The sequence below is a fragment of the Phormidesmis sp. 146-12 genome (assembly GCF_052939495.1).
Genome location: NZ_JBJPHS010000005.1, coordinates 93,097 through 150,767, shown reverse-complemented (window position 1 = coordinate 150,767; position 57,671 = coordinate 93,097). Strand labels below are relative to the sequence as shown.

The following is a 57,671-nucleotide window of genomic DNA, read 5'->3' as shown; positions in this document are numbered from 1 at the left end:
GGGCAGTTACGCTGGCATTTCCTGACCTGTTAAAGCAGGGGAATCTGGGCGGCATTTTAGTGGGTCAACAACCCAAGCTCACCTCGTCTTCGGGAGGAATTGGACAGCGCGATCGCGATACTTCTTTACACCTAGAAGCCTTTTACCGTCATCGCCTCAACGACAATATCTCGATTACACCGGGTGTCATTTGGGTAACCAATCCAGAATTTAACGAAGCGAACGAAGATACTGTGATTGGTGTCGTGAGAACGGTCTTCTCGTTCTAAGTTTGTCATGTGGGTGGAGATAGATTTAACACAGATCTATAATATCTCTGCCCACAGGTTTTATATTAAAACTTAATCTTAGAACGTAAAGTTTTTTGAAAATGGTAGTCAATTTGACAGACACAAAAAAATATCTGCTAAACTCACAATATAACAACACTTCAGAGAACCACAAGGATTCAAAACTTTTCCATGAATACGATTAGAAAACTGACTAAATTTCTGCCGCTGGTAGGAATTATCTTTTTTACTGCCTGTAGCAATACAAACACTGCACAAAACAATACGTCTAACAATACACCTGGCAACACGACAACCAACGCTGCAAACAACGAAACTGCAACTAAGTTTTCTGCTGCTAAGGGATGCAAAAATATCGGCGTTCTACTCCCCGAATCGGACTCCTCGGCTCGTTATGAAGCCTACGATCGCCCCCTGCTAGACCAGGAAATCAAGAAAGCAGTTCCGGGTGCGACGATTCAATACTCCAACGCCAACAATGATGCCGACTCTCAACAAAATCAGGCCGAAGCTGTTTTGACAAAGGGAGCCTGCATTCTGGTTGTTGACCCCAAAGACAGCGAAAAAGCCTCTGTGATTGTGCAGCGGGCCAAAGCGAGTCAGGTGCCTGTGATTGCGTACGATCGCTTGATTCAAGATCCCGACACCGCTTATTACGTCTCATTTGACAATGTGCGAGTCGGCGAACTGCAAGGACAGTACATTGTCGATCAGTTTCGCAAAGGCGCTTACGGACTGAAAAAAGGCGCAAACTTGGTCATGATTAACGGCTCCCAAACCGATAACAACGCCCTGCAATTCCGCGAAGGTGCGATGAAAGCGTTGCAGCCCTTGATCGATAACAAAGACGTAAATCTGATTTTCGATCAATACACGCCTAATTGGGATAATGGTCGCGCCCAATCTTTAATGGAAGGCGTATTGACTAAAGAAAAGAACAACGTTCAGATTGCGTACGTGGCCAATGATGGAATGGCGAATACGGTTGTAGCAGCTTTGCGATCGCAAAAACTAGACGGTAAGATTCTCGTCACTGGACAAGATGCAACGCTAAGTGGAATTCAAAATATTCTGGCGGGTGATCAGGCGATGACTATCTATAAACCAATCGTTCAAGAAGCTCAAGCCACCGCCCAACTCGTTGCTGCCCTAAGTAATGGCACTGATCCAGGCTCTCTCGTCAACGGTCAAACTCAGACAAAAGCAGGCGGACAAGTTGCTTCTGTTTTGGTGACTCCGATCGCGGTTGACAAAACCAACGTACAGCAAACCGTCATCTCTGATGGCTACTTAACCAAAGACCAAATTTGCAATGGTTTGACCGGAGACACTACCGGAACCTGCAAAGGCTAAAACAACCAGGGTAGAACACTGTGAACTCGATGAAAAATTTCGCGACGGTGACTCATCCGGGCAGCCCCCTAAACCCCCAATGCTGGAGGACTTTGAACCGGAAATCTGATCCAAAAGTCCCCAAAGTTGGCAGCTTGGGGGCAGACGCTTGACACCAAAGCGAAAAAATCATCGAATTCATAGTCTCAATCTGAAAGCCAACCGTTCGATCGCATTTAGGGAGTTAAATTTGTGGAAAGTCAAGTCTCAACCATTCCTAATGGGGCCGCTCCGCAACGAGTGCCACGTCTGGAGTTACGCAACATTAACAAATCGTTTGGCGGCGTACATGCCCTAAAAAACGTTGATTTTGAGGTTTATGCGGGTGAAGTGGTCGGGCTAGTTGGTGACAACGGTGCCGGAAAATCGACCCTAATCAAAACCATGTCTGGGGCCTATGTTCCCGATCAGGGTGACATTCTCATTGATGGGCAAAAAGTGGCGATCGCCAGTCCCCAAGACTCGACTCGGTTGGGAATCGAAACCGTCTATCAAGACCTGGCCCTCTGTGACAATTTAGATGTAGTCGCCAACCTCTGGCTGGGTCGTGAAGCTTATCGCCAAATCATTCCAGGCGTTCTCAAAGTTCTCGATGAGACAGAAATGGAGCGGCAAACCCTGGATGTATTAAAGACGCTTGATGTCAAAATTCCCTCGGTGCGGCGACCTGTGGCGGCTCTGTCGGGCGGTCAGCGTCAGTGTATTGCAGTTGCCAAAACCATTTTGCGTCATCCCAAAGTCGTGTTGTTAGATGAGCCAACGGCTGCTCTCGGTGTTGCTCAAACGCTGCAAGTGTTGAATCTAATTAAGCGCCTCAAGCAGCAAGGATTGGCCGTCGTTGTCATCTCTCACAATTTGCGTGACGTGTTTGAAGTCGCCGATCGCGTTGTCGTCATGCGGCTTGGAGAACGAGCAGACACCTTCGATATCAAAAACAGCACTTCAGAACAAATTGTTGCTTCGATCACGGGGGCCGTCCACCGCAAACCCCTGACTCATGAATAGGAATTGATATGAAAAGTTCAGATCAAACGAATCCCACCACCGATCGAGAAAATGTCGTCGAACAACAGCCTTCTACCGGGGATGCCGAAATCGCGCCTTTAGTACCCAAAGAGAAGTTGAGCCTGCGATCGCTGATTCGCGGTGATTTAGGATTTCTCCCTGTCCTGATCACATTAGCAATCATCACCCTGTACTTTCAACTCACAACAAACGGTGTTTTTCTACAAGCCAGAAATCTCTCAAACCTGACTCAGCAAATTGTTGTCATCAGTATTTTGAGTACTGCGGCGGTGTTGGTGTTGCTGTTGGGCGAAATTGATTTAAGTTTGGCGGCGGTTGCTCAAGCCTGTGCCGCTGTGATGGCCACGCTGTCGGTTTACCAAAACTGGAATGCGGCCTCAGCGATCGGAGCAGCGTTGTTAACCGGAGCCGTGATTGGATTGGTCAACGGCTTTTTTGTTGCTGTTCTTCGCGTTCCCTCTTTCATTGTGACATTGGCGGGGTCGATCGGCTATGCCGGATTCCTGCTGCTTGTCATGGGGGCCCAAAGTACGCTGATTGTTCGAGATCCGGTGATTCGATCGTTAGCACCGACTTATCTCAATCCTGCTTTGAGTTGGGGTCTTCCAATTGTGCTGGCAGGCTTATACGCTTTGGGTCTGTGGTATGAACAAGGGCGACGCGCTCGATCGAGATTGAGAACTCGCAAAGTGACTAACTTAATTTCACAGGTCGCCGCCGTATTCGCGCTCGTGTTCTTGTTGGTGTTTCTGTTCCAGTCCTATCAGGGTGTTCCTCAAGCGGTGATGATTTCGCTGGGCTTGATTGTGGTGTTCTGGCTGATTCTTCGCAAAACTGGATTTGGGCGACACTTATATGCAGTGGGCGGTAATGAAGAAGCGGCTCGTCGCGCCGGGATCAATGTGATTGGCATGAAGATTGCAGTCTTCACGCTGGCATCGACGCTGGCAGCAGTTGCAGGAATCATGCTCACCTCTCGCAGTACTGCTGTTGCGACTCAGATTAGTGCCACGTTGTTGTTGAATGCGATCGCTGCCGCTGTCATTGGTGGAGTCAGCTTGTTTGGCGGACGAGGTTCTGTTTGGGCAGTTGTGCTGGGTGCTTTAATCATTGGCAGTCTCGACAACGGTTTAGATCTGCTCAATCAAGAACAAAGCGTCAAAAACATTGTTCAGGGGGCTGTCCTGGTACTAGCCGTCACCGCAGATGCCTTAGTGCGTCGAGCCAACCCAATCAAAGGAAAATAGACCATTCACTTTTGGGGGTTAGCTATAGGAATCCTAAATGAGCCATGAGCAGATTTTTGTCGCTCCGTTCCAGTTCGCTTCGCCCCCTAAATCCCCCATTCTGGGGGACTTTGAAACTTGGGAATGGGTCTTGGAATTTAGGAAGTCTCTCGGCTCAAAGTCCCCCAACTTTGGGGGATTTAGGGGGCACGATCAATTTTGCATTTCACGAGTGATTTCGGATTGCTATAGAACACAAAACGTAAAAGGCTATTTCAACAAAGCCACCTTCGCAGATTGAACCATCTTCCTAGTCTGCGAAGGCAGACTTCGTGCTTGTAGGCGCGGTTTTAACTGCCAGCCATTATGGGTTATTTACTTCACAATCCTAACGGCCAAAAGCAAATCACTAACCCACCATATAGGCAGAATGCAAAGCCCAAAGAATCAAAACAGCAATGCTGCCAAGAATGACCACAGACGACACAGTGATTGCAGCGGGACTGTCTGCCCCTTCAAATTTCATGATGCCACGGTTCAGGTCTGACATGATTGTACGCTCCAGTAGTGTCTAAAAAGTGTGTAACTAATTTCACTCCCAAGGTAGTGACGAAATGAAGGATCACCCTCTTTCTCAAGCATTATTTTATCTTTTGTATCTGATTAGTTCTAGTAATCTAACCAACGCTGGCTGTGAATATTTATCAATTCAATTCTCATAATCCCAAACCACGCTACGGAAGACGGATGTTACCGCACAGGTCAAGATAGAAAAGCAAATTCACTCGTCATCTATGTGCTGAAACTTGTGTCGCTCTCTCTGAGTTACCCGCAAGGGGTCGCTTTCCTGCTCGTGACGGTACTCCTGATCCTGTTAGAAATTGCCCTGCGGCTTTTGTTTGGGTTTGGTGATCCACTACTTTATTTAGCTGATCCCCACATTGGTTACTTGTTAGCGCCCAATCAAAAAGTCCGACGCTTTGGCAATCGGATTGAGATCAATGAGTTCTCGATGCGGAGCGATTCCATTTCAACCAAGCGCCCCGACGCAACGCTGCGAATTTTGATGATTGGAGACTCGATCGTCAATGGCGGCTGGTGGACAGATCAACCCAACACCTTGTCAGAAATGCTGGCAACCTGGCTTAGATCCTCCAAAAGCGTTCCCCTTGAAGTTCTCAACGCTTCCGCCAACTCCTGGGCCCCTCGCAATGAATTAGCGTATCTCAAGCAGTTCGGACTTTTTGACGCTCAGGCAGTTGTGCTGGTAATCAACACAGACGATTTATTTGCCACGGCTCCAACCCCTCTACCCGTGGGACACGATCGCAACTATCCCGATCGCAAACCTCCTCTGGCCCTGATCGAAGCGTTCAATCGCTTTTTACCGCCGCCGCCTGTGTCCGAGGAATTGAAAGCAGTTTATGCAGAAGGGGGCGATCGAGTCGGCGCAAATCTAGAAGCTATTCGGCAGATTCATCTTCTCGTCAAGCAGAGCGGGGCGCAGTTTCTTTTAGTGATGACTCCCTTGCTGCGAGAAATCGGTCAACCCGGATCGCGCGATTACGAAGTCAAAGCCCGTCAGCGACTTATAGAATTTACTCAATCTGAAGCGATCACTTATCTCGACTTTTTGCCCTTATTCAATGCAGCCAATCAGCCTGAAACGCTCTACCAAGATCACATTCACCTCAACCTTGCAGGAAATACACTGGTAAGTGAAAAGATCGGCGAAAGACTTTGGACGTTGAACCTCGGACTTTAGACTTTAGACTCTAGACTTTAGGCTCTGGAGACAAGTCTTTGATTTTCTGTCTAAGGTCATTCCCAAAAAACAACTTACCAAACGTAAGGTGAACATTGCTTCTGTCCAACGTCTTCTGTCCAATGTCTTCTGTCTAATGTCTTCTGTCTGATGTCTCAGCCCGTCTTCTGCCGCATGATCGCAATTAGCGTTTAAAATTTGGAATTCTGATCCGTTCAATTGAATTGATTAAAACAAGCAGTACAAAGGGGCAAACATGGCTTTAGAAGGAATTGACGTTTCATATTATCAAGGCGATATCGATTGGCCGACGGTGGCCAGTCAAGGCGTTTTTTATGGATTTGCGAAAGCAACCGAGGGCGCAAGCAGCAGTGATCCCTCATTTGCCAAAAATTGGGCTGGCATGAAAACAGTCGGACTGGTGCGCGGTGCCTATCACTTCTTTCGAGCAGGCAAAGATCCGATCGTGCAGGCCAACAACTTTTTACAACAAATCAAAGGCAACTATGAGCCATCCGATTTACCGCCTGTTTTAGATTTAGAAATTTTAGACAACCTGGATGCCGCTACCGTGATCAATCGCGCCGCTCAATGGCTCTCAGCGATCGAGTCAGCCACCGGACGCAAACCCCTCATCTACACCTACCCCGTCTTTTGGGAAGAAAAGCTGGGTAACACCACTCGATTTAGCTCCTATCCGCTCTGGATCGCCAACTTTGGCACCCGCACTCCCTTTGTACCAAGCGCCTGGAAATCCTGGGTATTTCATCAATACTCCGAATCCGGAACCGTCAAAGGCATCGATGGCAATGTCGATCTCAATCAATTTAACGGCGATTTAGATGGGCTACAAAAGCTGCTCAAGGGCAAGATTCCCTTAAGTGTGGGCTGCAAAGGTCAGGTCGTCAAAGAACTGCAAAACTTGCTCAACGCTAAAGGCTTTAATCTGGGAACGCCTGACGGTTCATTTGGCCCTCGCACCAAAGCCACTGTGATCACCTTTCAACAGTCTAGAAAACTCCCTGCGACTGGCGTAGTGGGTTCTGAAACTTGGGCCGCCCTGCTCTCTAATCCGTCACCCGCTCCCACACCGACCCCCGCACCAAAGCCAACTCCAGCACCAACCCCCGCACCCAGCATCAGTCTGATCAGCGTTGCCAAAAACTACCGATCGCTCCCGCATCAAGACCGGGCACTCGAATGGCTACAAGGGCAAGTTCCTAAAGCGACGATCGACGAATTCGCCAAGCGCTGGCGGCAAAACAGTTAGCGTTGACAACTGTATGACAAAGGGTGCCCTCTGACTTTGCATTTCTGGCGGAAGCGCTGTTGCATCTTGTGACTACTGCTTCAACCAATGCGCGATAAAGAACACTCAACCCAAAACCTTTGTTTTCAGAAGAAGCTCTGGTAGCAGTAACTCTCTGAAAGCCCTTCAAGATGATGGTTTCTTGTTTTGATTAGTTGCTTCGCACACCAGAGTACAAAAGGCATTTTTAGCAGAGGTTTCTGGCAGATTTTTAACAGGTCGGGCGAACGGATCAGGGATGACATACTGTGTCAGAACATGTTGTCGAACGATCACGTAAACAATGTCCCCTGGTACCAGGGTCACTTCTTCATAACAGCGAGCCGTCCACCAAGAGCCTTGATATTCAATTTGTCCGGCTCGTCGAGGTGAGATGGTCTGAGTGACGATCGCCTCTTGTTCCGGATTGGGTCTAAATGAGCTATTACACAGTTGGGCAGGTCGGAAAGTCACGATCGACGGACTGCTTTGCGGTGAGAGAAGTTGTTGGAACCAGCTTTTGAGCTTCAACACAGGATGCCTCCGTTTGAGTGAATTGATTTAACGCGAATTCGATGAACCTTTCTGCCACCTGCTCTTTGAGATACCCGTAAGGCACTACCAATCCTAAAGATCTACTTTGGTTCCACAACGCTGACTAGAGTGGGTTCGCCGTCTTGGATTTGATACTAGTCGTTCTCTAATTAAGGGCTTATCAGAGATTGCCGAGAGGGTGACTTGATGGGAGCAGGCGTAGATTGGAAGAAAGACGATCGCTGAACTAATACCAGATTAGCGGCTAAAATTAATATCAATAAAAGCAGCAGAAAAGGGTTAGGTCGAATTCTATCTCCGATATCACGCTCTAACCCACATTTGAGACAGATATAGCGTCTAGGGCGCTGAGGATCGCTGACAAAGGGACAATTGCTTGGATTGCAGTCAGAAGAACAGGTCATATTTAAGCCCTTTTTGAAAAGTTTGAGTGCTTGCTGTTGCCGACTGAGGCACACTAAAACTCTAAATCAAGGATTTTATGATGTCAATACTGCCCCATAATCTTTCTTATTTTTGATATCAAAACTGATACTGCAAAACTCACAGACGGACTAAAATAGTTGACAATGATATTTCGGAGTGATATCATCATCGAATGTGCATTAAAGGTTGGACTGACCGATAGTTTTTGCACCAATCGCTTCAGGTTCTGGATAATTACTGAACGCTAACTGCGAACTCAGTAAAATCCCTTAGCCAGGCTCTAGTATTCATGTGGAGCTTCAGGTTATGCTGAAGTAAAATCTTGGTCAGAAAATTTCTGTCAGGATGTTTCTGGCTCGTGAGTAATACTGAAATCGCCTGCTCTCAGAAACCTGTCAGCATGGCGACAACTTTTAGTGTTTGCTCAAGATTTATAGGTCAGTCCAACCTGTGATCACTAAGAATCTGAATGTGCATCTACCCTCGTGAACTTACCAATGAGCAGCAAAACACCCTCACATCCATCCTTACAGAATCACCACCCCCTCGTATCTCCTGGTCGAGTGTGATTGACTTACTCAATGCTCTGAGGGAAATCAGAGTAAGACCCATCGACGACAGAATTTGTGTTGTGGTAATGTGCTCCGGGCGGGTTGTCCTGTTCTTTCGCCGACCGCAAGAAGAAACTGTCACAGATTGTCAACTAATTGATATTCGAGACTTTTTGATCAAGCTGGAAAATGGAGAAGAGTAAGATTCATGCTGACTTACCGGAACTACACGGCATCCCTTTGGGTAGATGAAAAGGCAGGGCTAATCTGTGGCAAAGTGACCAATATTAGTCGTGATTCCTTGCCCTTTGGGGGAAAAACGGTAGAAGAGGCTGAACAAGAATTCCGTAAAACGATCGATACCTATTTAACGTTTTGCGAACAAGAGAACATCGAGCCAGAGAAGCCTGTGACCTTTTCTGGAAAATTGCCCTTCCGCACTAGCTCAGAGATTCATCGAGACATTTCTCATCAGGCGAAACAGGCAGGAAAAAGCATTAATGCCTGGCTTGAGGAAGCCGCAATTAAAGCGTTGGGCGAGTCGGCGAGTGAGGCTCCTCCAGAGTCCAGATTGCCCGAACTGCTGCAACAGCTTGAAAAACAGCCCGAACTAATGGAGCGCTTTTTTGAGAAAATCACACCCTACCTAAAAAATCGCGGCCCAGTTGGCACGATTAAGTTTCTTGGTGCGGTAGAGCAAATTTTACCCAGTTTGGAGACGGTGCGATCGCACTTAAAGGCACCCAACCCCGAAGTGATGGCAGACATTATCAACGCGATCGAAACCTGGACATTAGAGGCTGAAATCACCGATTCAGGTCAACCTGCGCCCAAGCCGTTTGTTAAAGAAGAGCAAAAACCAGGACATTATGTAGTTCGTAAATAACCCACCAAACTCATGAAGATACACAGGTTCTATTGTGCTAGTTGCTTAACCTGCACAGTATTTGACAGGAATCTTGCGGAGTCGCTCATCAATCTCTCTATGTTTCAGACAATTTTTAGACGTGTACTTGATACAGCGTTTCAGATGCTGTCACAACTGTCACACCTCAATTCCTTTCGTAGAGGCAAAAAATATTACACTCTTCAGTAGTTCTTCTGAGATCGCCCAAGTCTATTCTGCGCTCCGAGAGTTTGAGAGTAATAGTACCTCGGTACTTACTTCATTGTGATAGGCTATGTGACAAGCAGACTACCAGAGAATAAAATCAGAACTGTATTCACTCCTAGCTTTGATTGCTGCCTTGCTGCCTCAATTGAGAGCGCTAAATTTTCCGTTTCTGGAATCGGGAGCTTCTGTACCTGACTCGACCTTTGGTGTTTTTTGTCTGTCTGGTAGTTTTTTGGGTTCAGAGGGTTCTGATCACTTCTTTCATCAACAGGGGTGCAGCGATCAGTGAGTAACAAACCACTGCCAATTCTTCTTGCCTGTGACACTTTAGCCCATCTTTACACCGAAGAGAAACCATATCTCGTAAGAAGTCATCGAACACAATCTGAGCAATTGATTTTAGAAACTCAACGTCTGTTAGTTGATTCTGAAATACGTGTCAGAGTGATTGCAATGACGGCAACACTGAGTTATTTGTTCAGCAGCTTTGAGCCGAGTCGTACGCCCCAGATCCTTCAGAATTTGCAGGAACGGGGCGTTAATGTTTTGCCAAGTCACATCTTTGAGCAAGTGAGCCATGATGACGAGGTGACGCTTTACGAGACTGAGGTAGAGAATGCATTGGAGATTGCATCAGAGATCGCGTGCTCGAAGATAATTTTGGTAACGCATTTCCCTGATCGCTACTCAAGATTTCTCACGGCACAAACGTTAGAGATTTGGGAAGTGGCTAAGTTTCTCAATTTGATTCAACAAAACCAGTTGTACTTACTCAATGAGGAGCAGTGCTTTCAGCCAGAGGAGGCTTCTACCCCAATGGTTGCCCAACACCCAGCGGCTGAATCAGAAGAGCATCCTGATCCTGCAACTCGGTTCATTGTATTAGCCATCCTGCGTCGCTGGTTGCAATCCAAAACTTCTCAAGAAAACGCTTCTACGCCTGTTTCCAGCAAGTCATCTGGTTCAAGACCGATCGAACCCATTCCCGCAAAAAAAGCGACTGCCTTTCATGCCCCCACTGCTTCAAAAACTAACCTTGCTGATGATTTACCGACCATTGGAAGCAACTCAGTTAGCCAGGCTGGATATGAAAAACTAAACCAATTAGTGACTCGGAGTTTTCAATTTTCTGGATTGGTGACAATTGTTCAAGCTTCAACAAATTACGATCGTTCCTATGCCTTACCTGAGACAACACAACAATTGCCTGCTTCCATCCCTGCCTCTTCAGCGCAGAACTACAATTTGAGTACATTGACAACTGCACGAAACACTGAACGACAGCGCACCAGTTTCCCTAATCGCGCCTCCCCTGAATTTTTTGAATTGAAGGGCGATCCGTCTGTTTCCATCCCCACCTCTTTCACGCTTACCCGCAGCAATTTTAATAACCCAACTGTGGCATTTGACGATGCACTGCTTTTGAGGACTAACGCGCTTACAGAAACGCTCCGCGTACTAGCAGGGGGGCCTTCTCTTCCAGTTGATCGACCGGATTCTATCTCACCGACCAATCCTATCAGCAATCCAACACCGTCGAACGATCGTCCCACTCCAACTACTATAGAGACTCGCGATCCCAGCCCTCAAGTTCCAGAAGATCTAATTGTTCTTTCAGGCGCGATCGTTCCCCCTGATCCAGTTGTGATCACGCCTCCTCAAATCTTGGATGGTGCTGGAGGAACCCGCTCCTTTACGCTGACAACAGGCAGCTATGAAATCAGAAATTTTGGCGGCGTTGGCACCAGTAGAGTTCCATCAGAAGACATCGTTCGAGAAGTAGACACTCTCTATTTTCAGGGGTCACAACTGATCGCCAAAAACCTGCTCCTCAATCAGCAAGGGAAGGATCTGGTCATGACATTTGAAGGAGTGCAAGATATAAGCATTCTGATCAAAAACTTTGAGCTAGAAGATCTCGACAACTTCTTGACAGAAAGCAATGTGCCGACCATGTTGGGCAACATTGTATTTAATGGAGAAACTTCCATTCAAGACTCGTTTGATGTGCTGAATGTGAATGCCATCATTACTCAAATCTTTAACCGCAACTCAGTAACCTTCTTGAATAATTTGGACAACGAGGTGACAGGCTTTGACGATTCTAATGATGTAATCAACGGTCAGGAAGGAAACGACTCTTTACAGGGACTTGGCGGCGATGACATTCTCCGCGGGGGTGCAGGGGACGATATTCTCTGGGGCGGGACAGGGAACGATATTCTCGACGGCGGAGCCGGGAACAACCAATTAACTGGAGGTGACGGTGCTGATGTTTTCAGGCTGCATCAAGGTGGATTTAGCGAAGTTACGGACTTTCAAGCAGGGATCGATCGCATCGGTTTGCCTGCGGATATCCAACTCAGTGAGGTGGCGATCGAACAGGGAACCGGACTCAACTCCAGCAGCACTTTGATCCGATTTAAGCCAGATGGCTTACTGTTAATGTCGCTATCGGGTATTGCAGCCAGTTCCTTAACAACCGATATCTTTTTGCCAAACGCTTCTAGCTTGATGAGAGAGTAGAAAATTGCAAAATTGAGCGTGCAGAATGCAGAACGTAGAAGCCGTAGCCGTTGGTCATTCTGCATTTAGCAACACCCAAAGAGCCGATTTTTCTACCTGAACGATTACAGGCTTCGATCGTCGTACTTTTGTCGCCAACAATGTTCGAGCAAATGGAACTCAGACAAGAGCCAGCATCGCTCTAGTTCTTGAACATGGTGATAGCGCTGAAATCGGGATGGTTTGAGAATAAAGGGCTGATTGGGGTGAAAAAGCGGTTGATTGAGGTACGCCCAAAATGGAAAGCGAACTTTCCGAACGTTCTCTGTGTGGGAGCGATCGTTCATGAGACTGTCTGAAGGATAAACGGCTGAAAATTGGCTATCGCAGTGATCACGGTCTATCTCGGCGGTAGCCCCAAGTAGAGATTCAAGAGACAAACCTCTATCTCAGGAATGATTTCAAAATCACCAATCAGCAGATCAGTATGGCACTTTATTTTTAACTTTCACAGAAAGATAGCTTGAAGTGTCAGGGTTTCATGGCTTGGCTAAGAAATATTCACGTTGAGTTGATGATTGGCTGGTCGTTAAAACGGCTTGTCTGGCCCATTGGTCAGCCGCGATGATGTCTTCTAGGCTGGGGTCTGACTTGTTTTGAGATTGGTAGCGATCGCAGGTCTCTTCGATCAGGCGAGGAATGTCCAGGAAGCGAATTTTCTCATCTAAAAAGAGAGCGACCGCTTGTTCGTTAGCGGCATTGAGAACGGCGGGTAAACAGCCTCCAGCGCGACCTGCGGCGTAAGCCAGATTCATACAGGGATATTTTTGGTGATCGGGCGATCGGAAGGTGAGACTGCCGACTTTGACCAGATCGAGACGTTCCCAGCCAGTGGGGATGCGATCGGGGTAGGACAATGCATAGAGGAGGGGCAACCGCATATCAGCCCAGCCCAATTGCGCCAATACGGAGGTATCCTGCAATTCGATCAGCGAGTGAATGATGCTTTGGGGATGGATGACGATTTCGATGTCGTCGTAGTCCAACCCGAACAAGTAATGCGCCTCAATGACTTCCAAGCCCTTGTTCATCAGGGTGGCGGAGTCGATGGTAATTTTGCGACCCATTGACCAGTTGGGGTGCTTGAGTGCGTCGGCGACGGTGACTTCAGAGAGGCGATCGACTTCCCAATCGCGAAACGACCCACCGGACGCAGTGAGAATAATCTTCTTTAGTCCATCTTGAGGAACGCCCTGCAAACACTGGAAGATTGCAGAATGTTCTGAATCGGCGGGCAGCAGTTTGACGTTGTGTTTTTTGACCAGCGGCAAGACGACCGGCCCGCCTGCAATCAGGGTTTCTTTGTTGGCGAGGGCGATGTCTTTTCCAGCTTTGATCGCGGCGATTGTGGGCAACAACCCAGCACAACCAACAATGCCCGTAACAACCGCTTCTGAGTCGCCATATTGGGCAACTTCGACAACGCCCGATTCGCCTGCCAGAATGATGGGTTGGGAATCGAGGTCAGCGATCGCCTCGCGCAGGTCTGATAATTTATCCTGATCACAAATGGCGACGATTTGAGGACGAAACTGGCGAATTTGTTGGGCAAAGAGTTCGACGTTGCGGCCGGCCGCCATGCCAACGATACGAAACTGATCGGGTGCTTGGGCGACAATATCAAGCGTTTGCGTGCCGATAGAACCTGTTGAACCGAGAAGGGTGATTGCTTTCACGATCGCTGATCCGGTGATACTTTAGAGTTATCTTAAGGTTTTGCGGGACTCATTTAGCCGTTGGTGGTCAGGCTCACACTACTTTTTCAGGCTCACACTACTTTTTGATGAATATGGCGACTTCTAAACGTCAAAAAAGAGGGGATGCTTTGTTTTGGTTTAGCTGTCTGGGAATGGCGTATTTTAATGCGTTTTCTAGTTGGGAGATCGGTGAGAGCGTGAGACTGGGAGTGGCGATCGTGCCGATTCTGATTGGAGTTCTCTATGCAATGCGCCGCACGGCTCCGGGTGAATGATCGGGGTTAATTTCAATCACCAAATCGACGAATTCTGACTGGCTGACCAGAGGTTTGATAAACAATTGGGGATGCGACGCCTGCCAAAAGTACTCCACAAAGGCATCAATTTCGGCATCTGACAGTCCAGGTTTACCTTGAGCGATCATTTTGTGTTCGGCTTCTTTGCGCCACGCTTTGCTCAAATGGTAATCGGGAACGTAGAGCACAATTAAGCGATCGAGGTGTTCCCACAGCGGCAAGTAGTCGTGAAGGCGATCGTTCATATCTCGCGCAAAGGTGCGGTCGCTGGCTGTGACGATCGGATCGGGTGCCGTCTCAAAGTCACTCGCCTCAATAGAACGCACTCCTACAAACCAGCCTTCAAAGAGCACAATGTCAACCGCTGAGACGAGTTTTGGATGAATGCGATCGCCTGCCCCCTGCCAGAGTGATTTGTCAAACTGAGGAATCTGAGTCGGTTGACCTTGCTTAAGTTGAGTGAGAATTTGTACGCCGAGTTTGGTGTCGTGAGTTCCGGGCGGGCCACGATGAATGATGCGAGGATCTTGGGCTTGCAGGCGTTGGCGATCGTCGTAGGTCAGATATAAGTCATCCAGCGAGAAATTAACAGCATGGTATCCCAGGTGTTTTAGAATCAGTTTTAGAATTTCTGTAAGTGTTGTCTTTCCGGTTCCTTGTCCGCCCAAAAATCCTTGAATTAGAGGATTCGATTTAGCTCTGCGCCAGTCTGCGATTTGTATTGCCAACGGCAGCCATAAATTCCATAGTGTCTCATTCGCCAACCTGGTTATTTTAAGTTTGTTTTGGCACAACTCTAGAAATTCAGGATAGACTTTTTGGAACAACTCAATTCTCAAGAGCGTGGTTTCTGTAGCATTCTCTCTAGTGATTCCAAATGCGTTTGCGCGAATGTTATCTTGCAGTATTAGAGCTTCTAGCTGAGGCGCGACTTCTTGCGGGTGACTCGAAGCGAGCGACCGTCCTGCAATTAATGCTTCTAGCAGTTGACTAAGTGATTTCATTTTGTGCGAGTTGATTTCTGGGATGAGTGTTTTTTAGGGTGCGACCGCAATTCCAAAATGACCCTAGAAGCTTACAAAGTGGGGAGAGGATCGCTAGATTTACAATTCTCGATCGCTTTGCTGTCATTCTCAATGAACATCGATTCTCTATGAAGTTGCATAGATTAGATCCCCCTAGCCCCCTCACAAAAGGGAACCGGACTCTTTTATTTTCCCTCCTTCTTATATCAAATCAACGTTTACTGGCTACAGATCCTCGCCCCCTAAATCCCCCATTCTGGGGGACTTTGAGGAATTATCTGGCGCAGTCTATTTTCAATTTGGTATTCAAGGGATTAGGGGAGATTTAAAAAACGTGCAGCTTTACGGAGAATTGGTACAAACCACGCAGGGAGACTTAAAGAAGTCGCAGATTCGCTAAATATGCCGTAGACTCCACTTTTCATGCCTACCCTTGCCTCTCCTCGAACCTTTTCCCCTGCTTTTAAAGGCATCTCTGTTGAAGAAGCGCCATTTTTGACCAAAAGGTTGAGAAGCTGCGTAAAATGATTCTTGGTATCATGCGATCGGAAGGGAAATTGTCATGGCATATGCGGTGGGTATGGTTGAAGTGCGGGGATTGCCCCCAGCGCTGGCAGTTGCGGACGTAATGGTGAAAGCTGCCCGTGTTACCCTGGTCGAGATGGAAAAGGTGAGCGGCGCTTACATCACAATTATTGTTCGCGGAAACGTTTCTGAAGTTAAGATCTCAGTCGAGGCAGGCATCGCAGCGGCCAAAAAGATGACAGCCTGCAAAGAAGGCGACAAATTGTTCCTTTCGTCACATTACATTCCTCGACCTAACGAAAATTTGATGGCGGTTTTGCCGATCGACTACACCGACGAAACAGATGAGTTTAGAGTGTAGCCGTTGAAAACTGGCGATTTGGTTAGTTAGTCGATCGCAGACCGCCAAAAGCCAAATGCTCAAAACAAAGGCTAATCTTGAGAAATTTCTCAGTGGGACTGAATGCACTAACTCAGGCTGAACTATCTACATGGGTCGATCAAGCTAGAGTGCGGACGCAGTGGGGGCGACTGCCAGATTACATCCCGCTGTTGGCTCAAACCGACGCAAATGTGCTGGCGGTCAAGATTTTGGCGGGAGCAGGGCAAGAATGGTCAGCCGGAGAAAAAAAACAGCGCTTTGCCTTGATGAGTGTGATCAAACCCTTTGTGCTGATGTTTTTGCTGGAGCAATCAGGAGCCGAAGAGGTCTTTAAATATGTGGGCATGGAGCCATCTGATCAGCCGTTTCACTCGTTGACACAACTGAGCCAAGATCGAGGTCATCCCCGCAACCCCATGCTCAACAGTGGCGCGATCGCTTTGGCGGCTCGACTCCCTGGCAGAGATGGCTTTTCTCGCTGCGAACAGGTGCGTCAGTGGCTCAACCATTCTGCAAACAGTCACCTCGTGTTGGATCGCAGAATGCTGGAATCGGTGCGATCGCTCTCGAATGAATCGAATCGAGCGATCGCCAAAATGCTGGCTCAAGCCGGAAAATTAGACCAGGTAGAAGTCGCTCTCGACACTTATAACCATATTTGCTGTCTGTCTGGCACGGTCGAAGATTTGGCACGTTTGGGGTTGTTGTTGTCCCAGCCTGGGGTCGTCACTCAGTCTCATCAGCAAATCGTCAATGCTTTGATGCTGACCTGTGGGCTGTATGAAGCATCGGCTCAGTTTGCAGTGAAGATTGGGCTACCCATCAAATCGGGAGTCAGTGGGGCCCTGTTGGCGATCGTGCCTCATCAAGGGGCAATTGCTTGTTATAGTCCGGCGATCGATCCGATGGGCAATTCAGTAGCGGGGTTGTTTTTGTTAGAGAAACTGTCAACCAGTCTGCATCTCAGCGTCTTTGGTTAGTCGGGGATGATGAGTGGATGCCAATAGGGGTCGTTCATTTCTTCAAGGCGGGCCATGTCTCCTTGGTAGTGAGCATTGATTTTTTCGGCTTTGGGCTTAAGGCGATCGGGGACGTAGCACAAATCAACGGGTAGCCCATGCCCCAACAAAAACTCAGCCAACTGGTCAGGATGAATCAAAATTCCTTCTTGGTGCAGTCGGGTCAGCAGTTCGGCAAAGGTGGGCCAGCGATCGAGGTCGTCATTGGGGGCTGGGTGATGCATGACAGGTGACGGCAAGAAGGTTGGAGAAGAGAGCGATCGCCTGGCTCCAGTTTGAAGACATGATCTGCATGATCTATGGTAGTGCTGAATACAATCGTTCGATTCCTGGGTTGTGAAAGTTAATCGATCGGTGAGTAAGAACTCATTTTGTTGATTTGGTTTGCAGGCGATTAAGAATGGCGCTACCAGATGAACTAAATCGCTTTTGATTTGGTAACGCCTGACTTTTTTGGAGTTGATTTTTAGGCGTTGCTGATTGAAAGGATGAATCTGTAGAGAAGTGTCAACTTTTCCGCCCCCTAAATCCCCCAAAATTGGGGGACTTTGAACATTTAGTTCCCCTTCGCATTGAGGCAATTCATCCCGTGGTTCAGCAATGCCGATTTTTACAGTTGAATTGTTGTCTTGGTGTTGAGTTCCTCCACATAAATCAGGGCTGGATCATCCATCACAATGTCAAATCGAGTAAACGATCTCTGAAGTCGATAGGTGGGCAAAATGCGGATCAGTTGATACTCAGTCATCAAGTCACTGGTGCCATCCCATTTGAGCAGGGCCAATTGATTAGACACAATCTCGCTGAGTTGGGACACAAATTCTTGAATGCTATCGCCAATGTCGGGCAGAATGCCAGACGCAACGATCAAAAACCGCTCTTGCAAATCCAAAGTGATCTGGACTCGATAACGTCTACCTGTCGAGAGGTGCAACTCAATGGTGAACGCTACCGAGTCAGGAAAAATAAGCCTGACTGCCATATGAATATGTTCTCCCTGGATTAGTACAAAGAGAACAAAAACATGGGAGCCATTATGCGACTAATGACGCTTGGGGCCTGATTCCAACCTTTCAGAACCCCACAGCAAAGCTGACGGTGTACAATCATGAACGCCTCCTGAGTTAGTGTGTTTAACAAGGGATGGAAGTCCTCGGAGTTCTGATCTGCCAATCAGTTCTTCGGGGCGCTCCTCCACCACTGCGGAGTATGATACACAAATTTTTCGCTTTTTGGAATCCTAAAAATCTTAATTTTGGTTAGCGTTCTTGTGGCGGCCGTTGAAGTCGATCGACGTACTCTATAAATCTCTCCACAAAATTTTAAGATTGAGACAGAAGGATTCAGAGCAATTTCGTTAGAGTCAGATACTACACGGAGAACTTTGGGACGATTAATGCGATCAAGTCACAATTATCCAAAACATTCATTAGAGGAGATTGCTAGCTTGCTGACTTGTCTATAAAGACGATTCACATAGGTTATTATTAATTTTCAGAGGCAGATTGCCAAGGGTTATCAATAAGATAGGGTATCAAGTCTGTATGGGTGCAGCTTAATTTTTCAACAAGCTATAATTAAAGTAGATATCTGAGAAGTCGCAGCAAAATAGTTAATTTAATGCTATCAGTGAGCAACAATTTCTTCTAATGAACATCCAAAATAATCTTTTCGGTTTATGCTCGAAAATCTACCTTAATGGTGAAGGCAACTTTTTTGATTTACAGTCTTTAGTCAACAAATTGCTTTTATTCGATACATTCATCTTGTATTCTCCAAATCTAAGAGAAATAGCATATTTAGTTAAAGCATTTGGATTTGAGGGTACGTTAGCATTATTGTCATCTGATGCTTTACGAATTTCCTGTGAGCTTCGTATTACAGCCCAAGTCGGACAAACTTCTTTTCTTGTTCCTAGCGGGAAGGCTCTACCTCTTGGTACTTACAGTGTTTCGTATGGGTTCTCAGCAGATAGAAGAAAATGGATTAGTGATAATCTCAGAAATGTTGGTACGGCAAACCTAAACAATAACCACACTAAAAAGCTTAAGCGGGCAGTTGTAGCCGCATTGGACAACAACTATTTACAAGATTTTGAGTCACAGCTCTTAAAACAAGTGAATGGTGACCTTGCTGGCAATAGAGGAATTGAGTCATCTACAGCAATCGTCTTGAAAAAAGAAAAAGGCCTTGATGTAAAACCTGATGATTTTTTGATTAAGCTTCATCAAGTTGATAACCAAATTTTTCAAGTAGAAACCAATTTAGGCGAGGTCTTTTCTTTAGATGAAGTGGAAGTTCATAAGATTGCAGAAAAAGCAGTTCTTGGTGTAGCTGGTCTAAATCAGCGGATAGCTGAGATGAAAGTACACAATGCAGTATCAGGTTTTCTAGAAGATGAGGCTCCTCTTCTTGAAGACAAGCTAGAGTTTCTTTTTCAATCAATTGATCCCCATCAACTTGAGGTAAATCTAAATCGTGTGCTTCGACTCAAGAACTGTCCTAGTATTATTTCTGAATCTCACCAAACAGTAGATGTAGAGAAGCTACTTGAGGTACGTGAAAGCCAGGAACTCAAAATATTTCGAGAATGGCTTAGGAAAATTGACAACGTTAGCGACTCTGAGATTGTCGAGCAGCTTAATGATATTCGTTCAAGATTAGGAGTTTTTGCACAAGGTAGTACCGGTAAAGCTTCAAGATTAGCAATCTCTACACTTGCTGGTCTTGTTCCCGGTGTAGGAGTAATTTCAGGCTTGGGCTTAGGAGTCGTTGACACTTTCCTTTTAGAAAAAGTTTTACCTTAATCAGGAGTAGTAGCTTTTGTGGACAAGCTATACCCATCTATATTTCAGCATCAGAAGATGCACTCATAGGCAGTTTGTTTCATAAACGATAAACAGCAAGCCAATTAATTTAAGCGAAAGGGTTGCGCCAGCAGCTTGATTAGCAAAATTGTGATGTGGAACCTCTAAAATATCAACTCTTTGTCACGTACATTTGTTCAGTGTAGTGATGTGAAACCTACTATCTGCCGATGATTAGGATCGTCACCCTACCCAATCAACGTGGCGGTAGTTGAAAGTTCTTGATCAAAGTTTGGGTCATCGAGTACCGCGATCGCAGATAAAACGATCGAAGCTAAAATATAGAGGCATGGTTGAAATGAGGTCAAGCTAATGACAGTTAGACAACCCCGCTATAGCAAAGAAGAGTTCGCTCGACGGGGGAATGAAATCTATGAAGCTCAGGTGCGTTTCCAAGTCGAAGCGGGCAACCACGGAAAGATTGTGGCGATCGATATCGAAACCGGAGCCTTTGCGATCGGCGACGATAGCCTGACCGCTGCCAAGCAACTGCTAAAACGCTACCCTGACGCGCAAATCTTTGGAATTCGGATTGGACATCGTGCCGTCCATCGCCTTGGGTTTCGCCCTACTGTATCTACATGATGATTGGAAGCGTGAATGCAAATCGAGAGGCAATTGTACAATTAGCGGTGCTTGGAAAAGATCAGCAACGCCAAGGAATTAGAGCAGTTATTGACACAGGATATACAGGTTTTCTAACTTTGCCATCTATCGTCATTACCACTTTAGGAATGACTTGGTACATGCAGCAAGAGGGTATTTTGGGTGATGGCAGTCTATGCATGTTTAATGTCTACGAAGCCTCTGTAATTTGGGATGGGCAGGTTAGAACCATTGAAATCAACGAGTCAGAAACCGAGCCATTGGTTGGAATAGGTTTGCTTGAAGGGTATGAGTTGAAGATTCAGAGCATCGCTGGCGGATTGGTGACGATTACAGCATTGCCTTAAAGATTACTTGAGCGCATATCTAAGCTGATTTGTGCCCGTCCAGTCACCCGCCAAGAACGTAAAGCTTATGAGTCAGACCTCTGAAATGGATGATGACCTACGCCCCGAATACGACTTTACCCAAATGCCTGTTGTAGCGCGGGGTCAAGGACGTAAGCGATTGGCCCTCACAGTTCAACTTGATCCTGATGTAGCCGCCATGTTTCCTGATGCTGCGGCAGTCAATGAAGCGCTGCGTCTATTGATGAGGACAATTCAACAGGCATCGACTCAGCAAGACGTACAGGATGCAATAACATCACAAGACAAATAGAGGTTCAGAGATTAGGCGATGCAAAATCACCGATAGTGTCATCACAATTTATCTTCGTCAACAAGCCGTAAAACGCTATTGTACAAAGGTTCAGCGACCCAGAACCCAGCTTGGTTAATCAAAGCATCCAACAATGGCCTCACCTCAACAATCAAACCTTGACCTTTTGCCTCGACCAGAACGCCCAAAATCCCCACATATCGTAGATTGAGTCTAGCCGCCACCAATCGCCCTCGGCGTTCATCAATCAACATCTGATCAGCCTGAACTTCAACCGCTAGAGCAACCGCTTCAGCTTCGCCAACATCAAGTTCATTGCTAAGTGCTTCGACAATTGCGCGATTGCTAACCGCACGAGTTTGAATCCAATCAAAGGTTTGTACCTCGATTGCACCTGCGACCGGAAAGCTGGGATCAGTCAGTTCTCGATAAACAGCTTCAGGAATGAGAACTGTCCCATATAGTTGATGCAAAAGATGAAGTTGGTTAATGGCTGCAAGATTGTTGATGGGTGACGTGTCACTGACAATGATCACAGCCTACCCATCTCCCGCAAGTTTTTAATATCCTGCTCAAAATCTTCTACATCGTAATGGGCTGAGATGTGACGACTAGCGAGTAAGTGTTGAAAAGCAATGCGGTGCATCCCTGCAAACTGGCTAGCTTGAGCAAGTGTCAGCTTTTCTTTTTGAAAGAGCATGACTGCAATTTCCTGGCGCATTTCAGCTTCAGTCATGTGGGTTGCACTTAGAATTTCGTCAGAAACAACAATGCTCATAGCTACATTTCCTTCCCTGGGCCCTATTCTACGACTCTTACCACAGTTTCCTGCCAATGCTGGTAGTCCGCAATGAAAATGACATCACTACGGACTACAGATTTGGGAATTAGGAAGCGCGGGCCGTGAGTTTGGTTAACACCTGGTTCGATCGCTCCACAAATGCCTTCATGCCGTCTGCGTCAAAGCCTTTTTGGGCCATCAACGCCAGATCATAAACATGGTGACAGATCAGATTTGCCAACTCCGCAGAAGGAGACTGACCATCAGTTGTGGTAATGGCACCCTGACTCAAATTGATCACATTTTGAATCATTGGATGAGAGGTATTGATCAACAGAATGTGATCTTCAGGAAACTGCATCACTTGTTGTTGTAATAATGCATTCATCTCCTGCATTCGGCGCAGATGTTCGGGTAACAAGACCATTGCTGGCGGCGTGCTGGCGGGGTCGTCACCTTTGAGCGATTCCGTCCGAATGATCAGTTTGGGCTTGTTGAGCGCTTTTTGGAACAACGCTTTGATCTGTTCGCTGCGAGTCTGATTGGTGGTCGGATCGACGATTTCTGACTGATCTTTGTCAATCAGCGTGTCGTCTAATTCGGCATCAACTCGTGAGAATTTGATGTGAGAATATTCTCGTTCTAAAAACCCGACAAAGTGACTGTCGATAAAAGAATCCATGAACAGCACTTCTAAGCCTTGACTGGTGTGCAGTTGAATGTAAGTGGCTTGAGTGACTTCATCGGTGCAGTAAAAAACGCGATTCTCGTGGCGTTCTTTGTTGCGTTCTAGATATTCTTTGAGTGTGGTGTAAGATTTGCCATCTACGACATTCGTTGCAGCGTTAGATGAGTCTTGCCAAGCGTCTCCTTCGGCGGTTTGCACTTCGATCTTTGGCGTATTGTCGCTCAGATTCGCTGTAGTGCGGTAGATCAGAATATCTTCGATCTGTTTTTTGAATTTGTCGTCGTTGATCGAGCCAAATTTGACAAACGTTCCCAAGTCTTGCCAGCAGCGAATGTATTCTGCCCGATCGTCGCGATACAGTTCTTTTAGTCGATCGCCGACTTTCTTGGCAATGTAGTTGGCAATTTGACGGACGGTACGATCGTTCTGCAAAAAGCTGCGCGACACATTCAGCGGAATATCTGCACTATCAATCACGCCTCGCAGCGGCAGCAAAAATTTGGGAATCACTTCTTCGCAGTTGTCGCTGACAAACACCTGATTGCAGAAGAGTTTGATCTGACCTTTACTCACATCCACATCGGGCTTGAGCTTGGGAAAGTAGAGAATCCCATTCACAACAAATGGATGATCCGTATTCAGATGTACCCAGAGTAAAGGGTCTTCCTGAAACGGATAGAGATAGCGGTAGAACTCCAGATAATCTTCTTTGGTGAGATTGCGCGGAGACTCCTTCCAGGGGGCTTTTTGGCGGTTGATCTGTTCGGGTGCCTTGACTTCTTCGCCTTCGGTCGGTGGCTCGATCAGTTTGATCGAGAAGGGCATAAAGTCGCAGTAGGTTTTAATTAGCTGACGAATCCGGTAAGGTTCCAGGTATTCCAGTTCTTCGTCTTGCAGCGTTAATGTTACCGTTGTGCCTCGCGTAGTGCGATCGCTATCTGACAGTCTAAATTCGGTCGATCCATCACAAGACCAGTTTACTGCTTGCGACTCTGTACGATATGAAAGGGTGTCGATCGTGACGTGTTTGGCCACCATAAACGACGAGTAAAAGCCCAGACCAAAGTGACCAATAATTTGCTGATCGCTGGTTGCCTTGTATTTTTCGACAAACTCCTCAGCGCTAGAGAACGCCACCTGGTTGATGTATTTTTTTACCTCATCGGCGGTCATCCCAATCCCATTGTCAGAAATCGAGAGAGACTGATTGGCTTTGTCGATTGCGATCACAATTTCTGGCTCGCCCACTTCACCCGAAAACTCATCCGAGTTAGACACCATTTTGAGCTTTTGAATGGCATCGACAGCGTTTGAAACCAGTTCTCGGATAAAAATTTCGTGGTCAGAGTAGAGCCACTTTTTGATGATCGGAAAAATATTTTCAGTATGAATACTGATGTTGCCCTGTTCCAGAATGGTTGTCATAGTCAATTCCTGGTTACTCAGAAGACCTCAGACCCTATTTTGGTCGAAGAGGGTGCGATCGCTTCTATTGTAATGAGTACAGGTTTCCGATGCGGGAGATCGGATTTCCCTACCCGTCATTCAGGCCGCGCCGCTTGAGGAAAAATTGTTTCAAATGTGGGAAAGTAAAGCTGGAAACCTACATTTAGCCGATTTGATCGAAAAGCCGTGAACCAAAGCCATCGTGAAATTTTGCAGCAGGCACAACAGGCTGCCCAGCAGGAAGAGTGGTCGATCGTTAGTCAAGACCTTCAGCAACTTCTATTAATTGAGTCTCAGGGTGCGATCGAGACACCCGTCGAACTTGACTCACTTCTAGATCTGGCGCTACGGGTTCTTGAGGGCGGCGACTTTCAGGATCGATGGGACGTTGCCAAAGTGTTTCCGACCCTGGGAAACCGAGCGATCGCGCCTTTGATTGCGCTGTTAGAGTCTGACGCAGATTCTGAGGCTCAATGGTTTGCGGTGCGTATTTTGGGCGGGTTTGCTCATCCCGATGTGTTGGCGGCGATCGTGCGTCTGCTCAAAACCTCTGATCAAGAAGAACTGCGGGGTATGGCGGTGAGCGTGTTGGTAGCTTTGGGAGAGGGGGCGATCGCAACTTTGCAAGGATTGCTGCAATCCGATAAGACTCGTTTAGTCGCAGCCCAGGCGTTGACTCAGATGCGTCGTCCGGCAACCGTTCCTTTATTGCTAGAAGTGGTGAATGATGCTGATCCTCAGATTCGGGCGATGGCGATCGAGTCCCTGGGGAGCTTCCATCATCCTGAAATTTCTGCGGCTTTGATCGGTGCGCTTCAAGATCCGATCGCTGCGGTCAGACGCGCTGCCGTGATTGCTTTAGGATTTTGTGCCGCCGAAGCGACAGCGCTCGATCTCGTTGCTCACCTGCGTCCGTTGCTGTTGGATTGGAATCTAGACGTGTGCAAACAAACCGCGATCTCCCTGGGTCGACTAGGCAGTTTGGAGGCGATAAAAGCGCTTTTTCAATCTCTTCAGTCGATTCACACCCCCGAACTGTTGGCGATCGAGCTAGTTCGCGCTTTGAGTTGGGCAGGTCGATCAGAGGCGTTACAGTATCTCCATCGCGCCCTGATCCAATTGCCTTTGGCAGAAGCGGTACGTCAGGAGATTTTAGTCGTTTTGGGACGAGTCGATCAGCCTGACCTCAAACCCCAAGCCACCCAAATCTTGTTAGACCTGCTGACTCACGAAGCGGCTTTTGCGCGATCGACCACTGCCCGTCAATCTCTCGCCCTGGCCCTCGGACAATTGGGCGACCCCAACGCTGTCAACCCACTGATCGATCTGCTCGCTGATCCCAGTGTCAACGTCCGGCTGCATGTGATTTCTGCCCTCAAAACCCTCGCGCCTGACACGGCATACCAGCGATTAGAACAGCTATCTCAACGTGAGCGTGATTCAGAACTGGGACGAGGAGTTGCGATCGCCCTTCAAGAATGGAGACGCTAGGGATCGTGAATTAAACAACCTGTAATTCTCGCGGTTTCGCGTCGTTTAATTCGGCTTCTGCCCCATAAACCCCCCAAATTTGGCGGACTTTGAACCGCGAAACTGCCTTAAATTCTAGAATGTCTGCTTTCTCAAAGTCCCCCAGAATGGGGGATTTAGGGGGCGAAGCAACCAGGCAATCATCGATCTTATTCAATTCACGATCCTAAGAACCCAAACAAAGCGTTGGATCTTTCAACCAGAGTGGGAACTGTAGTCACCAGGGTACGTGCGTCTCAACAGAGTTCTGATGTGAAACAGCTTGAGGTGAGTGTCCACCCCAACAACTTCAAGCGTTTGGTCACAAACTCAGCAGAATGACGGCTCTATTCAAAAACTTATTATCGCTGCGTGGAATTGAATATCTGACGCTCAATCAGCAGCTAGAAATCGTAGAAACCTCGATCGACGTTCATCAATACGCAGACACCTCAGATGGATTTGTCCCCGGAAAGCATTGTTGTCTGGGGTTGCCAGAGTTGTTTGGGGTCGAAGCTGATCTAGAGTCCGTCATACAAGGACAGCGATCGGACTTTCGCCTTAGTGCGATCGCTCGTGCTTTGCCAGATGGTTCTCATCGTTACTTTGACCTCTACGCCCTCAAGCATGACGAAGGTGACTGCAACCGTTCGCTGATTCTTTTTTTAGAAGACGTTTCTGAACGCATGACGCTCGAACAAAGTCTGGTGCAGGGCGCTAACGAAATGAGCCTGCTTCTTGGCGCATTAGAAACCTCTAAAAAATATGTCGATAAAATCATCACGTCGATGGCGGACGCGCTAATCGTCACCACTTCGCTAGGAATCATCAAAACCGTCAATCAAGCGACTCAAGAACTGCTGGAATACGATCGCCAAGACCTCATTCACCAGCCGCTCTCCCTGATCATTGCCGACCCAAACTTTATGCCTCAAGCCATTCAGCCGTCGGTGGCTTTTCAGGGCAGAGTCTTGAGAGATGTTGAAGTGGTCTGTCGAACCAAAACGGGAGAGAAGCGATCGATTGCTTTTTCTTGCTCAATGATCCAGACCGGACTCGATCAAACCACAGACTTTATCTACATCGGTCGAGATGTCACCGAGCAGCAGCGTACTCAGCAGCGGTTGATGGCTCAGTATACGACCAGCGGCATTCTCTCCAGATCCCCAACGCTGACGACGGCCGTTGCAAAACTCTTGCCCGCGATTTGTCAAAGCCTGGAATGGGACATCGTTGAACTGTGGATGCCTCAAGAACAAGTCACCGAAGAACTGCCCTTTTTGCCAGAAGAATTTCCGCGCTGTTCTGCTTTGGGTTTGCACTGTGTAGAAATCTGGTCTAGACCCTTGAGCGGCGCTCTAAAATATGTGAAAGCCATGCGCGAGACCACCTTTACCTTCGGCTCAGGGCTGCCCGGACAAATCTGGAAAGACCAATCTCCCCTGTGGATCTCAGATGTAGCTCAGGCAGATTTTTTGCCCTCGACGATCTCTTCGAGTTACCCGCAAGGGGTCGCCGTCCAAGCCGGACTACACGCAGCTTTCGGCGTTCCAATTTACAGCAACAACGAAGTTTTGGGCGTGGTGACATTTTTGAGCCGCGAGGTCAGACAGCCCGACCCTGCCTTGATTCAGACTTTGATGGTAATTGGCAATCAGTTGGGTGAATTTATCCAGCGCAAACGAGCCGAAATCGCCCTTTCTGATCAGCAGCGCCAGACTGAGCATCTCTTGTGCAATGTGCTGCCCCGATCGATTGTCGATCGTCTCAAACAAGAACAAATCAAACTCGAACAACCGGGCAATCAATGGAGCGGTATCGCCGAACAGTTTGATGAGACAACGGTTTTGTTTGCAGATCTGGTGGGGTTTACACAGTTGACAGTCAGCCTTTCGCCGATCGAATTGGTCAGCTTGCTCAACGAAATCTTTTCGGCATTTGATCACTTAAGCGATCGCTATGGGTTAGAAAAAATCAAAACGATCGGGGATGCTTACATGGTCGTAGGCGGTGTGCCCAATCGACGCAAGGATCACGCTCAGGCGATCGCAGAAATGGCGTTAGAAATGCAAGCAGCCCTGGCTCAATTTAATCTCAAGAACCACAAAGAGTTTAGAATGCGGATTGGAATTCACAGTGGCTCGGTCGTCGCAGGCGTGATTGGGGTTAAAAAATTTATTTACGATCTGTGGGGTGACACTGTGAACACTGCAAATCGCATGGAGTCTCACGGATTAACCGGACAAATCCAAGTTTCGGCAACCACGTATCAATTACTAAAGCATCAGTATCACTTCACCAAAAGAGGTGCCGTCTCTATCAAAAGCAAAGGAGAAATGAAGACCTATCTCCTCACAGGTCGGCAAATTTTCTGATCGTGTAACGTGAAGTTATGTAAAAGGATGAGATGTTGGTAGAATCATAAAACTTTCTTGGACGGAGCTTTAGTGCTTTCAGGAGGGCAGTCTTTTCCATTTACAAAAACAAATAATATTACAAAAACAAATAATAACCGATCTGATACTTCCATTCCTCTGCACCGCACCATGTCTAGAATTTCTGATCGATCGCCTTGGCACGGATCAAACGTCGCGCTCTCGAAGAGATATCTGCTGACGCAGATGGCCTGCCTGCTATTGGGCGGATTGTTGATTTTGCCTCCTCAAAGCGTTTTGGCACAAGCGTCTAATCTAAACGCTACCCAGTCAGACCTCAATGATTTGCTGCAACAGGGGCGTGACTTGTTAGACGGAGGCAACCTGGCAGAAGCCCTGGCAATCTATCAGAGAGCCGCCGCGATCGACGAAAAAAATCCCCGAATCTTTTCTGGAATCGGCTACATCCAAGCCCAAAAAGGCAACTTTCAGGCAGCGGTGCAGGCTTATCAGCAAGCGATCGTGCTTGATCCGAGCAATCCTGATTTTGAGTACGCCCTCGCCTTTAGTCTGGCTAATTTAGGAGACGATGCCGCCGCCACGACCGCTTATCGTCGAGCTACTCAGCTTGCTCCCAAAAATCTCAATGCTCATCTGGGTTTAGGAGCCGTTCTACTGCGTCAGGGTCAATACGACAAAGCGATCGAAACCTATCGACGAGTCATCTCTCTCGATCCCAAAAATGCTCAGGCTCAAGCTTCGATCGGGTTCATGCTGCTTCAACAAGATCAGCCCAAACAAGCGATCGCTGCCTTAAATCGCGCCGTTGAGCTTGATCCTCGCAACAGCAACGCTCAAATTGGATTAGGGATGGCCTGGTTGAGTCAGGGCGATCGACCTGCGGCACTAGCAGCTTTTAATCGAGCTATCAAACGCGATCCCACCAACGGCAAGCTGCACCTTCAAGTCGGCAAAATCTTGCAGCAAACGGGCGATATCCAGGGCGCTCTGTCTTCTTATCAACGGGCGGTCAATGTCAGTCCCAAACTGGTGGATGCTCAAGTCGCTTTAGGAGAGTTGGCACTAGAGCAGCAGGAATACATGCGGGCAATTTTGGTTTATCGAGAAGTCATTGAGCTTGAGCCACAAAATCCTCGTGCGTACTTTCAATTAGGAACGGCGCTCCGGGCCCGCAATCGATCCTCTGAGGCAATCTCTGCTTTTGAGCAGGCCCGCTCTCTCTATCAGCAACAGGGCAAGTCCGAAGAAGTCAGTCAAGTAGAGAAGGTGCTCAAAGAGTTGAAGTGAGCCGTTTTTTGGCATGGATTCAATCTTCTCACCGTAACCAGTTACCTACGCTTCTCGTTGTCGAAGAATAAAGTCAGCGATCGCCAAATCCATCGGAGTCGTCACTTTCAAATTGGCTTCTTCGCCTTCAACAATTTGTACGGGCAAGCCACATTTCTCAAACAGGGCTGCGTCGTCTGTCACTTCCCATCCATGCTCACGGCCCTCAGCATGGCACTTCTTAAGTAGCGGGACTGAGAAGCCTTGAGGCGTTTGGGCGGCCCAGAGTTGACTGCGATCGGGCGTACTTTTGACCACGCGATCAGCATCGACGACCTTAATCGTGTCTTTCACGGGAACCGCCGCCACAAATCCCGAACAGGTCAGCAGAGCTTGAGAACAGCGATCAAGCAAATCCGGGGTTGCCAGACATCTCGCCCCATCATGAATCAACACCTGATCTGCATCGGGGGGAAGTGCCTGTAAGCCGTGATACACCGATTCTTGCCGGGTTGCGCCTCCTTGAATGAATTGCACAGATTTGGTGAGCGCCAAGGATGCGATAATCTGCTTAAACGCTTCCCAGTCGTCGGGTTGACCGATTATGCCAATCCAGCGAATCGAGTCGGCAGCTTCTGCGGCAATCAGCGTCCAAGCGATCAGAGGCTTGCCCCGAAGTTGCAGCAGTAGTTTGTTGCGAGGGGGTTTGCCCTGACTTTGCCACGCGCTGCCCATGCGTCGCCCTGATCCGGCTGCGGGAATGAGTAAATACACGAAAATGCCTCAAATTAGAAAGAGAAAAAAGATCAATTGGTCACGTTCGGATGAGTTTAATCGATCTACATTCGGTAGTGTCACGAATTATTCGCGATGGACTAGAGAATAAAAATTGAGTCCCTCTAGGCAAGGGTTTCAGAAAGCCCAAATCAGGAGCGCGAATAATTCAAGACACTAACTCAAATTCACATAGAATAGTGAGCGGACAGCGCTTAAAGAAATGTTATGAGAATCCTTGCTCTAGTTCCTGGCGGAATTGGCGATCAAATTCTATTCTTCCCGACGATCGAAGATCTCAAAAAGGCGTATCCTGATGCCCAGATCGATGTAGTGGTTGAGCCGAGAGCGAAAGGCGCTTATCGAGTTTCTAAGTCTGTCAACGATACGATTTTGTTTGACTTTAAAGGCAGCAACAGCCTCGCTGATTTTGGCAATCTGTTGGGAGTGATTCGCGATCGCGAGTACGATCTGGCGCTAACACTAGGACAGCGGGGATCGGTGGGATTTTTGCTGTGGTTGAGTGGCGTTCCGACGCGGATTGGCTACGGGTCGGGGTCAACGTCGAAGCTGTTTTTGACGAAGACCATTCCGCTTAACTCGGATCAGTATGCGGCGACGATGTACCATGACCTGCTCAAAGGCTTGGGGATCAATACGCCAACGCCAGAATTATCGGTGAGTGTGCCGACCAAAGATTTGGAGTGGGCAGACGGTGAGCGCAAGCGGTTGGGCATTCAAGACGGTCGCTATGTGGTGATTCACGGCGGCGCGAGTGAGCTTTCTCAACAGAAAGGCATCGACAAACTTTATCCCGTCGAAAGCTGGCAAGCGATTATTCGGGATTTTCAGCAACGTCAACCAGAATTACCGATCGTCCTGATCAAAGGCCCGGATGATGGGGCGATCGTCGGCGCTCTGACCCAAACCCTTCCCAAACTCAAAGTCACGTCACCCGACAATATTGGCAAACTGGTAGCGATGATTGCGGGAGCGAGTCTGATGCTCTGTACTGATAGCGCTCCGATGCATTTAGCGATCGCCGCTCAAACTTACACGTTGGCATTATTTGGGCCGACTGATCCCGACAAACTGCTGCCCAAGAGTGAACGAGTTTTAGGCATTAAGTCCCCGACCGGGAAGATGGCAGATCTCTCACCGCAAACGATTCTCGATCGCGTGTGGAATGGCTAGTTGAGATGGAACCTGACCCCCATCAGCGCTATCCGATCGCTCATCAACCGCGCATCTGTTTCCTCAAAAATTGTGTGACCTCGCCCAACATTATTGTGGGTGACTTTTCGTATTATGACGATCCGATCGACCCCCAGGATTTTGAGCGAAACGTTCTCTACAACTATGGCAGCGATCGACTGATCATCGGTAAGTTTTGCGCCATTGCGACAAATGTTAAGTTCATCATGAATGGCGCAAACCACAAACTAGACGGCATTTCCACGTATCCATTTCCCATTTTTGGCGGAGACTGGGAAGCCGAAATGTCTAAGCTAATGGATCTGCCCAGTCGAGGCGATACGATAGTCGGAAACGACGTGTGGATTGGCTATGAATCGCTGATCATGCCAGGAGTACAGATTGGAGATGGGGCGGTGATTGCTGCGAAGTCGGTTGTGGTAAAGGACGTTCCGCCTTATACGATCGCGGGGGGAAATCCTGCTCGTGTGCTCAAACTGCGGTTTAGTGAGGCTGAGATTGCCCAACTTTTAGAAATTCAATGGTGGAATTGGGCGATTAACAAGATCACCCGCAACATTGGTTTGATTATGGACACTGACCTTCGAGCGCTGAGAAATGCTGAGTAGAAGAATTATCAGATCTCCGGTTCCCTTGAGTGCGATCGAGTCCCGTTTTGATCACTCCAGACTCGATCAACATTTAACAAATTCTGAATCTGACAAGCAAAGGAACCTCCGTCTTTTACGCTTCTTCCCTCATCAGCTTTTGCAGCGACAATCGAGAAGCCTGCGCCACACTGGGGTTGCTGTCTTTTTCTAAATATTTGAGGGCTGAAATACTCTTTTCGCTGGGCATGTGGCTCAACGCTTCGGCCAATCTCTGGCGCACCAGCCAATCGTCGGACTGAGCAAATCTCAACACCTGATCGACCGCATCGACCGCTTTGATTTCACCAAGAGCCGCGATCGCCGCCTGTTGTAGCACGACTTCTTCACTATCCAGGGCGCGAACCAGCACATCTCTGGCGCGAGGATCTTTGAGATTGCCCAACGCGACGGCCGCACTAAATCGCACCAGCCAATCCGTGTCTTCGTAAAAGGCGCGAACTAACGGCTCAAAAGCCCGAATGTCTTCTAGATACCCCAGCGCACCCGCCGCATCTGCACGAATTCCATAGTCTTTCTCATTTTCCAACAGGTGAATCAAAATCGGATAGCATTCGTCGGTTTGCTTGAGTCCCAGTGCAAAGACCGCCATCGATCGAATCTGTAAGCTCTCGTCATTCAACACTTTTTTGATCAACGGCACCGCTTCTTCGGCAGGAATATGTCGCAGAGATGCTAAAGCAATCATGCGATCGCGCGAACTTTCACTGTCAAGCTGGCTCGAAATTTCGTCGATGCTAAGACTCATAATTTTTACAAAACTTTATATTGCTCTCCTATTGTAGAAGCTAGACCAACACTCGAACATTAAAAATATCTCAATTCGACTCCGTGGGGGTCACTCGAAGAGAGTGAGGTCTTCCGCTGCGTTATTTGTCCTTCTGCCCCTAATTCTGAAGGACTTTAAGACAAGATTTCTAACCCAAAATTTTTTACAACCTTGGTTAAATCCAGCCTCTTAGCCAATAGACGGCAATACCTACATATTCTTTGAGCGCTCTGGTGGTGCGTCGGAGTTGCTCGGCATCGGGTAGCGTGTTAAGCGTGTTTAACTCCAGACTGGCTCTGGCTTCTGGCTTGTCAAGCTGTAGGGCAGTAAAGTCGGCTGGAGCGGCGATCGCAGTTACGCCGACCCTTTTGAAAATTAATAGCGATCGGGGCATGTGCAATGCAGAAGTGACTAACAAAATTTGTCGAATCTTTTGCGCGTCCATGATCTGTTTTACATTCACAGCATTCTCGCGCGTGTTGAGCGAAGTGGGGTCTTCGAGTATTGCTGATTTGGGTACACCCATCGCTTCTAATAGGGTTGCCATATCGGATGATTCGGCGTTGACTCCACGATTCCACTCAAGGCGGCCACCGCTGAGAATCAAACGGGGTGCTTTGCCCTCGCGGTACAGTTTTGCAGCGTAGAGAACGCGATCGCCTTCTTCTCGAATTTCGACCCAGGGACGCGGGGGAACTTGCGACTCGGTTGCGCCACCCAGGACGACGATCGCCTCTGCTTTGGGCACTTCACCCGATGGAATATTTTGAAATTCGAGCGATCGTACTAGCCAATCACTGACCCAGGCGCTACTGCTGACGAGAAGAATGATCAAGGTGAGGGCGATCGTAAAGGCGGCTAATCTCGGTCGCTTCCACACCAAAACAAAGGCCACAATCAGCAACAAACAACTCAACCCCAATGGATAGAAAAATAAAGGCAGCAGTTTAGACAGAAATAAAAACATGAATCAAAAAGTAAGGGTGCTCGTCTTATTTCTTCAATAGCTGACTGATAGAAACCGAAATATCTGGGAATGAAATAGGCGTTATTTCTCCTTCGTTTAGCGTGATTTGAGATTGATAATTGCTGTCGATCGGTTCTCGAAAAACAATTAATTCCATCTTCTGCAAATTGACGACCCAATATTCAGAAATGCTCACTTTTGCATAAACTTTGCTCTTGATTTCTAGATCTTTTGCCAAACTAGAATTAGAGAATTCAATCAGCCAAAAAATGTTTTCTGGATAGGGATGATGATCGAAATAAATATCACCTAAAGGTTGAACGATCGCAATGTCGGGTTCGGGTTCTGAATTGCCTGGTAATGTGATGGGTTTGTCTACTCGAATGTGGGCGCGACCTCGCAATAACTCTCTCAAATAGTCAGCCGACCGAGTGCTGAGGTGGGCATGGGGTTCTCCTTCGGGCGACATTTCTGTGATTTCTCCGTTGAGTAATTCGACGTGGCGATCGTCCAAAATGCCCGCTTCGATCATCTTGTGATAGTCGTCAATTGTCCATTTTGCAGTGATGATAGTCATTGGTCGATCGCCCTCCGATTACTTGGCTAATGCTTGCTCGATCGCACTCGTTAACTCTGAAGAATTGGGTGCCACACTGCTGCGATATCGAGCGATAACTTCACCTGTTTTGCTAATGAGAAATTTCTCAAAATTCCAACTCACATCGCCTGCGGGAATCACAGAATCCGTCAAGGTTTTGTAGAGTGGATGCTGATTGGTTCCCTTGGCGTGAACTTTGTCAAATAGCTCAAAGGTGACTCCATAGCTGCTATCGCAAAACTGCACAATTTCCTCATTGGTTCCGGGTTCTTGCGCTCCAAAATCGTTGCAGGGAAAGCCCAACACACGCAACCCTTTGTCTTTGTATTGTTGATTGAGTTGTTCTAGCCCTTTGTATTGAGGCGTATAGCCGCAGTAAGAAGCCACATTGACCACGAGCAAAACGTTTCCGGCGTAGTCTGCCAGCTTTTTGTCTGTGCCGTCGATCGTCTTCACTGTAATCTCAGAAACGCTGCTCATGAATTTTCACTCTGCTTTAGCGACTTCATTATCTACAAAATTCTGGATTCGCCGCCAAACTTGTTCTAGTAAATCGGGGCGATCGGCATCAAACCATTCAATTCTCGAATCTGCTCGAAACCAGGTGCGCTGACGTTTGGCAAATTGGCGCGTATGCAGAACGATCGCTTTCTGCGCTTCAGTGAGAGAAATCTCACCTCTAAGATACGATTTCATTTCACGATATCCGAGCGTATTCAATAGGGGCAAATCTTCGCCATACTTCTCGCACAGCGATCGCACTTCTGTTTCAAATCCCAACTCGATCATTTGGGCTGTGCGGTTGTGAATGCGACGATTGCCCGCTTCGACATCGACACAATCCAGCCCAATTTGCAGAATCGGGTACCTGGGCGGAGCCTCACCCTGCTGCTCAGAAATCGGGCGACCCGTCACATAAAACACTTCCAATGCTCGCAACGTTCGCACCTGATCGTTGGCATGAATCTTTTGAGCGGAAGCGGGATCGATCTGCTGTAAGAACTGATAAAGCTGAACCTGACCGAGAGATTGAAGCTGCGATCGCAATTCTGGCTGAGGCGAGACTCTGGGAATTTTGAGACCTTGAACGATCGACTTAATATAGAGTCCGGTGCCGCCGACTAGAAGTGAGGTGTGAGGCGTGAGGCGTGAGGCGTTTTTTGTAGAACCTTCTGGTTTGGAGAGGGGAAGTAAGAAACCAGGATGTTGCTCGATCGTTTGTCTTGCTTGCGTTTGATACTCTGCCAGGGTCAGCGTTTCGGTGGGGTCACAAACGTCAATGAGATGGTGGGGAACTTGTTTTTGCTCTGAGAGGGTTGGTTTTGCAGTTCCGATGTTAAACTCTCGATACACTTGACGAGAATCGGCGCTGACAATGGCTGAATTTAACCGTTGGGCGATCGCAAGCGCCAACCCAGATTTTCCTGTGGCGGTGGCTCCACAGATTACAATGAGATAGGGTACGTTTGTATTGGTTTGAGGGAGAGGGCGATCGTTTCCAAAATCTTTAGGCAAAATAGACTGATCCATCCCCATCATGAAATCCGCTTGAGATTGCTCATAAATCGCTTATAAGGCTTTTGTGCTAAAATTTTTATAGAATTTGTCCTCTGAATCATTAGAGAGTTTCAGACTGCCCAATGGAGCGCTTCACTTATGACAACTAATTACGGTGCTGATCAGATTCAAGTCCTCGAAGGTCTTGAGCCTGTTCGGAAGCGGCCCGGAATGTACATCGGAAGTACAGGCCCACGAGGACTTCACCACTTAGTTTACGAGGTTGTAGACAACTCAGTCGATGAGGCGCTGGCGGGCTACTGCAAAAATATCGAAGTCAGCCTCAATGCCGATGGTTCCGTCTCGGTCACAGACGATGGGCGCGGCATCCCGACCGACATTCACCCCCGCACGGGTAAGTCGGCCCTCGAAACGGTCATGACGATCCTCCACGCAGGCGGAAAGTTTGGCGGCGGTGGCTATAAAGTCTCTGGCGGCCTTCACGGCGTTGGGATTTCGGTTGTCAACGCCTTGTCTGAATGGGTCGAAGTCAGCGTTTGGCGTGAGAAAAAAGTTCATACTCAGCGCTTTGAACGCGGCATTGCGATCGGCACTCTAGAAGTCAAACCATCGCCAGACCCCGCTCGTACAGGCACCTCCGTTTCTTTTTTGCCTGATACCACGATTTTTGTAACGAGTATTGAGTTTGACTACTCGACGATCGCCGGCCGCCTCAGAGAGTTGGCCTACTTGAATGGTGGCGTGAGAATCACCTTTAGCGACAGCCGCCCCGACTCGCTCGAAGACGGTCAGCCACACGTCGAAACCTACTTCTACGAAGGCGGGATTCGCGAATACATCAGCTACATGAACCGCGACAAGCAGCCGCTCCACGAAGAAGTGATCTTTGTGCATGGCGAACGCAACAACGTTCAGGTTGAAGTCTCGCTGCAATGGTGCGTGGATGCTTACACCGATAATATTCTCGGCTTTGCCAATAACATTCGTACGATCGATGGCGGCACTCACTTAGAAGGGTTGAAAGCTGTTTTGACTCGGACGCTGAACGCGATCGCTCGTAAACGCAACAAAATCAAAGAAGGCGAATCCAATCTTGCTGGAGAAAACATTCGCGAAGGGTTGACGGGCGTGATTTCGGTCAAAGTCCCTGACCCCGAATTTGAAGGACAAACCAAGACAAAGCTGGGCAATACCGAAGTTCGAGGCATCGTCGATTCGCTGGTGGGCGAGGTGTTGACGGAGTATCTGGAGTTTCGTCCTGGCGTTGCGGATGCGATTCTCGAAAAGGCGATTCAGGCCTTTAATGCGGCAGAAGCGGCTCGTCGAGCTAGAGAATTAGTCCGACGTAAGTCTGTTTTAGAATCTTCGACGCTGCCCGGTAAGCTGGCGGATTGTGCGTCGCGTGACCCTGGCGAATCGGAAATCTTCATCGTGGAAGGTGATTCTGCGGGCGGTTGTTTTCGGGGAGATACACAGGTTGCTTTGGCAGATGGTCGTCATCTCAGCTTTGAAGAAATCGTGGCAGAACAGGCGATCGGTCGAGAGCATTTCTGCTACACCATTCGCAAAGATGGCTCGATCGGACTGGAGCAGATCATCAACCCGCGCATCACAAAACAGAATGCGACTGTCGTCAAGGTCACACTAGACAATGGTGAAGAAATTGTCTGTACGCCTGACCACCGCTTTATGTTACGAGATGGCACCTATAAGCCTGCCGCTGAGTTGACTTCTCACGATTCGCTAATGCCGCTCTACCGCAAGCTCTCCAGCACAGCCGAAAGCGGAATCACGATCGACGGCTACGAAATGGTCTGGAACCCCCGCAGCGACTCATGGCTATTTACCCACGTTTTAGCGGATTGGTATAACTGCTGGCAAGGGGTCTATTCCAAAGCTTCTGGAGATCATCGTCATCACCTTGATTTCAACAAACGCAACAACAATCCCTCCAACATCCAACGCTTATCTGCAACCGAGCATCTAGAACTGCATCGTCTTCAATTATCTAAAACACTGCATCGAGCCGATGTGGTTGAAAAGTGTCGATCAATTCATCAAGATGCGGCATTTCGCGTCAAGATGAGCGATCGCATGAAGCAGCCCAAAACACGCCAAATTCTTTCTGAGCAAGCAAAGGCGCAATGGCAAGATAAGACTTACAAAGCCTACATGATGGCGCAGTGGCAGACGTTCTACAACACAAACTCATTGTATCGTCAGCAAAACGCGGCTTATCTCAATCAGGCGAAGCGAGACTATTGGAGCGTTCAAGAAAACCGTTTAGCTCAATCAGAACGAGTTACTCAGTTCTTTGCACAACATCCTGAAGCACGAGAAATGCTGTCTCAGCAAGCAAAAACACAGTGGCAAGATGCCGATTTGCTGGCTTGGCGGCGACAAAAAACAAAAGAGCAATGGACACCTGAGTTTCGATCGCAGCGCAAACTTGCCTTGCAGCAGACCTATTATCAGAAAACCCTCAAGGTTCTCAAGCAAATTGAAGTTGAGCAAGGAACGACAGATTTGGAGGCTTATCGAGCTTACCGAATCCAAACCAGAGATAAGTCACTGCTGAAGTTTGAAACCTTTTGCGATCGCTATTTTGACGGTTCGCCGAGTCAAGCGCTGGAAGCAGTTTCAAACTATAATCATCGCGTTGTTTCAGTGGAGTCGTTGACTGAGCAGTTTGATGTCTATGACATTGAAGTGCCCCACACTCATAACTTTGCGTTGGCGAGTGGTGTCTTTGTTCATAACAGTGCCAAGCAAGGGCGCGATCGGCGTTTTCAGGCAATCTTGCCGCTGCGGGGTAAGATTCTCAACATTGAGAAAACGGACGATGCGAAAATTTACAAGAATACTGAAATTCAAGCGTTGATCACGGCGTTGGGATTGGGGATTAAAGGTGAAGAGTTTGACTCGTCTCAACTGCGCTATCACCGAATTGTAATCATGACTGATGCAGACGTAGATGGCGCACACATTCGCACGTTGCTGCTGACGTTCTTTTATCGCTATCAGCGGTTGATGGTTGATCAGGGCTTTGTGTATATCGCCTGTCCGCCGCTTTATAAATTAGAGCGAGGACGCAATCATTTCTATTGCTATAGCGATCGCGAGCTGCAACAGCGCATCTCCGAATTTCCCCAAAACGCCAACTACACGATTCAGCGATTTAAGGGACTGGGCGAAATGATGCCTCAGCAACTCTGGGATACGACCATGAATCCTGAAACCCGGACGCTAAAACGAGTTGAGATCGAAGACGCTGCTGAAGCCGATCGCGTGTTTACGGTGCTGATGGGCGATCGAGTCGCTCCCCGTCGCGAGTTTATCGAAACCTATGGGCCGAAGATGAATCTGACCGATCTGGACATTTAAGCTACTGCCTGGTCGCCCGTAAGTTGCAATTTGTCACGCAAAAACTAAAAAATTGTCGCGCAATACTTGCAAATCACTCAGTCCAGTCAGGCTAAAAGTGTCTGTTAAACTCAGCACCAAATCTAGCCATAACCGCACCTGACCCCAGTACTGGTTGAGGTTCGCTGGTGGTTTCTTCTCTGTATGCGAAGTCTAGAACTGATGCTGAGTTTAAAATAGACAAAACGATTTGGCGGATGGATCACAGAGAGCATTTGGAGCGAAGCCAATCATGACACAGGCGCTTGAAAAACCAAGATTGTCAGAAGATAAGGTAGCCGTCTACTACGATCGCACCTGGGAACAATTCAAATGTATTCAAAAGGGCTTAGAAGGACACCCAGGTGTGCGGTTGAGCTTTTATGAAGGAGTGGTTGAAGTATTCATGCCAGGGCAACCGCACGAAATTTTCAAAAAAGTCATCGCGGCTCTCCTCGAAGCATTCTTTTTTGAGTGGGATATTCGGATCATTCCGACCGGCTCTGTTACCCAGGAGCAGGAAGGAGTGGCTTCTGCTCAGGCGGATGAATCCTACTGCTTTGGGGAAGCTAAATCCATCCCAGATCTTTCCATTGAGGTCATCTTTACAAGCGGTTCTGTCACAAAGTTAGAACGTTATCAAGCGTTAAGAGTACCTGAAGTTTGGCTTTGGAAGGATGGACTGCTCACCCTGTATCGGTTAGGAGAGAGCGGGTACACCCGAATTTACAAAAGCCAAATTCCCGAACTAGCAAATTTAGACATTGAGCTACTTTCTCGCTGTGTTTTAATTGGCGAAACAGACTGGCTAGAAGCTATGCGGACGTCTAAGAGTGCGATTTCAAGAGTCTAGTAGACAAAGCGTAGAGATAAATTGTGGTTCTAGAGAATTACAGATGCGCGATTCATTTAGTGATTTTGCAACTTAAGTACGAGGAAATTGCAGTTTAATGCGACTAAAAGAATCTAAGAGGATGTCTTAAAAGTCATCTCGCTGGTAGCAGAACGGGTTAGATCCCCCCTAGCACCCTTAAAAAGGGAGGAACCAGGTTTAAAATCCCCCTTTTGAGGGGGCGGCGGGGATCTCCGAGTCTCTATCTTCACAACAAAAGACCTTTAAAGCATCCTCTAAAACCTTGCATTCTCGTTCAAACATTTGCAGCCTATGTGCGATCTTATACTGCTCTAGAAACGCTCCCACAATCCCCTATTCTGAAAGAGTTTGAGCCAAAAATCTGGTCTTAAAGTTCTCTAGAATGGGGAGATTGGGGGCCGAGCGCCCAAGCAATAAACTTTCTCGAATTGACGTTAACAATTACGTGAATTCGATGAAATCCTTCGCTGCCGTTACAAATCCGGGCAGCCCCCCAAATCCCCCACGAGTGAGGGACTTTGAACGAAGACTATGATCTAAAAGTCCTCCAGATTGGGGGGTTGGGGGGCAGAAGCGCTGAAGACCGAAGCGAAAAACTCCCATCGAATTCACGTTAACAATTAGACGGCTGTAACCTCTGGAGTGACGATCGCAGATGAGTGAGTCACAGCAACCCCTGGATAACTCGGAGAAATCGCCGCAGGACTAGGAAACGGCTTGCCAAATGAGAAAGCGTAGGCAGTGGAACCGTGTAAACACAAATGTTTCAGGCGTTCTTTGGACTGCTCAACGGTGGGGAATTCTCCAACTGGGAGCCACCAGAGCGCGAGAATCGGTTGATTGGTTTTGACAAACCAGCGGCGGCGATCGCGCATTACTCCCGCATGAGCACCCTGATAAACATAGTCAGATAGCGCCTGGAGCGATCGCCAAACGGTGAGGGTGATCAAGATGCGATCGTCCTCAAAGGCTCGAATGTTTGTCGCGTCGTCTTCTCCTTCACTGCGTAAGCGCCAGACAAAACCAGGGTCAACATCGGCAACTCGATTGACATCGCGAATTTGGGCGACAAAATCAGCCATCTGTGGGTCGTGTAAAGGAGCGCGAAGCGTTGCAATATTAACTTGGGCAAGATGAAATAATTCCGGGTAAATTCGCTGCATCGTCTAAACCAGGTAGATGGTCAGTGAAAACCTTCGCATAAATCATCTGTCTCAAGGGGTATCTATTGACGCAATTTAGTTAGTACTTCCAAAGATGAAAATAATTGCTCTGTTGCTGTCTCTTCTGCTGTTTGTCGGAATTGTGCCTTCGGTAGAGGCTGCAACCTGTCGCACGTTAAACGAGCAGCGGATTTGCATCATTCAAATCAAACGCAGCGCCAAAAACCACTGGGAATATCGTGCATCTGTCAGTGTGGATGGCGTAGTGACTGCGATGGAGTTTTATGATTGTCGCCAAAAAATTAAGGTACAAAACGATGGGCGAGTGGTGCGCTCCGATCGAGATCCCTCCGTCCAACTGATTTGCAGTTTCTTTAAGCGATAAAAAAGTTTCTTGAATTTGAGCAGTTGCCTCTCAAGTCTCAGATTTGACAACTCCTCTGCCTGAAGGCGAGGGGATTCTTGGTTCATCGGGATAGCTCATGCTACTTGCCCTCCCCAAAATTCACTGCGATGTGCCCCACCGCTGTATAGCCACGTTGCAATACCACTTGTGCGGTGCGACATCTCGATTTGTTTCATACCCGCACTCAGAACATCGTACCTGCGATCTTTGGGCAACTATGAGAAAATTTCCCCTAACCGTCGATCGAGGTTATTCAACACGACAAGAGTCTTTGGATTTCAACTTACAAAACCCCTCCTGACACTTCCTGGGTAGCTTACTAAACTCCCTGAAAGACGTCTGTCGAAAACATTTCTGATAATGTCCGTAGATAAGGAATCAAGATCGTCATGTCTGCGGGAGAGAGTTGTGCGTATAGCTCCCAGCCGATCACCTGCAACATATCCTGCACCATCTGCCACTTGACCTTTAGGCGAGGATAGAGCATCACACACAGCGGAAACAGTTGGCGCTGCACCGAAGAGACATTTCCCTCTAGAGCGCATAGACACAGATAGACCAAAAACATCTCAACATCGCGCAGGCTAGAAGTTCTCACATCTGATGAGTTGAGACTGCCGCTGTAAGTTTGATAACCCGGATTGAGACGACGAATTTGATCACAGACGCGATGGGCGACGCGACTACTAATCGGCAACAAATTTTGCACAGCCACTAGCTCAGGAGAATCGGCATCATGGTTTGCCGCCGCCTGATAAGCATCTCGCAATGGCATATACATGTGATCGTCCATTACTTTGAGGTAGGGCGAAAATAGCAGATGCTCGGCAGGAGAAAGCTGGTCTAAAAGAACCTTGCCCGTATGGTGAAACTGCATACTGACAAAGCCGATCGTGCGCGGATCTTCGGCTGTATATTTTTGGCGGAGCCGTCCGCAGTCATCCCCAATTACGACTGAGAGACGCTGGGGGGTGAGTCGATCGCCATACGCCACTAGGGCCTTCTCAAATAGCTGATGGGAGTCTGCTGCAATTTGCCAGGGGTCAAGCAAATCAGAATCAATCCCATGACGCAACACTTCGACTGCCAAAAGATTTTCGGTCATCGACCAGGCCTGAGCGCTGGCTGACTTTAAACTTTTCATCAGCTTCTCAGTGGTATATTGTCGCCCTTCTAAAGAAGCGTAATCCGAGAAACGATCGACCTTCTTGATCTGCGCTTCGTCATAATCTGAAGTGACTGAGACGATGTACTTTCTCGCCCAGGCCGCCGCCAGTGTGTGCAGATTTGATTTGGCTGTGTCTGTCGGGGGACGCTCGTCAGAAGGAGTCTCGGAGGTACGAGCAGGGGGAACAATCTGAGTCTGGATAGATACCGATCGCGTCATTGTTTTAGCCCAAACTTGTCAAAAAATTAACGATAAACAGAGTGACCAAACGTACAGCACAAATTGTTTGCGTTCGGTTACTTCTGGAACTTTATTAGAGCAAACCAGCAGCCAGAGGATAACCTGAGTCCAGATCGCTCTTGATGGCTAACCTGGGTAAATACTGAAAATGCCTGAATCAAGATCTCATTTAATGAAAGTAAATATACCGTAAGGAAGAATCAAGCACAACCAGTTTGTGAGACTGGAGATTCTTTTTTCACTAGATTTTTATTGTTTCTTAATACCATCCTGCAAGTTTCACTGTCTACACACTAGTTATGCGAGGAATGCACTAGCTAAACAATTTATATTCCAGAGAACACCTACTTATCTTGAAATATACAGTTTGGGAGCAACCAGGATCGTTTGTCTAAATTCCTACTGATAGCGCCAGATGAAGCGATCGTCTCTCCCACTCACTTGCTATCACTGGGCAGAACCCTCCTCCCTCCTCCCTCCTCTCTCCTCCCTCCTCCCCCATCCCTCCTCAAAGGCTCACGCCGAGGTCTAGCTTGGTATCTTCCCTCTATAATTAAGGATTGTAATTTAGACCCAGAAAGCCCCCTGGTATTGTCCCCAGGAATTTGTAACCCTATGTCAGAAGAACTTCGCGCCACTCGTATCGAAAAAGCTGAACAACTCAAGCAACTGGGTATCAACCCCTACGCTTATCGCTGGCAGTCAACCCACTCCGCTCACGAACTGCAAGAGAAATATGTTGAGCTGTCCAATGGGGAAGAAATTGAGATCGAAGTGGCGATCGCAGGCAGAATTCTTGCGCGGCGGGTGTTTGGTAAACTGGCGTTTTTTACGTTGCAGGATGAAACAGGCAGCATTCAGCTTTACCTGGATAAGAAGCGCATTCAAGAACACATGGGCGAGGCAGATCCGCAGGCGTTTGACCATCTAAAACAGCTTACCGATGTGGGAGATATCATCGGCGCAAAAGGCACTGTAAAACGCACCGAGAAAGGCGAACTCTCGGTCTATGTCAAAGACTATACAATGCTAACGAAATCGCTGCTGCCACTGCCTGATAAATGGCATGGACTCACCGACGTGGCAAAGCGTTACCGCCAGCGATATGTCGATTTGATTGTCAATCCTGAAGTGAGAGAAACGTTTCGACGACGCGCCTTAATCACTGCGGGGATGCGTCGCTACCTTGACCAGCAAGGCTTTATCGAAATCGAAACGCCCGTTCTGATGTCAGAAGCTGGGGGCGCAGATGCTCGTCCGTTTGTGACTTATCACAACACAATGGACATGGACTTGTATCTGCGAATCGCTACAGAATTGCACCTAAAACGGTTGGTCGTCGGCGGGTTTGAAAAGGTGTTTGAGATGGGGCGGATCTTTCGCAATGAGGGGATTTCGACTCGACACAATCCGGAGTTTACGACGATCGAGGTTTATCAAGCCTACGCCGACTATCAAGACATGATGGCCCTGACTGAAACCATGATTACAACCGTCGCGCAAACGGTTTTAGGAACGCTGCAACTCACCTATCAGGGCGAATCGGTTGACCTGACTCCTCCGTGGCGCAGAGTAACGATGCATGACATTGTTCAGGAAAAAACGGGCGTTGATTTTTCGCAATTCTCCTCTCTAGACGAGGCAAAATCGGCTGCCAAAACTGCGGGATTGATGGATGTAGAGAACTGTGAATCGATCGGCAAACTTCTCAATGAAGCCTTTGAGCAAACAGTGGAGACGACCTTAATTCAGCCAACTTTTGTGTTGGATTATCCGATCGAGATTTCTCCGTTAGCCAAGCCCCATCGCACCAAACCTGGACTGGTGGAACGATTTGAGTTATTTATGGTCGGCCGTGAAACTGCCAATAGCTTTTCTGAGTTGACCGACCCCCTAGATCAGCGAGAACGTCTCGAAGCGCAAGCTGCCCGCAAAGCTGCCGGAGATCTCGAAGCGCATGGCGTTGATGAAGACTTCTTAACTGCGCTGGAATATGGAATGCCGCCGACAGGAGGATTGGGGATCGGCATCGATCGTTTGGTGATGGTGCTCACTGATTCCGCTAGTATCCGCGATGTGATCGCCTTCCCATTGTTGAAACCTGAGAAATCTGATTCTGAGGGCGAGGAAGATTCAGAAAGTTAGGGCGAATTCTATGAATCTTCTTCGCTTCGGTGTTTCAATTTTCTGCCCCCCAACCTTGAACTCTGAGGAACTTTTAGATACGACGTTCAAAGTCTCTCTCTGCCGGGATTTGGGGAGCGAACTGGATTGACAACCGCAGCGAAAGATTTCCTCGAATCCACGTTTAACTAACATCCGTTGACCAAAGTGCTTCTCGGATCGGCGGGTTCGCTGTTAGAAAGCCAGCCAAAACTGGGTGAAATTCCGAAATTTCTGCCAAACGTTCGCTGGAGGTCAACTTCTACCCACACTTCGCCGTTTGCATCTTTTCGAGTAGTCGTCACCCCTCCAACCTGTGTGACAAAAACGCGCTGATTAGCCCCGACGGCCGCGATCGCCGCTGCCCCACGTCTGGAGTCTCGGCGCACATCCATTGAAATGACGGTACTTCTCACGAGGCGACACACACTCGTTTTGGTGGCATTGGGCGGAGTGACTGGAGTCGTGGGTCTTCCACAATCGAGCGCAGCATAATCCACAAATCCACTCGGCTTAATCTGGACACGGGCAGGCGGAACGCTGGGTAACGGTTCTACTAGAGCCACCGCAGTCCCCACATTCAGCGGACGAATCGGCAGCACTTCTGGGTCTCTAGGATTTGGCGTTCTAAAAACCGAAGTCGTCTTACTGACCACACAAGCCACCTGAGCCAATCGCATCGAAGCAGGTCGAGAAACCGCCAAAACAGGCAACTCTACCGCGATCGTCGCTATCGTCACCCCGGCTAAAACTCTGACCAAAAGGCTGCGATCGTTCACCTTATTCATCCATAAAGCTCCCATATCCATCACACCCAAACCTCTAAATTGCTGAGACATACTGAACTCATATTCTTTCAGTACCACAATTTAACGGGTAAGTCCACAGCTTTAGAAGGTTGTGCGATTGTGACAATCGGGGAGCCTATAGAACGCGATGGGCAACTTCTTCAGAAATGGTGAGTTACCCACCTGCGAGGTCGTCGTCTACTAACCGTTCGTTAGAAGGAGAAGGTTGTGCGGAGCGTGCCGATGACAGAATCGGCGTTGTTTCTGGACTGATCGGGAGCCGTAACCCAGATAACGCCGGGCGTGATGGAAATCCGATCGTTCACCTGATATCGATAAAACGCTTCGACATGCAGTGAGGTGTCATTGGCCAATCCCAATTGAGTGAGGCTGATGTTGTTGCGATCGACACTGCCAAGATATGGCTCGACCCCAACGACAACCCCACCCAGACTGCCCTTCTTCAACAGATCTGGGAAGGCTAACCCTACGCCGTAGTACCAGATTTCACCATGAAAGGTGCGATCGTTCACCATCAGATCGGTGTAGCCCCCAAAGGCATTGATTGCAATTCCAGGACTGAGCCTAAACGCGACAGATGCCCCATAGGAGTTGGTAAAGGCATTTAACCCCAGTCCCGTGTTGAGCGCATTGGCGGGAGCCGTCCCGGTGAGAAAGCGATCGCCGCCCATATCAAAGATCGAATTGCCCGAGAAATGGAAGCCATGTACAAAGGTCAAGGCGACTTGTAGCGCAGGACTGGGTTTGAGGGTCAGTTGTCCGACAACCGCATCATTGCCACCAAACAGTCCGCGATCGGTCGCAGGATCAGGCGCATTCTCAGACAGATAACCACCCGCTAGCACAAATTTCTCGTCACGGTCGATTGCAAAGCTGACTGCAACGCCTGCCCCGCCTCCAATTCGATAAATGGGATTTTGTTGCCCAAAGGTCGAAATTGAGCCATTGCCACCATCTTGATCATCAAAAAACGGATTAGCCGTCGAGACAAAATAGCTGCTGCGTCCGCCCGTTGCCGCCACATAGACTTTAATTTGTTCGCCAATGGGGAAGGTGTAATCTAAGCGATCGAGCGAAACTTGATTGCCACTATCGCCATTGACGCTGGAACTCAACGTTCCTTCGGCCGTGCCCTGTGAAACAGCAGGCGCGAGACTCGCAGGTGAATTGGGTGTGAGGAAATTTCCAGCCGTGAGACGAGTGTGCAAAATGTCTCGACCGCTAAAGCTGGTTTGCAGATCTACCCGCACGCGATCCTGCAAGACGGCGTTGTTGTTGCCAAAATCAGAGGCTTGATCGCCAAAGAAGTCTGTTACCGCAAAAATCGCTTCTCCACTCAGCTTAGTGGTGGTTGAGAACTGCTGCTTTTCTAACGTCGTAGTGCGCGCTTCTAATGCATCAACTCGTCCGCGTAGCGTTGCCAATTCTCCAGCAAATTCTTCTTGCAGTCTTTGTAGCGTCACTAAATCTTCTTTTTTGACGAGATCTGCGGTTGATGCAGCGATTAACTCATTGACGCGATCGAGACACGCATTCAATCCGGCTGCAAATTCATACCGTGTCATGGCTCGATTACCACGATAGGTTTTATCTGGGTATCCTGCGATACATCCGTAGCGTTCCACCAAGGATTGCAGCGCTTGAAAGGCCCAGTCTGTAGGGCGCACGTCTGACAGTTGAGAAACGGAGGTAACTTGAGGCTGCGATGTGTCTGAAGGGGCTTGTGAAGGGGCGGCTTCTGCGGGAACGGACGGGGCGGCGGTGGGAGTTTCTGAAGCCTGTAGCGGGACGGTTTCAATCTTGGGAACAGGAGCGATCGGTTGAGAAGCCTGTGGCGGAGCGGTGACGGGAGCAGCGATCGGCGTTCCTGCTGGCGGCGGGGCAGTTTCGCTAACTGGGTCTGACGGTTTCGGTGGAACAGTTTCGATCTTTGCAGGAATATAGGATGATTCGTCGATCGTTCCAGGAGGCGCGGTCTGCGGCGGCATGGCTTGTGCAATGAGAGAAACCGACGACTCGGCACGCCCAGGACTCGCTAACAAAACGCCCAACATTCCTGAGAGCATCCACACTGCTCCTCTGCCCTTAAGATTCACCATACTAACCTCACAGCTATTAACAACAGGAACTCCAATAGAGTTCGCTTCTATTTAAGGTCAAATTTTGATTTTGGCACGAGAAAGTTTGGAAATGAACAATTAACTTTATAAAAACTAGCGACTTGTGCCTCCTTAAATGCTCCAGGAAAATCCTCCAAGATTGTCAGTTCACAACATTTTCAAATCATCTACGCTAGAAATAGTCCTGCATCGCAAATTTCAACATGTCTACCATCGAGGTCAAACACCTGAGCAAGGTTTATCCGGTCTCAGTTAAAGAATCTGGACTCAAAGGCACTTTCAATCACTTCTTTAAGCGCAACTATCGATTGATCAAAGCAGTTCAGGATGTCTCGTTTCAGATCGAAGCTGGCGAAATGGTCGGATTTTTGGGAGCCAACGGAGCCGGAAAAACCACGACGCTGAAAATGTTAACGGGATTGATTCACCCTTCAGAAGGTCACGTCAACGTTGCAGGACACACGCCGTTTGAGCGAAGATCGCCCTTTCTCAAAAAAGTCACCCTAGTCATGGGGCAAAAGCAGCAATTGATCTGGGATCTACCTGCAATGGATTCACTCAAGATCAATGCGGCGGTTTATGGGATTCGCGATCGCGACTTTGATCATCGGTTGAGCGAACTTTCAGAAATGCTGTCGCTAGAAGGCAAACTTACGCAGCCTGTTCGCAAACTGTCTCTTGGCGAACGCATGAAAGCCGAACTGTTGGCCGCCTTACTGCACCAGCCCGAAGTTCTGTTTCTGGATGAGCCAACCCTGGGATTAGATGTGAATGCTCAAGTCGCGGTTCGAGAGTTTTTGCGAGACTATAACCAACGCTATCAAGCCACCGTTTTGCTGACCAGTCACTATATGGCAGACATTACCGCATTGTGTCAGCGAGTTTTGATGATTCATCAAGGACAATTAATCTACGACGGCAGTCTTGAAGGGTTAGTTGATCGCTTTGCGCCCTGTCGAGAAGTCAGTGTCGAATTTGCGCGGCCTTACTCAAAAGATCAGCTTTCTATCTATGCAGATCTGCAAGCATTTGACAAACAATCGGCTCGTTTTTTAGTCCGACAAGAACATCTCACAACTTTAGTAGGAAAGCTTTTAGCGGATCTGGAAGTGGTTGATCTAACGGTGACTGACCCGCTGATCGAAGAAGTCATCGGTCAGGTTTTTCAAGCCGGAACCGCACAATTATCATGAATGAGAAAATACAACCAATCTTGGTGCAGTTGCGCTGTCAACTTAATGAAATGTATGACGATCGCTTGATTCGAGTCGTTCTTTATGGTTCTCAAGCCAGAGGTGATGCACTACCTGATTCAGATATTGATGTGTTAGTTGTTCTGAGAGAACCTGTTGATTTTGCATCAGAAATTGAGCGCACAAGTTATCTAGTGACATCGCTTTGTTTACAACACAATGTTCTACTTTCCTGTACTTTTGTTGGAAGCAATCGTTTTGATCAAACTCAAGGTGGCTTCCTCCGAAACGTTCGCCAAGAAGGAGTCACGGTATGACTTCCGAACAGCAAGCTTTGCTGCAAAAAGAGGTGAGAAGTTTAGAAGCTGCAAAAGTTCTTAATCGGGAAGGTTTGCCAGAGTTTGCAGTGACTCGTGCCTATTACACGATGTTTTATATTGTTGAAGCATTTCTAGAAGGAGACAACTTATCTTTTTCTAAACACTCTGCGGTAATTTCAGCATTTGGTCAACGTTTTGCAAATACTGGAAGAGTTCCTGTTGAGTTTCACCGCTATCTCATTACAGCCGAACAAATTCGTCGTCAAGGTGATTATGATACAACCCCAGAACTGACCGAAGTACAAGCAGCAGAACAAATCCTTCGGGCAGAACAGTTTTTAGAGTTAGCAGCGCAAATGCTAGAAAGTTAATTTACAAGCCCAGTTTACAACTATGAAACGATTATTTAGAGTCATCAAAACCATGCTGCTGGTCTACTACGACTACATGGTGGAATATCGAGCAGAATTGATTTTGTGGGTGTTGTCTGGCTCGTTGCCAATCATACTCATGGGCGTGTGGATACAAGCAGCCCAACAGACAAATTTTGGCTTGTCACCGACTGATTTTGCGCGTTATTTTTTGGCTGTTTTTTTGGTCAGGCAGTTGACGATCGTCTGGGTAATTTGGGAATTTGAACGAGAAGTGATTGAAGGAAAATTGTCGTTTCGCTTGATGCAGCCGATCGATCCCGCTTTCTATCATGTGATTTCCCACATTTCAGAAAAGTTTGCGCGAGTGCCATTCGCAATTCTATTGATCGGGCTATTCTTCTGGCTGTATCCCACAGCATTTTGGATTCCCAGTTTAACTAATTTTTTGTGGTTCCTTTTAGCGACTGGATTGGCGTTTGCACTACAATTCATCATGCAGTATACGATCGCCATGCTTTCCTTTTGGACAGAACGAGCCAGTGCATTACAAGAATTCTGGTTTTTGTTCTATCTATTTCTCTCTGGTGTGGTGGCTCCATTAGAGGTGTTTCCACCCGAAATTAGAACGATCGCGCTCTTTACGCCGTTCCCCTATTTGATCAATTTTCCCGCTAGTATCCTCGTCGGATTGCCCACTAATTTGCTGCAAGGATTTCTCGTCATGTTGGCCTGGGGACTGGGATTTTTCGCCCTCAATCGCTGGCTGTGGCGCAAAGGCTTGAAGCAGTATTCGGGAATGGGAGCGTAGGGAGGGATGAGGGATGAGGGATGAGGGATGAGGGATGAGGGATGAGGGATGGAGTCGCGTTTTTAGTCTTCGGTCTTCGGTCTTTTGTCTTCGGTCTTCTGTACGACATGCGAGAGGGATGAAAAATGAAAAGATATTTTAGGTTGTTGAGATTGTTTTGGAGTACGGCGATCGCCGCTGAGTTAGAGTATCGGGCCAACTTTGCGATCGCTTCCCTCACTAGCTTGGGTGGGTTGGCAGGTAGTTTGTTTGGGCTGTTTTTGTTTTATCGGACGGGCTACACATTTCAGGGGTGGCGATGGGAAGAAGCGCTGATTGTGCTGGGAATCTTCACCATGCTAGAAGGCTTTTCGGGGACGTTTTTGGCTCCTAACTTAAATCGCATCGTCAAGCATGTACAACAGGGAACGCTGGATTTTGTCCTGCTCAAACCCGTTAGCTCACAGTTTTGGTTATCGGCTCATACGATTTCACCCTGGGGATTGCCCGATCTGATTTTTGGAGCGATCGTCGTTTTCTACGCAGGTAATCAATTAGGGGTGAGTCTTTCTGCTTACTTAACGAGTCTGATACCATTGGCGTTCGGATTAACGATTTTATACAGTTTGTGGTTTATGTTGGGTGCAACGAGCATTTGGTTTGTCAAAATTTATAATGTGACAGAAGTGCTGCGAGGATTGCTAGAAGCGGGACGGTTTCCAATGGCGGCCTATCCCGTTGCCTATCGATTTTTCTTTACCTTTCTAGTTCCTGTAGCGTTCTTGACCACACTTCCCGCCGAAGCCATGTTAGGAAGAGTCCAAATCGGCTGGACGATCGCCGCCGCCCTTTTAGCCACTGCCCTATTCATCGCCGCCTCATTCTTCTGGCGCTTTGCTCTCCGCTTCTACACCAGCGCCTCCAGCTAACCCCTCACGCCTCCTCGCGCAGCGGATTACCCCCCAACGGGGAACAGATCATCAAAGTTCTCCCTCATCCCTCCAAAATGTCACCGTCGCCCATCATCGGAATCACCACCCATAGCCGCAACGAAGCCGGAGAACTGTGCCTACCCGGAACTTATGTCGATGCGGTGCAACTGGCAGGCGGATCGCCCATTTTGTTGCCGCCCAATCAGCCTGACCAGATTCTCAACATTTTGGATGGACTGATTTTTACAGGGGGCGGTGATATCAATCCTGCTCTCTATGGCGGCGAGGCGCATCCGACGATTTACGCCGTCGATCCCGATCGCGATGAATTTGAGTTGGCGCTGGCAAAAGTCGCCCTGACCACCCAGATCCCAATTTTGGGAATTTGTCGCGGAATGCAGGTGCTAAATGTGGCAACGGGCGGCGATCTGGTGCCACATGTACCCGACGTTTATGGAGACGCGATTGCTCATCGGCTCGATCATCCCCGTCGCCCCACTCAGCATGAAGTGCAGGTTTTTCCTAACAGTCGATTGGCTCAGATTTTGGGCGCTGAAACTGTGTCGATCGTCACCTGGCATCATCAAGCGGTTCGCACCTTTTCAGCCGATTGGCGACTGGCGGCCCAAGCGTCTGATGGACTCGTCGAAGCCTTGGAGCATCAGTATCATCCCTGGGCGATCGGACTCCAGTGGCATCCCGAAATGTCCGCCCAAGATCCCGCCCATTTGAAGCTGTTTCAGGCATTGGTCAAAGCAGCCAGAAGGTAGATTTTTGGGAAGGCTAGCCCTGATCCCAATATTCTGATATCCTGACAGGCTGCATCGGATCAATGAAAAGATTTTCAACGATTGGTCACACGATCGTCATTTCTGAGCGTTAAATTGAACCATTCAGCCCCCGCTTTTCTATGATCGAAGTCGAACATCTCAGCAAACTCTACGGATCAACGCCTGCGATCGCCGATGTCACGTTCTCAGTGGAGCCAGGAGAAATTTTGGGCTTTTTAGGGCCCAATGGAGCCGGAAAAACGACGACGATGAGAATTTTGTCGGGCTATCTTCCGGCGACTCAAGGAACGGCGAAAGTTGCGGGATTTGAGGTTCACGAAGACTCGATGGCCGTCCGGCAGCGGATTGGATATTTGCCCGAAACGCCGCCTCTGTACCCGGATATGACGGTCGAAGGCTACCTGAATTTTGTGGCGCAGATCAAAGGAGTTAACGCGGGCGATCGCCCCACTCGCATCCAGTCGGCTCTCGAACGCTGCACCCTGCTCGAAAAGCGCAAGACGATCATTCGCAAGCTGTCTAAGGGATTTCGGCAACGGGTCGGCATTGCTCAAGCGATCGTTCATGATCCCCCAGTGATTATTTTGGACGAGCCGACGGTCGGACTTGATCCCCGACAGATTATTGAAGTTCGCAATCTGATCAAAAATTTGGCAGGCGATCACACGGTCATTTTATCGACCCACATTTTGCCCGAAGTTAGTATGACCTGTAGCCGGGTTGCCATTATCAATCGGGGGCAGGTCGTCGCCACCAACACGCCCGAAAATCTGATGACACAACTGATGGGGCGATCGGGCTATGAGCTAGAGGTTGAAGGCGACTGGGCGGACGTGCAGCGCTGTCTACAATCGGTGGTTGGAGTCAAGTCTGTGGAAACGATCGGGACGTTAAGCACCCGTCTCAAAGTCAAAGTGGTGTCTGATTCAGAAACAGAATTGGGGCGAGATTTGGCGGCGGCCCTGGTCGGTCATCATCTCGGACTCTATGAAATGCGGCGAGTGCAAGCCAGTTTAGAAACCGTATTTTTGCAGCTAACCACCGAAGAAAAGCCGTTAGATCAGCCCGAATCCGAGGAAACAGACGCATGAATACGATCGCCTACAATTTTTTGGCCATTTATCGCCGTGAGTTGCAGAGCTATTTTGCGTCTCCGCTGGCTTACGCGATCGCGGCCATTTTTTGGCTGTTAGCTGGCATTCTGTTTACTGCGACGCTGGACGGCATTATTCAACAAACGGCCGCCTATGATTTGCAGGCTCAGTCAGGGTTTCAGCTTCCGGCTGTGGATGCGCCTTATGAATTCATTCGAGCATTCCTCGGTCTGATGGGGTCGCTGTCGCTGTTTGTGTTGCCGCTGTTGTCAATGGGATTGTACGCCGAAGAACGTAAGCGTGGCACGTTAGAGTTATTGGCCACTTCACCCATTACAAATTGGGCCGTTGCAGTTGGTAAATTGTTGGGCGTGTTGACGTTCTTTATTACGATGTCGCTGCCGTTGCTATTGTATGAAGCGATCGCACTCAGTAGTGTCAATCCTCCCGTTCAATTTAGTGTGTTGCTGTTGGGTCATGCTGGCTTGATCTTATTAGCTGCCGCAGTGCTGTCATTGGGAATGTTTATTTCTTCGCTTACAGATAGTACAATTCTCGCGGCGATATTCACGTTTGCGTTGGTGTTGTCGCTCTGGATTGTTGATGTCGCGGCTAAAAGTTTGGGTGGCGCTTTTGGGGATGCGCTATTGCATTTGTCATTATTGAAGCATTACACCAATTTGATCCAGGGCATTGTCGATACGAGTAGTTTAGTCTTGTTTGCCAGCTACACTTTATTGGGCGTTTTTCTGACTGCACAGTCGATCGATGCCCTACGATTTCAGCGTTCCTGACTTTTAAGAAGCCCCTTTTATGAAAACCATCAAGCGCCTCAAGCCTCTCAAATACTTGTTTTGGCTCGGTCTGTTTCTCACCGTGATGGGCATTTCTGCGGGAATCGTCTCAGGCACCTGGGGCGCGATTCCGTTGGGGCTGGTGATTGGGGGAGTCGCGATCGCTGGGCTGTGGCTGATTTTATTAGGACGACTCGAAGACTCGTTTCAGCCAAAATTTTGGAGCCGTCGATCGACCCAATCTGGCACAAACGCGCTGGTGGGGTCGATCGCCATTCTCTTGATTTTGGGGCTGACCAATTTTCTCGCAGTGCGCCACTCCACCCGCATCGACCTGACCGAATCAAAACTCTTCACCCTCGCCCCCGAAACACAGCAGGTTCTAAAGGATCTCAAACAGGGCATCAAAGTCTATGTGTTTGACAATCAGCAAAATCCTCAAGACCGCGATTTGTTAGAAAACTATCAGCGCAAAAATCCTCAGTTTAGTTTTGCTTACGTCGATCCAGAAGCCAACCCCGGATTAGCCGAAACCTTTGGCATCAAAAATTCAGGCGAAAACCGCGATGTGTATCTGGAGCTTCAGCCCACCCAACGCAGACAATTTCTGCAAAACGTCAATTCTCAACTTCGTCTCTCAGAAAGCAAGCTGACGAGCGGCATTGTGCAAATTACCAGCGATCGCCGCGCCAAGGTTTACTTTATCCAGGGACATGGAGAACGATCGCTCACTGGAGAAGGCGGTATTTCTCAAGGGGTGAAGGCGCTCGAAGACAAGAACTTTTTTAGCACTCCGCTCAATCTGGCTCAGGCGGGTAAAGTGCCTGCTGATGCAACCGTTGTGGTGATGGCTGGCCCGACTCGTGCCTTGTTAGATCCTGAAGTAAGCGCGATCGAAACTTACCTCAATCAAGGCGGCAATCTGCTGGTCATGGTCGATCCTAAAAACAAATCTGGATTGGAAAGTTTGCTCAATCAGTGGGGCGTAAAGCTGGACGATCGCGTGGCAATCAATGGCTCCGATCGTCAGGTCAAAGGCTGGGGCGTGACGGGCATGGTCGTCGATCAGTATGGCACTCACCCGATCACTCAAGATTTTCACAACGGTATTTCACTCTATCCCCTGGCGCGTCCTTTAGAAATCACAACCGTCTCCGGCGTACAAGCCACTCCCTTACTGTTAACCGACCCCAAAAGCTGGGCAGAAAGTGACCTCAAAGAACAACCCCCCAAATTGAATGGTGGCGATCGACCCGGCCCACTTGCCCTGGGAGCCGCCTTTACTCGATCGGTGTCCTCAACTGCTTCACGCGCTCAGGCTCGACTCGTCGTTTTTGGCAACTCCAGCTTTGTCAACGACAGCCTATTTGGACAACAACTCAATGGTGATGTCTTCCTCAACTCGGTGCGCTGGCTTAGTCAACAAGATGAGCAACCTTTATCGATTCGTCCTAAAGATGTCAAAAATCGCCGCATTGTCTTGACTATCGAGCAGGCAAACGTGTTGGGATTCATCGCTTTGGCAGCCGTTCCATTATTGGGATTGGGGAGTGCTGGTTTTATTTGGTGGCGACGGCGGTAGGGGTGTAACCCTGTGACAGAATTTACCAATAAAGGGGTAACTTAAGGAGGGTTATTGGGTGAGCCGATTGGAAGATGCTAGGGTGTCCTCCTGCCACCGATACTAAACCCTACAGTTAACGTTGCCTTTTGTTGCGGGTGGTCAGTTATGTCAGCAGAGTTTCAAGAACTAGAAGCCTTGGCACAAGAAGACTTTGACTGGGGACAATCCACTTTCCCCGCCCAAATTGAGCAGTTCCGAGATGCCACGCTCGAAGAAGTGGTGGATCTGCTAGATGAAGCGGTCGAAGTACATCGCCGTCTAGCGCCTACCTTGCCGACTCATTTATTACAAAGTGCCCGTCAAGAAGTTGAGTTTCTCACCACGGTCTGCCGTCAGAGATTTGGCTATCCGCTGTCCGTCCTTTCTCAATACAGCAGATCTTAGGATCATAGTTCAACCAATCCAGCGAATGCAGTTCGCTTCGCAAGTGTCTTCGGCGGCTCTGAGAACTTGACTTCACGGGTTAAAATGCCCTCCTAGTCGGTGAAGGCAGACTTTATTTTGATAGGCGCGGTTTGAACGACCAGCCAAAATTACGGGTGATTAAATCCTCGATTCTGAGAATCTTAGAAGCGTTTAAAATCTGTAAACTACATAACGCTGCGCTCGATCGTCGGATTTACCCTGGAAAATAGACCCACAGACGTTCTATTTGCGATCGCGTCTGCCTATTATCTATGCCACTGATCAATCGAGTCTCTCAACCCGAAACCGAAACCCGCACCCGCATTCTCAAATCAGCGTTAAAGTTGTTTGCCAAACATGGCTACGATGGCACCACCACTCGCGATTTGGCCGAACACGCAGGCGTAGCAGAAGGAACGCTGTTTCGGCACTTTAGCAACAAAAAAGCGATTTTGGTCGAGGTGGCGACGCAGGGATGGATTGACATTCTCACTGACCTGCTGACCGAGTTGAGCGAGATGGGCAGCTACAAAGCGGTGGCTCAAGTGATGCGGCGACGAATGCTCAACCTGCACAAAAATGCTGACATGCTCAAGGTTTGCTTTATGGAGGCGCAGTTTCATCCCGATTTGCGCGATCGCATTCAGATTGAGGTGATCGAGAAAATGACCGATGTTGCCGAAGCGTTTTTTCAGACTGCGATGGATCAAGGCATTTACCGTCCAATGAATCCAAAATTAGTTGCACGAGTGTTTTTGGGGATGTTTGCGGTCGCCGGATTTAGCCAAGACACGATCATGGGCCCCGATAGCTCTCCGGCTGAGATGCAAGAAATGGCAGAAGGGTTGGCTGAGATCTTTTTGAATGGCGTTCTTGTGAAGGGGTGAGGAGTAAGGGGTGACCGATCGCTTGATTCCTCGAATGCTCCCCTAAATCTTTCGCTAATAAGGGACTTTGAACCAGAAATCTTGTCTTATAGTCCCCCAGAATTGGCAGCTTGGGGGCAGAAGCTCTCCACATCGAAGCGAAAGAACTGCATCAAATTGATGTCAATTTAAACCTCCGCATTCCCCATGTGCCAACTGCTCGGATTGACATCCTCACCGGGCTAAAGCCACGGCGATTCCAAGAATCACTTCTTAGATCTTTCTGCTTCCTAGCAC

56 protein-coding genes (1 of these 56 running past the window's edge) are annotated in these 57,671 nt (G+C 48.3%); 35 read left to right on the top strand and 21 right to left on the bottom strand.

Features of this window, described 5'->3' with window-relative positions; translation table 11 throughout:
* The 4 genes from ACKFKF_RS04330 to ACKFKF_RS04315 all read left to right on the top strand — a co-directional run.
* Positions 1–269, top strand: the 3' end of a protein-coding gene (locus ACKFKF_RS04330) for an iron uptake porin (protein ID WP_446866546.1). 1,582 nt of this gene lie to the left of the window's left edge; the window shows 269 of its 1,851 coding nt (coding positions 1,583–1,851); its start codon lies beyond the left edge, outside the window; its stop codon occupies positions 267–269.
* 192 nt (positions 270–461) lie between these two features.
* Complete coding sequence (locus ACKFKF_RS04325; RefSeq protein ID WP_446866545.1) at positions 462–1,643, top strand: sugar ABC transporter substrate-binding protein; 1,182 nt, start codon at positions 462–464, stop codon at positions 1,641–1,643.
* Positions 1,644–1,874: 231 nt separating this feature from the next.
* Positions 1,875–2,687 carry an ATP-binding cassette domain-containing protein gene (locus ACKFKF_RS04320; protein ID WP_446856742.1) on the top strand — a complete coding sequence of 271 codons (813 nt, stop codon included), beginning with the start codon at positions 1,875–1,877 and terminating at the stop codon, positions 2,685–2,687.
* Between the two features lie 8 nt (positions 2,688–2,695).
* Positions 2,696–3,955 carry a sugar ABC transporter permease gene (locus ACKFKF_RS04315; RefSeq protein WP_446866544.1) on the top strand — a complete coding sequence of 420 codons (1,260 nt, stop codon included), beginning with the start codon at positions 2,696–2,698 and terminating at the stop codon, positions 3,953–3,955.
* 388 nt (positions 3,956–4,343) lie between these two features.
* On the opposite strand, the gene ACKFKF_RS04310 is transcribed toward ACKFKF_RS04315, so the two are convergent.
* On the bottom strand, positions 4,344–4,484 hold the full coding sequence (locus ACKFKF_RS04310) for a hypothetical protein (protein WP_446856744.1): 141 nt from the start codon (positions 4,482–4,484) through the stop codon (positions 4,344–4,346).
* A gap of 246 nt (positions 4,485–4,730) precedes the next feature.
* On the opposite strand from ACKFKF_RS04310, the gene ACKFKF_RS04305 reads away from it, so the two are divergent.
* Together ACKFKF_RS04305 and ACKFKF_RS04300 are read left to right on the top strand one after the other, a co-directional pair.
* The gene (locus ACKFKF_RS04305; protein WP_446866543.1) at positions 4,731–5,699 is read left to right on the top strand and encodes an SGNH/GDSL hydrolase family protein; all 969 of its coding nucleotides are present in this window, start codon (positions 4,731–4,733) and stop codon (positions 5,697–5,699) included.
* Positions 5,700–5,955: 256 nt separating this feature from the next.
* Positions 5,956–6,969: a GH25 family lysozyme gene (locus ACKFKF_RS04300; RefSeq protein ID WP_446866542.1), complete on the top strand. Its 1,014-nt coding sequence runs from the start codon at positions 5,956–5,958 to the stop codon at positions 6,967–6,969.
* A gap of 165 nt (positions 6,970–7,134) precedes the next feature.
* Here ACKFKF_RS04300 and ACKFKF_RS04295 read toward each other — a convergent pair whose 3' ends face one another.
* Positions 7,135–7,521 (bottom strand): NfeD family protein, encoded by a 387-nt coding sequence (locus ACKFKF_RS04295; protein WP_446856747.1) that lies wholly within the window; start codon positions 7,519–7,521, stop codon positions 7,135–7,137.
* Between the two features lie 1,206 nt (positions 7,522–8,727).
* Between ACKFKF_RS04295 and ACKFKF_RS04290 the strand changes: the two genes are divergently transcribed.
* On the top strand, positions 8,728–9,405 hold the full coding sequence (locus ACKFKF_RS04290) for a type II toxin-antitoxin system HicB family antitoxin (protein WP_446866541.1): 678 nt from the start codon (positions 8,728–8,730) through the stop codon (positions 9,403–9,405).
* Positions 9,406–10,086: 681 nt separating this feature from the next.
* Positions 10,087–12,159, top strand: coding sequence for a calcium-binding protein (locus tag ACKFKF_RS04285; RefSeq protein WP_446866540.1), 2,073 nt, complete (start codon positions 10,087–10,089; stop codon positions 12,157–12,159).
* Positions 12,160–12,263: 104 nt separating this feature from the next.
* On the opposite strand, the gene ACKFKF_RS04280 is transcribed toward ACKFKF_RS04285, so the two are convergent.
* Both ACKFKF_RS04280 and ACKFKF_RS04275 read right to left on the bottom strand, forming a co-directional pair.
* Complete coding sequence (locus ACKFKF_RS04280) at positions 12,264–12,578, bottom strand: hypothetical protein (protein ID WP_446866539.1); 315 nt, start codon at positions 12,576–12,578, stop codon at positions 12,264–12,266.
* 99 nt (positions 12,579–12,677) lie between these two features.
* On the bottom strand, positions 12,678–13,874 hold the full coding sequence (locus ACKFKF_RS04275; RefSeq protein ID WP_446866538.1) for a 1-deoxy-D-xylulose-5-phosphate reductoisomerase: 1,197 nt from the start codon (positions 13,872–13,874) through the stop codon (positions 12,678–12,680).
* Between the two features lie 113 nt (positions 13,875–13,987).
* On the opposite strand from ACKFKF_RS04275, the gene ACKFKF_RS04270 reads away from it, so the two are divergent.
* Positions 13,988–14,170 (top strand): hypothetical protein, encoded by a 183-nt coding sequence (locus ACKFKF_RS04270; protein ID WP_446866537.1) that lies wholly within the window; start codon positions 13,988–13,990, stop codon positions 14,168–14,170.
* Here the strand turns inward: ACKFKF_RS04270 and ACKFKF_RS04265 are convergent.
* On the bottom strand, positions 14,137–15,195 hold the full coding sequence (locus ACKFKF_RS04265; protein WP_446866536.1) for a glycerate kinase: 1,059 nt from the start codon (positions 15,193–15,195) through the stop codon (positions 14,137–14,139). The genes ACKFKF_RS04270 and ACKFKF_RS04265 overlap by 34 nt on opposite strands.
* Before the next feature lie 583 nt (positions 15,196–15,778).
* On the opposite strand from ACKFKF_RS04265, the gene ACKFKF_RS04260 reads away from it, so the two are divergent.
* Both ACKFKF_RS04260 and glsA read left to right on the top strand, forming a co-directional pair.
* Positions 15,779–16,102 carry a carbon dioxide-concentrating mechanism protein CcmK gene (locus tag ACKFKF_RS04260; RefSeq protein WP_446856754.1) on the top strand — a complete coding sequence of 108 codons (324 nt, stop codon included), beginning with the start codon at positions 15,779–15,781 and terminating at the stop codon, positions 16,100–16,102.
* Positions 16,103–16,194: 92 nt separating this feature from the next.
* On the top strand, positions 16,195–17,103 hold the full coding sequence (gene glsA / locus ACKFKF_RS04255) for a glutaminase A (RefSeq protein WP_446866535.1): 909 nt from the start codon (positions 16,195–16,197) through the stop codon (positions 17,101–17,103).
* On the opposite strand, the gene ACKFKF_RS04250 is transcribed toward glsA, so the two are convergent.
* Together ACKFKF_RS04250 and ACKFKF_RS04245 are read right to left on the bottom strand one after the other, a co-directional pair.
* The gene (locus tag ACKFKF_RS04250) at positions 17,100–17,366 is read right to left on the bottom strand and encodes a hypothetical protein (protein ID WP_446866533.1); all 267 of its coding nucleotides are present in this window, start codon (positions 17,364–17,366) and stop codon (positions 17,100–17,102) included. The two genes, glsA and ACKFKF_RS04250, sit on opposite strands and share 4 nt — an antisense overlap.
* Positions 17,367–17,752: 386 nt before the next feature.
* Complete coding sequence (locus ACKFKF_RS04245; protein ID WP_446866532.1) at positions 17,753–18,124, bottom strand: hypothetical protein; 372 nt, start codon at positions 18,122–18,124, stop codon at positions 17,753–17,755.
* Between the two features lie 667 nt (positions 18,125–18,791).
* On the opposite strand from ACKFKF_RS04245, the gene ACKFKF_RS04240 reads away from it, so the two are divergent.
* The 4 genes from ACKFKF_RS04240 to ACKFKF_RS04225 all read left to right on the top strand — a co-directional run bounded on the left by ACKFKF_RS04240 (position 18,792) and on the right by ACKFKF_RS04225 (position 21,275).
* On the top strand, positions 18,792–19,949 hold the full coding sequence (locus ACKFKF_RS04240) for a hypothetical protein (RefSeq protein ID WP_446866531.1): 1,158 nt from the start codon (positions 18,792–18,794) through the stop codon (positions 19,947–19,949).
* 372 nt (positions 19,950–20,321) lie between these two features.
* Positions 20,322–20,594, top strand: a complete 273-nt coding sequence (locus ACKFKF_RS04235; protein ID WP_446866530.1) for a hypothetical protein — start codon at positions 20,322–20,324, stop codon at positions 20,592–20,594.
* On the top strand, positions 20,594–20,962 hold the full coding sequence (locus ACKFKF_RS04230) for a clan AA aspartic protease (RefSeq protein ID WP_446866529.1): 369 nt from the start codon (positions 20,594–20,596) through the stop codon (positions 20,960–20,962). The genes ACKFKF_RS04235 and ACKFKF_RS04230 overlap by 1 nt, the downstream gene beginning before the upstream one ends.
* A gap of 67 nt (positions 20,963–21,029) precedes the next feature.
* The gene (locus ACKFKF_RS04225; RefSeq protein WP_446866528.1) at positions 21,030–21,275 is read left to right on the top strand and encodes a hypothetical protein; all 246 of its coding nucleotides are present in this window, start codon (positions 21,030–21,032) and stop codon (positions 21,273–21,275) included.
* A 41-nt stretch (positions 21,276–21,316) separates the two neighbouring features.
* Here the strand turns inward: ACKFKF_RS04225 and ACKFKF_RS04220 are convergent, their stop codons facing one another.
* From ACKFKF_RS04220 to htpG, 3 genes are all read right to left on the bottom strand, one after another.
* Entirely contained in the window at positions 21,317–21,811 is a 495-nt protein-coding gene (locus ACKFKF_RS04220; protein ID WP_446866527.1) for a DUF3368 domain-containing protein, read from the bottom strand.
* Positions 21,808–22,053, bottom strand: a complete 246-nt coding sequence (locus ACKFKF_RS04215) for a UPF0175 family protein (protein ID WP_446866526.1) — start codon at positions 22,051–22,053, stop codon at positions 21,808–21,810. The genes ACKFKF_RS04220 and ACKFKF_RS04215 overlap by 4 nt, the downstream gene beginning before the upstream one ends.
* A gap of 109 nt (positions 22,054–22,162) precedes the next feature.
* Entirely contained in the window at positions 22,163–24,169 is a 2,007-nt protein-coding gene (gene htpG, locus ACKFKF_RS04210) for a molecular chaperone HtpG (protein WP_446866525.1), read from the bottom strand.
* A 207-nt stretch (positions 24,170–24,376) separates the two neighbouring features.
* On the opposite strand from htpG, the gene ACKFKF_RS04205 reads away from it, so the two are divergent.
* Entirely contained in the window at positions 24,377–25,681 is a 1,305-nt protein-coding gene (locus ACKFKF_RS04205) for a HEAT repeat domain-containing protein (protein ID WP_446866524.1), read from the top strand.
* Positions 25,682–25,691: 10 nt separating this feature from the next.
* Here the strand turns inward: ACKFKF_RS04205 and ACKFKF_RS04200 are convergent, their stop codons facing one another.
* Positions 25,692–25,877, bottom strand: coding sequence for a hypothetical protein (locus ACKFKF_RS04200; protein ID WP_446866523.1), 186 nt, complete (start codon positions 25,875–25,877; stop codon positions 25,692–25,694).
* Positions 25,878–26,037: 160 nt separating this feature from the next.
* Between ACKFKF_RS04200 and ACKFKF_RS04195 the strand changes: the two genes are divergently transcribed.
* Entirely contained in the window at positions 26,038–28,074 is a 2,037-nt protein-coding gene (locus tag ACKFKF_RS04195; protein WP_446866522.1) for an adenylate/guanylate cyclase domain-containing protein, read from the top strand.
* 171 nt (positions 28,075–28,245) lie between these two features.
* Complete coding sequence (locus ACKFKF_RS04190) at positions 28,246–29,382, top strand: tetratricopeptide repeat protein (RefSeq protein WP_446856768.1); 1,137 nt, start codon at positions 28,246–28,248, stop codon at positions 29,380–29,382.
* A 45-nt stretch (positions 29,383–29,427) separates the two neighbouring features.
* Here the strand turns inward: ACKFKF_RS04190 and ispD are convergent, their stop codons facing one another.
* On the bottom strand, positions 29,428–30,135 hold the full coding sequence (gene ispD, locus ACKFKF_RS04185) for a 2-C-methyl-D-erythritol 4-phosphate cytidylyltransferase (protein ID WP_446856769.1): 708 nt from the start codon (positions 30,133–30,135) through the stop codon (positions 29,428–29,430).
* A 228-nt stretch (positions 30,136–30,363) separates the two neighbouring features.
* Here ispD and ACKFKF_RS04180 point away from each other — a divergent pair, with 228 nt between their 5' ends.
* A complete protein-coding gene (locus ACKFKF_RS04180) occupies positions 30,364–31,329 on the top strand; it encodes a glycosyltransferase family 9 protein (protein WP_446866521.1) in 966 nt (321 codons plus the stop codon).
* 5 nt (positions 31,330–31,334) lie between these two features.
* A complete protein-coding gene (locus ACKFKF_RS04175) occupies positions 31,335–31,958 on the top strand; it encodes a CatB-related O-acetyltransferase (RefSeq protein WP_446866520.1) in 624 nt (207 codons plus the stop codon).
* Between the two features lie 115 nt (positions 31,959–32,073).
* On the opposite strand, the gene ACKFKF_RS04170 is transcribed toward ACKFKF_RS04175, so the two are convergent.
* The 5 genes from ACKFKF_RS04170 to miaA form a co-directional block, all read right to left on the bottom strand.
* Entirely contained in the window at positions 32,074–32,745 is a 672-nt protein-coding gene (locus ACKFKF_RS04170; protein ID WP_446856773.1) for a HEAT repeat domain-containing protein, read from the bottom strand.
* A 196-nt stretch (positions 32,746–32,941) separates the two neighbouring features.
* Positions 32,942–33,733 carry a YdcF family protein gene (locus ACKFKF_RS04165; protein ID WP_446866519.1) on the bottom strand — a complete coding sequence of 264 codons (792 nt, stop codon included), beginning with the start codon at positions 33,731–33,733 and terminating at the stop codon, positions 32,942–32,944.
* A gap of 25 nt (positions 33,734–33,758) precedes the next feature.
* A complete protein-coding gene (locus tag ACKFKF_RS04160; RefSeq protein ID WP_446866518.1) occupies positions 33,759–34,310 on the bottom strand; it encodes a Uma2 family endonuclease in 552 nt (183 codons plus the stop codon).
* An 18-nt stretch (positions 34,311–34,328) separates the two neighbouring features.
* Complete coding sequence (locus ACKFKF_RS04155; RefSeq protein ID WP_446866516.1) at positions 34,329–34,811, bottom strand: glutathione peroxidase; 483 nt, start codon at positions 34,809–34,811, stop codon at positions 34,329–34,331.
* A 6-nt stretch (positions 34,812–34,817) separates the two neighbouring features.
* A complete protein-coding gene (gene miaA / locus ACKFKF_RS04150) occupies positions 34,818–35,861 on the bottom strand; it encodes a tRNA (adenosine(37)-N6)-dimethylallyltransferase MiaA (protein WP_446866515.1) in 1,044 nt (347 codons plus the stop codon).
* A gap of 126 nt (positions 35,862–35,987) precedes the next feature.
* Between miaA and gyrB the strand changes: the two genes are divergently transcribed.
* Entirely contained in the window at positions 35,988–39,233 is a 3,246-nt protein-coding gene (gene gyrB / locus ACKFKF_RS04145) for a DNA topoisomerase (ATP-hydrolyzing) subunit B (protein WP_446866514.1), read from the top strand.
* A gap of 271 nt (positions 39,234–39,504) precedes the next feature.
* Positions 39,505–40,104, top strand: coding sequence for a Uma2 family endonuclease (locus ACKFKF_RS04140; RefSeq protein WP_446866513.1), 600 nt, complete (start codon positions 39,505–39,507; stop codon positions 40,102–40,104).
* A gap of 641 nt (positions 40,105–40,745) precedes the next feature.
* Here the strand turns inward: ACKFKF_RS04140 and ACKFKF_RS04135 are convergent.
* Positions 40,746–41,288: a DUF3291 domain-containing protein gene (locus ACKFKF_RS04135; RefSeq protein WP_446866512.1), complete on the bottom strand. Its 543-nt coding sequence runs from the start codon at positions 41,286–41,288 to the stop codon at positions 40,746–40,748.
* Between the two features lie 94 nt (positions 41,289–41,382).
* Between ACKFKF_RS04135 and ACKFKF_RS04130 the strand changes: the two genes are divergently transcribed.
* The gene (locus ACKFKF_RS04130) at positions 41,383–41,673 is read left to right on the top strand and encodes a hypothetical protein (RefSeq protein ID WP_446866511.1); all 291 of its coding nucleotides are present in this window, start codon (positions 41,383–41,385) and stop codon (positions 41,671–41,673) included.
* A gap of 340 nt (positions 41,674–42,013) precedes the next feature.
* On the opposite strand, the gene ACKFKF_RS04125 is transcribed toward ACKFKF_RS04130, so the two are convergent.
* Positions 42,014–43,081, bottom strand: coding sequence for a hypothetical protein (locus ACKFKF_RS04125; RefSeq protein WP_446856782.1), 1,068 nt, complete (start codon positions 43,079–43,081; stop codon positions 42,014–42,016).
* Positions 43,082–43,717: 636 nt separating this feature from the next.
* Between ACKFKF_RS04125 and lysS the strand changes: the two genes are divergently transcribed.
* Positions 43,718–45,247, top strand: a complete 1,530-nt coding sequence (gene lysS, locus ACKFKF_RS04120; protein WP_446866509.1) for a lysine--tRNA ligase — start codon at positions 43,718–43,720, stop codon at positions 45,245–45,247.
* A 167-nt stretch (positions 45,248–45,414) separates the two neighbouring features.
* Here lysS and ACKFKF_RS04115 read toward each other — a convergent pair whose 3' ends face one another.
* On the bottom strand, positions 45,415–46,104 hold the full coding sequence (locus ACKFKF_RS04115) for a hypothetical protein (RefSeq protein WP_446866508.1): 690 nt from the start codon (positions 46,102–46,104) through the stop codon (positions 45,415–45,417).
* Positions 46,105–46,265: 161 nt separating this feature from the next.
* Positions 46,266–48,173: an iron uptake porin gene (locus ACKFKF_RS04110; RefSeq protein WP_446866507.1), complete on the bottom strand. Its 1,908-nt coding sequence runs from the start codon at positions 48,171–48,173 to the stop codon at positions 46,266–46,268.
* 224 nt (positions 48,174–48,397) lie between these two features.
* Here ACKFKF_RS04110 and ACKFKF_RS04105 point away from each other — a divergent pair, with 224 nt between their 5' ends.
* From ACKFKF_RS04105 to ACKFKF_RS04055, 11 genes are all read left to right on the top strand, one after another.
* On the top strand, positions 48,398–49,387 hold the full coding sequence (locus tag ACKFKF_RS04105; RefSeq protein ID WP_446866506.1) for an ABC transporter ATP-binding protein: 990 nt from the start codon (positions 48,398–48,400) through the stop codon (positions 49,385–49,387).
* On the top strand, positions 49,384–49,704 hold the full coding sequence (locus tag ACKFKF_RS04100) for a nucleotidyltransferase domain-containing protein (RefSeq protein WP_446866505.1): 321 nt from the start codon (positions 49,384–49,386) through the stop codon (positions 49,702–49,704). Before ACKFKF_RS04105 ends, ACKFKF_RS04100 begins: the two co-directional genes overlap by 4 nt.
* Positions 49,701–50,078 carry a HEPN domain-containing protein gene (locus ACKFKF_RS04095; RefSeq protein WP_446866504.1) on the top strand — a complete coding sequence of 126 codons (378 nt, stop codon included), beginning with the start codon at positions 49,701–49,703 and terminating at the stop codon, positions 50,076–50,078. The genes ACKFKF_RS04100 and ACKFKF_RS04095 overlap by 4 nt, the downstream gene beginning before the upstream one ends.
* Before the next feature lie 22 nt (positions 50,079–50,100).
* On the top strand, positions 50,101–50,889 hold the full coding sequence (locus ACKFKF_RS04090) for an ABC transporter permease (RefSeq protein WP_446866502.1): 789 nt from the start codon (positions 50,101–50,103) through the stop codon (positions 50,887–50,889).
* Between the two features lie 125 nt (positions 50,890–51,014).
* The gene (locus ACKFKF_RS04085) at positions 51,015–51,797 is read left to right on the top strand and encodes an ABC transporter permease (protein ID WP_446856790.1); all 783 of its coding nucleotides are present in this window, start codon (positions 51,015–51,017) and stop codon (positions 51,795–51,797) included.
* 77 nt (positions 51,798–51,874) lie between these two features.
* Positions 51,875–52,570, top strand: a complete 696-nt coding sequence (locus ACKFKF_RS04080; RefSeq protein WP_446866500.1) for a gamma-glutamyl-gamma-aminobutyrate hydrolase family protein — start codon at positions 51,875–51,877, stop codon at positions 52,568–52,570.
* 140 nt (positions 52,571–52,710) lie between these two features.
* On the top strand, positions 52,711–53,682 hold the full coding sequence (locus ACKFKF_RS04075) for an ABC transporter ATP-binding protein (RefSeq protein ID WP_446866498.1): 972 nt from the start codon (positions 52,711–52,713) through the stop codon (positions 53,680–53,682).
* Complete coding sequence (locus ACKFKF_RS04070; protein ID WP_446866496.1) at positions 53,679–54,479, top strand: ABC transporter permease; 801 nt, start codon at positions 53,679–53,681, stop codon at positions 54,477–54,479. The genes ACKFKF_RS04075 and ACKFKF_RS04070 overlap by 4 nt, the downstream gene beginning before the upstream one ends.
* Positions 54,480–54,498: 19 nt before the next feature.
* Positions 54,499–56,061 (top strand): GldG family protein, encoded by a 1,563-nt coding sequence (locus tag ACKFKF_RS04065; RefSeq protein ID WP_446866495.1) that lies wholly within the window; start codon positions 54,499–54,501, stop codon positions 56,059–56,061.
* A 147-nt stretch (positions 56,062–56,208) separates the two neighbouring features.
* Positions 56,209–56,487 carry a hypothetical protein gene (locus tag ACKFKF_RS04060; protein ID WP_446866494.1) on the top strand — a complete coding sequence of 93 codons (279 nt, stop codon included), beginning with the start codon at positions 56,209–56,211 and terminating at the stop codon, positions 56,485–56,487.
* A 293-nt stretch (positions 56,488–56,780) separates the two neighbouring features.
* Positions 56,781–57,395 carry a TetR/AcrR family transcriptional regulator gene (locus ACKFKF_RS04055; protein WP_446866493.1) on the top strand — a complete coding sequence of 205 codons (615 nt, stop codon included), beginning with the start codon at positions 56,781–56,783 and terminating at the stop codon, positions 57,393–57,395.
* The last annotated feature ends 276 nt before the right edge of the window (positions 57,396–57,671 follow it).

Coding starts and splice junctions, on each gene's coding strand:
- ACKFKF_RS04325 (WP_446866545.1), top strand. CDS start 462: ATGAATACGATTAGAAAACTGACTAAATTTCTGCCGCTGGTAGGAATT.
- ACKFKF_RS04315 (WP_446866544.1), top strand. CDS start 2,696: ATGAAAAGTTCAGATCAAACGAATCCCACCACCGATCGAGAAAATGTC.
- ACKFKF_RS04310 (WP_446856744.1), bottom strand. CDS start 4,484: ATGTCAGACCTGAACCGTGGCATCATGAAATTTGAAGGGGCAGACAGT.
- ACKFKF_RS04300 (WP_446866542.1), top strand. CDS start 5,956: ATGGCTTTAGAAGGAATTGACGTTTCATATTATCAAGGCGATATCGAT.
- ACKFKF_RS04290 (WP_446866541.1), top strand. CDS start 8,728: ATGCTGACTTACCGGAACTACACGGCATCCCTTTGGGTAGATGAAAAG.
- ACKFKF_RS04285 (WP_446866540.1), top strand. CDS start 10,087: ATGACGGCAACACTGAGTTATTTGTTCAGCAGCTTTGAGCCGAGTCGT.
- ACKFKF_RS04270 (WP_446866537.1), top strand. CDS start 13,988: ATGGCGACTTCTAAACGTCAAAAAAGAGGGGATGCTTTGTTTTGGTTT.
- ACKFKF_RS04265 (WP_446866536.1), bottom strand. CDS start 15,195: ATGAAATCACTTAGTCAACTGCTAGAAGCATTAATTGCAGGACGGTCG.
- ACKFKF_RS04260 (WP_446856754.1), top strand. CDS start 15,779: ATGGCATATGCGGTGGGTATGGTTGAAGTGCGGGGATTGCCCCCAGCG.
- ACKFKF_RS04250 (WP_446866533.1), bottom strand. CDS start 17,366: ATGCATCACCCAGCCCCCAATGACGACCTCGATCGCTGGCCCACCTTT.
- ACKFKF_RS04245 (WP_446866532.1), bottom strand. CDS start 18,124: ATGGCAGTCAGGCTTATTTTTCCTGACTCGGTAGCGTTCACCATTGAG.
- ACKFKF_RS04240 (WP_446866531.1), top strand. CDS start 18,792: ATGAACATCCAAAATAATCTTTTCGGTTTATGCTCGAAAATCTACCTT.
- ACKFKF_RS04235 (WP_446866530.1), top strand. CDS start 20,322: ATGACAGTTAGACAACCCCGCTATAGCAAAGAAGAGTTCGCTCGACGG.
- ACKFKF_RS04230 (WP_446866529.1), top strand. CDS start 20,594: ATGATTGGAAGCGTGAATGCAAATCGAGAGGCAATTGTACAATTAGCG.
- ACKFKF_RS04225 (WP_446866528.1), top strand. CDS start 21,030: ATGAGTCAGACCTCTGAAATGGATGATGACCTACGCCCCGAATACGAC.
- ACKFKF_RS04215 (WP_446866526.1), bottom strand. CDS start 22,053: ATGAGCATTGTTGTTTCTGACGAAATTCTAAGTGCAACCCACATGACT.
- htpG (WP_446866525.1), bottom strand. CDS start 24,169: ATGACAACCATTCTGGAACAGGGCAACATCAGTATTCATACTGAAAAT.
- ACKFKF_RS04195 (WP_446866522.1), top strand. CDS start 26,038: ATGACGGCTCTATTCAAAAACTTATTATCGCTGCGTGGAATTGAATAT.
- ACKFKF_RS04190 (WP_446856768.1), top strand. CDS start 28,246: ATGTCTAGAATTTCTGATCGATCGCCTTGGCACGGATCAAACGTCGCG.
- ACKFKF_RS04180 (WP_446866521.1), top strand. CDS start 30,364: ATGAGAATCCTTGCTCTAGTTCCTGGCGGAATTGGCGATCAAATTCTA.
- ACKFKF_RS04175 (WP_446866520.1), top strand. CDS start 31,335: ATGGAACCTGACCCCCATCAGCGCTATCCGATCGCTCATCAACCGCGC.
- ACKFKF_RS04170 (WP_446856773.1), bottom strand. CDS start 32,745: ATGAGTCTTAGCATCGACGAAATTTCGAGCCAGCTTGACAGTGAAAGT.
- ACKFKF_RS04165 (WP_446866519.1), bottom strand. CDS start 33,733: ATGTTTTTATTTCTGTCTAAACTGCTGCCTTTATTTTTCTATCCATTG.
- ACKFKF_RS04160 (WP_446866518.1), bottom strand. CDS start 34,310: ATGACTATCATCACTGCAAAATGGACAATTGACGACTATCACAAGATG.
- ACKFKF_RS04155 (WP_446866516.1), bottom strand. CDS start 34,811: ATGAGCAGCGTTTCTGAGATTACAGTGAAGACGATCGACGGCACAGAC.
- miaA (WP_446866515.1), bottom strand. CDS start 35,861: ATGGATCAGTCTATTTTGCCTAAAGATTTTGGAAACGATCGCCCTCTC.
- gyrB (WP_446866514.1), top strand. CDS start 35,988: ATGACAACTAATTACGGTGCTGATCAGATTCAAGTCCTCGAAGGTCTT.
- ACKFKF_RS04140 (WP_446866513.1), top strand. CDS start 39,505: ATGACACAGGCGCTTGAAAAACCAAGATTGTCAGAAGATAAGGTAGCC.
- ACKFKF_RS04135 (WP_446866512.1), bottom strand. CDS start 41,288: ATGCAGCGAATTTACCCGGAATTATTTCATCTTGCCCAAGTTAATATT.
- ACKFKF_RS04130 (WP_446866511.1), top strand. CDS start 41,383: ATGAAAATAATTGCTCTGTTGCTGTCTCTTCTGCTGTTTGTCGGAATT.
- ACKFKF_RS04125 (WP_446856782.1), bottom strand. CDS start 43,081: ATGACGCGATCGGTATCTATCCAGACTCAGATTGTTCCCCCTGCTCGT.
- lysS (WP_446866509.1), top strand. CDS start 43,718: ATGTCAGAAGAACTTCGCGCCACTCGTATCGAAAAAGCTGAACAACTC.
- ACKFKF_RS04115 (WP_446866508.1), bottom strand. CDS start 46,104: ATGTCTCAGCAATTTAGAGGTTTGGGTGTGATGGATATGGGAGCTTTA.
- ACKFKF_RS04110 (WP_446866507.1), bottom strand. CDS start 48,173: ATGGTGAATCTTAAGGGCAGAGGAGCAGTGTGGATGCTCTCAGGAATG.
- ACKFKF_RS04105 (WP_446866506.1), top strand. CDS start 48,398: ATGTCTACCATCGAGGTCAAACACCTGAGCAAGGTTTATCCGGTCTCA.
- ACKFKF_RS04100 (WP_446866505.1), top strand. CDS start 49,384: ATGAATGAGAAAATACAACCAATCTTGGTGCAGTTGCGCTGTCAACTT.
- ACKFKF_RS04095 (WP_446866504.1), top strand. CDS start 49,701: ATGACTTCCGAACAGCAAGCTTTGCTGCAAAAAGAGGTGAGAAGTTTA.
- ACKFKF_RS04090 (WP_446866502.1), top strand. CDS start 50,101: ATGAAACGATTATTTAGAGTCATCAAAACCATGCTGCTGGTCTACTAC.
- ACKFKF_RS04085 (WP_446856790.1), top strand. CDS start 51,015: ATGAAAAGATATTTTAGGTTGTTGAGATTGTTTTGGAGTACGGCGATC.
- ACKFKF_RS04080 (WP_446866500.1), top strand. CDS start 51,875: ATGTCACCGTCGCCCATCATCGGAATCACCACCCATAGCCGCAACGAA.
- ACKFKF_RS04075 (WP_446866498.1), top strand. CDS start 52,711: ATGATCGAAGTCGAACATCTCAGCAAACTCTACGGATCAACGCCTGCG.
- ACKFKF_RS04070 (WP_446866496.1), top strand. CDS start 53,679: ATGAATACGATCGCCTACAATTTTTTGGCCATTTATCGCCGTGAGTTG.
- ACKFKF_RS04065 (WP_446866495.1), top strand. CDS start 54,499: ATGAAAACCATCAAGCGCCTCAAGCCTCTCAAATACTTGTTTTGGCTC.
- ACKFKF_RS04060 (WP_446866494.1), top strand. CDS start 56,209: ATGTCAGCAGAGTTTCAAGAACTAGAAGCCTTGGCACAAGAAGACTTT.
- ACKFKF_RS04055 (WP_446866493.1), top strand. CDS start 56,781: ATGCCACTGATCAATCGAGTCTCTCAACCCGAAACCGAAACCCGCACC.